This window comes from Rhodohalobacter sp. (assembly GCF_034521535.1).
Taxonomy (GTDB): domain Bacteria; phylum Bacteroidota; class Rhodothermia; order Balneolales; family Balneolaceae; genus Rhodohalobacter.
Map to the genome: position 1 here is coordinate 622,960 of NZ_JAXHMF010000005.1, position 57,671 is coordinate 680,630.

The 57,671-nt window shown below is 42.9% G+C and carries 45 protein-coding genes and 6 tRNA genes (2 of these 51 only partly in view); 23 read left to right on the forward strand and 28 right to left on the reverse strand.

What is annotated here, in order from left to right; genetic code table 11:
* The 3 genes in view from mutY to U5K35_RS09710 are tightly spaced (at most 1 nt apart) and all read right to left on the reverse strand, a layout consistent with a single transcriptional unit that may run on beyond the window.
* Positions 1–488 carry the 5' end (the start) of an A/G-specific adenine glycosylase gene (gene mutY, locus U5K35_RS09700; RefSeq protein WP_322571259.1) on the reverse strand. The gene continues 610 nt to the left of window position 1, outside the view, so the window shows 488 of its 1,098 coding nt (coding positions 1–488); it begins with the start codon at positions 486–488; the stop codon falls past the left edge of the window.
* A gap of 1 nt (position 489) precedes the next feature.
* Positions 490–2,067: an Ig domain-containing protein gene (locus tag U5K35_RS09705; protein ID WP_322571260.1), complete on the reverse strand. Its 1,578-nt coding sequence runs from the start codon at positions 2,065–2,067 to the stop codon at positions 490–492.
* Complete coding sequence (locus tag U5K35_RS09710; protein WP_322571261.1) at positions 2,054–3,028, reverse strand: NAD-dependent epimerase/dehydratase family protein; 975 nt, start codon at positions 3,026–3,028, stop codon at positions 2,054–2,056. The genes U5K35_RS09705 and U5K35_RS09710 overlap by 14 nt, the downstream gene beginning before the upstream one ends.
* 88 nt (positions 3,029–3,116) lie before the next feature.
* On the opposite strand from U5K35_RS09710, the gene U5K35_RS09715 reads away from it, so the two are divergent.
* The 8 genes from U5K35_RS09715 to U5K35_RS09750 all read left to right on the forward strand — a co-directional run bounded on the left by U5K35_RS09715 (position 3,117) and on the right by U5K35_RS09750 (position 13,056).
* Positions 3,117–4,250 carry a glycosyltransferase family 1 protein gene (locus U5K35_RS09715; RefSeq protein ID WP_322571262.1) on the forward strand — a complete coding sequence of 378 codons (1,134 nt, stop codon included), beginning with the start codon at positions 3,117–3,119 and terminating at the stop codon, positions 4,248–4,250.
* A gap of 75 nt (positions 4,251–4,325) precedes the next feature.
* Positions 4,326–5,369, forward strand: coding sequence for a glycosyltransferase family 4 protein (locus U5K35_RS09720; RefSeq protein ID WP_322571263.1), 1,044 nt, complete (start codon positions 4,326–4,328; stop codon positions 5,367–5,369).
* A gap of 85 nt (positions 5,370–5,454) precedes the next feature.
* Positions 5,455–6,702, forward strand: coding sequence for an aminotransferase class I/II-fold pyridoxal phosphate-dependent enzyme (locus U5K35_RS09725; protein WP_322571264.1), 1,248 nt, complete (start codon positions 5,455–5,457; stop codon positions 6,700–6,702).
* A gap of 15 nt (positions 6,703–6,717) precedes the next feature.
* A complete protein-coding gene (locus U5K35_RS09730) occupies positions 6,718–7,851 on the forward strand; it encodes a hypothetical protein (protein ID WP_322571265.1) in 1,134 nt (377 codons plus the stop codon).
* Between the two features lie 323 nt (positions 7,852–8,174).
* Positions 8,175–9,548, forward strand: a complete 1,374-nt coding sequence (locus U5K35_RS09735) for a class II fumarate hydratase (protein WP_322571266.1) — start codon at positions 8,175–8,177, stop codon at positions 9,546–9,548.
* Positions 9,549–9,839: 291 nt separating this feature from the next.
* A complete protein-coding gene (locus U5K35_RS09740) occupies positions 9,840–12,245 on the forward strand; it encodes an alpha-ketoacid dehydrogenase subunit alpha/beta (protein ID WP_322571267.1) in 2,406 nt (801 codons plus the stop codon).
* 282 nt (positions 12,246–12,527) lie between these two features.
* Complete coding sequence (locus U5K35_RS09745) at positions 12,528–12,755, forward strand: hypothetical protein (protein WP_322571268.1); 228 nt, start codon at positions 12,528–12,530, stop codon at positions 12,753–12,755.
* Between the two features lie 7 nt (positions 12,756–12,762).
* The gene (locus U5K35_RS09750; protein WP_322571269.1) at positions 12,763–13,056 is read left to right on the forward strand and encodes a type II toxin-antitoxin system RelE/ParE family toxin; all 294 of its coding nucleotides are present in this window, start codon (positions 12,763–12,765) and stop codon (positions 13,054–13,056) included.
* 10 nt (positions 13,057–13,066) lie between these two features.
* Here the strand turns inward: U5K35_RS09750 and cyoE are convergent, their stop codons facing one another.
* The gene (gene cyoE, locus U5K35_RS09755) at positions 13,067–13,972 is read right to left on the reverse strand and encodes a heme o synthase (protein WP_322571270.1); all 906 of its coding nucleotides are present in this window, start codon (positions 13,970–13,972) and stop codon (positions 13,067–13,069) included.
* A gap of 164 nt (positions 13,973–14,136) precedes the next feature.
* Here cyoE and U5K35_RS09760 point away from each other — a divergent pair, with 164 nt between their 5' ends.
* On the forward strand, positions 14,137–15,069 hold the full coding sequence (locus U5K35_RS09760; RefSeq protein WP_322571271.1) for a COX15/CtaA family protein: 933 nt from the start codon (positions 14,137–14,139) through the stop codon (positions 15,067–15,069).
* Here U5K35_RS09760 and U5K35_RS09765 read toward each other — a convergent pair.
* Positions 15,066–15,398, reverse strand: coding sequence for a MerR family transcriptional regulator (locus U5K35_RS09765; protein WP_322571272.1), 333 nt, complete (start codon positions 15,396–15,398; stop codon positions 15,066–15,068). The two genes, U5K35_RS09760 and U5K35_RS09765, sit on opposite strands and share 4 nt — an antisense overlap.
* An 80-nt stretch (positions 15,399–15,478) precedes the next feature.
* On the opposite strand from U5K35_RS09765, the gene U5K35_RS09770 reads away from it, so the two are divergent.
* From U5K35_RS09770 to U5K35_RS09780, 3 genes are read left to right on the forward strand one after another with little or no spacing between them, the layout of a single operon-like run.
* Positions 15,479–16,459: a glycosyltransferase family 2 protein gene (locus tag U5K35_RS09770; RefSeq protein ID WP_322571273.1), complete on the forward strand. Its 981-nt coding sequence runs from the start codon at positions 15,479–15,481 to the stop codon at positions 16,457–16,459.
* Positions 16,456–17,277, forward strand: a complete 822-nt coding sequence (locus U5K35_RS09775; RefSeq protein WP_322571274.1) for a class I SAM-dependent methyltransferase — start codon at positions 16,456–16,458, stop codon at positions 17,275–17,277. The genes U5K35_RS09770 and U5K35_RS09775 overlap by 4 nt, the downstream gene beginning before the upstream one ends.
* 20 nt (positions 17,278–17,297) lie before the next feature.
* The gene (locus U5K35_RS09780; protein ID WP_322571275.1) at positions 17,298–18,446 is read left to right on the forward strand and encodes a M20 family metallopeptidase; all 1,149 of its coding nucleotides are present in this window, start codon (positions 17,298–17,300) and stop codon (positions 18,444–18,446) included.
* A 533-nt stretch (positions 18,447–18,979) separates the two neighbouring features.
* Here U5K35_RS09780 and U5K35_RS09785 read toward each other — a convergent pair.
* The 7 genes from U5K35_RS09785 to U5K35_RS09815 form a co-directional block, all read right to left on the reverse strand.
* Positions 18,980–19,052, reverse strand: a tRNA-Glu gene (locus U5K35_RS09785).
* Positions 19,053–19,113: 61 nt separating this feature from the next.
* Positions 19,114–19,187: transfer RNA gene (locus tag U5K35_RS09790), tRNA-His, on the reverse strand.
* A gap of 84 nt (positions 19,188–19,271) precedes the next feature.
* Positions 19,272–19,344, reverse strand: a tRNA-Glu gene (locus tag U5K35_RS09795).
* A 24-nt stretch (positions 19,345–19,368) separates the two neighbouring features.
* Positions 19,369–19,439 (reverse strand) — tRNA-Cys (locus U5K35_RS09800).
* Positions 19,440–19,769: 330 nt separating this feature from the next.
* A tRNA-Arg gene (locus U5K35_RS09805) sits at positions 19,770–19,843 on the reverse strand.
* A gap of 344 nt (positions 19,844–20,187) precedes the next feature.
* Positions 20,188–20,261: transfer RNA gene (locus U5K35_RS09810), tRNA-Pro, on the reverse strand.
* A gap of 327 nt (positions 20,262–20,588) precedes the next feature.
* On the reverse strand, positions 20,589–21,554 hold the full coding sequence (locus U5K35_RS09815) for a glycosyltransferase (RefSeq protein ID WP_322571276.1): 966 nt from the start codon (positions 21,552–21,554) through the stop codon (positions 20,589–20,591).
* Between the two features lie 67 nt (positions 21,555–21,621).
* On the opposite strand from U5K35_RS09815, the gene U5K35_RS09820 reads away from it, so the two are divergent.
* The gene (locus U5K35_RS09820; RefSeq protein WP_322571277.1) at positions 21,622–22,737 is read left to right on the forward strand and encodes a hypothetical protein; all 1,116 of its coding nucleotides are present in this window, start codon (positions 21,622–21,624) and stop codon (positions 22,735–22,737) included.
* Between the two features lie 81 nt (positions 22,738–22,818).
* Here the strand turns inward: U5K35_RS09820 and U5K35_RS09825 are convergent, their stop codons facing one another.
* The 3 genes from U5K35_RS09825 to rpsT form a co-directional block, all read right to left on the reverse strand.
* A complete protein-coding gene (locus U5K35_RS09825; protein ID WP_322571278.1) occupies positions 22,819–25,401 on the reverse strand; it encodes an ATP-dependent Clp protease ATP-binding subunit in 2,583 nt (860 codons plus the stop codon).
* Between the two features lie 167 nt (positions 25,402–25,568).
* Entirely contained in the window at positions 25,569–27,092 is a 1,524-nt protein-coding gene (gene gpmI / locus U5K35_RS09830; protein WP_322571279.1) for a 2,3-bisphosphoglycerate-independent phosphoglycerate mutase, read from the reverse strand.
* A 6-nt stretch (positions 27,093–27,098) separates the two neighbouring features.
* Complete coding sequence (gene rpsT, locus U5K35_RS09835) at positions 27,099–27,350, reverse strand: 30S ribosomal protein S20 (protein WP_322571280.1); 252 nt, start codon at positions 27,348–27,350, stop codon at positions 27,099–27,101.
* A gap of 128 nt (positions 27,351–27,478) precedes the next feature.
* Here rpsT and cmk point away from each other — a divergent pair, with 128 nt between their 5' ends.
* Complete coding sequence (gene cmk, locus U5K35_RS09840) at positions 27,479–28,141, forward strand: (d)CMP kinase (RefSeq protein WP_322571281.1); 663 nt, start codon at positions 27,479–27,481, stop codon at positions 28,139–28,141.
* A 61-nt stretch (positions 28,142–28,202) separates the two neighbouring features.
* The gene (gene rpsA / locus U5K35_RS09845) at positions 28,203–30,110 is read left to right on the forward strand and encodes a 30S ribosomal protein S1 (RefSeq protein WP_322571282.1); all 1,908 of its coding nucleotides are present in this window, start codon (positions 28,203–28,205) and stop codon (positions 30,108–30,110) included.
* Positions 30,111–30,236: 126 nt separating this feature from the next.
* Here rpsA and U5K35_RS09850 read toward each other — a convergent pair whose 3' ends face one another.
* The gene (locus tag U5K35_RS09850; RefSeq protein ID WP_322571283.1) at positions 30,237–30,485 is read right to left on the reverse strand and encodes a hypothetical protein; all 249 of its coding nucleotides are present in this window, start codon (positions 30,483–30,485) and stop codon (positions 30,237–30,239) included.
* A gap of 251 nt (positions 30,486–30,736) precedes the next feature.
* Positions 30,737–31,729 carry an AAA family ATPase gene (locus U5K35_RS09855; RefSeq protein WP_416221624.1) on the reverse strand — a complete coding sequence of 331 codons (993 nt, stop codon included), beginning with the start codon at positions 31,727–31,729 and terminating at the stop codon, positions 30,737–30,739.
* Between the two features lie 168 nt (positions 31,730–31,897).
* On the opposite strand from U5K35_RS09855, the gene U5K35_RS09860 reads away from it, so the two are divergent.
* From U5K35_RS09860 to U5K35_RS09875, 4 genes are all read left to right on the forward strand, one after another.
* The gene (locus U5K35_RS09860; protein WP_322571285.1) at positions 31,898–32,713 is read left to right on the forward strand and encodes an undecaprenyl-diphosphate phosphatase; all 816 of its coding nucleotides are present in this window, start codon (positions 31,898–31,900) and stop codon (positions 32,711–32,713) included.
* Positions 32,714–32,790: 77 nt separating this feature from the next.
* A complete protein-coding gene (locus tag U5K35_RS09865; protein WP_322571286.1) occupies positions 32,791–33,315 on the forward strand; it encodes an NADH-quinone oxidoreductase subunit J in 525 nt (174 codons plus the stop codon).
* Positions 33,312–33,614, forward strand: a complete 303-nt coding sequence (gene nuoK, locus U5K35_RS09870; protein WP_322571287.1) for an NADH-quinone oxidoreductase subunit NuoK — start codon at positions 33,312–33,314, stop codon at positions 33,612–33,614. Before U5K35_RS09865 ends, nuoK begins: the two co-directional genes overlap by 4 nt.
* A 753-nt stretch (positions 33,615–34,367) precedes the next feature.
* A complete protein-coding gene (locus U5K35_RS09875) occupies positions 34,368–35,111 on the forward strand; it encodes a hypothetical protein (RefSeq protein ID WP_322571288.1) in 744 nt (247 codons plus the stop codon).
* Positions 35,112–35,662: 551 nt separating this feature from the next.
* On the opposite strand, the gene U5K35_RS09880 is transcribed toward U5K35_RS09875, so the two are convergent.
* From U5K35_RS09880 to U5K35_RS09900, 5 genes are all read right to left on the reverse strand, one after another.
* Entirely contained in the window at positions 35,663–38,107 is a 2,445-nt protein-coding gene (locus tag U5K35_RS09880; protein ID WP_322571289.1) for a TonB-dependent receptor, read from the reverse strand.
* Positions 38,088–38,237 carry a hypothetical protein gene (locus tag U5K35_RS09885; RefSeq protein WP_322571290.1) on the reverse strand — a complete coding sequence of 50 codons (150 nt, stop codon included), beginning with the start codon at positions 38,235–38,237 and terminating at the stop codon, positions 38,088–38,090. Before U5K35_RS09885 ends, U5K35_RS09880 begins: the two co-directional genes overlap by 20 nt.
* An 86-nt stretch (positions 38,238–38,323) precedes the next feature.
* Positions 38,324–39,313 (reverse strand): FecR family protein, encoded by a 990-nt coding sequence (locus U5K35_RS09890; protein WP_322571291.1) that lies wholly within the window; start codon positions 39,311–39,313, stop codon positions 38,324–38,326.
* A gap of 9 nt (positions 39,314–39,322) precedes the next feature.
* Positions 39,323–40,966: a DUF5666 domain-containing protein gene (locus tag U5K35_RS09895; RefSeq protein WP_322571292.1), complete on the reverse strand. Its 1,644-nt coding sequence runs from the start codon at positions 40,964–40,966 to the stop codon at positions 39,323–39,325.
* Between the two features lie 70 nt (positions 40,967–41,036).
* A complete protein-coding gene (locus tag U5K35_RS09900) occupies positions 41,037–41,663 on the reverse strand; it encodes an RNA polymerase sigma-70 factor (RefSeq protein WP_322571293.1) in 627 nt (208 codons plus the stop codon).
* 170 nt (positions 41,664–41,833) lie between these two features.
* Here U5K35_RS09900 and ettA point away from each other — a divergent pair, with 170 nt between their 5' ends.
* Positions 41,834–43,507 carry an energy-dependent translational throttle protein EttA gene (gene ettA / locus U5K35_RS09905; RefSeq protein WP_416221625.1) on the forward strand — a complete coding sequence of 558 codons (1,674 nt, stop codon included), beginning with the start codon at positions 41,834–41,836 and terminating at the stop codon, positions 43,505–43,507.
* A gap of 6 nt (positions 43,508–43,513) precedes the next feature.
* Positions 43,514–44,227: a SprT family zinc-dependent metalloprotease gene (locus tag U5K35_RS09910; RefSeq protein WP_322571295.1), complete on the forward strand. Its 714-nt coding sequence runs from the start codon at positions 43,514–43,516 to the stop codon at positions 44,225–44,227.
* A 470-nt stretch (positions 44,228–44,697) separates the two neighbouring features.
* Here U5K35_RS09910 and U5K35_RS09915 read toward each other — a convergent pair whose 3' ends face one another.
* The 5 genes from U5K35_RS09915 to U5K35_RS09935 all read right to left on the reverse strand — a co-directional run bounded on the left by U5K35_RS09915 (position 44,698) and on the right by U5K35_RS09935 (position 49,649).
* A complete protein-coding gene (locus tag U5K35_RS09915) occupies positions 44,698–45,573 on the reverse strand; it encodes a universal stress protein (RefSeq protein WP_322571296.1) in 876 nt (291 codons plus the stop codon).
* Positions 45,574–46,031: 458 nt separating this feature from the next.
* Entirely contained in the window at positions 46,032–46,802 is a 771-nt protein-coding gene (locus U5K35_RS09920) for a CDP-alcohol phosphatidyltransferase family protein (protein WP_322571297.1), read from the reverse strand.
* Positions 46,803–47,094: 292 nt separating this feature from the next.
* Positions 47,095–47,358: a hypothetical protein gene (locus U5K35_RS09925; RefSeq protein WP_322571298.1), complete on the reverse strand. Its 264-nt coding sequence runs from the start codon at positions 47,356–47,358 to the stop codon at positions 47,095–47,097.
* Between the two features lie 889 nt (positions 47,359–48,247).
* Positions 48,248–49,030, reverse strand: a complete 783-nt coding sequence (locus U5K35_RS09930) for a hypothetical protein (protein ID WP_322571299.1) — start codon at positions 49,028–49,030, stop codon at positions 48,248–48,250.
* Complete coding sequence (locus U5K35_RS09935; protein WP_322571300.1) at positions 49,014–49,649, reverse strand: hypothetical protein; 636 nt, start codon at positions 49,647–49,649, stop codon at positions 49,014–49,016. The genes U5K35_RS09930 and U5K35_RS09935 overlap by 17 nt, the downstream gene beginning before the upstream one ends.
* A gap of 1,377 nt (positions 49,650–51,026) precedes the next feature.
* Between U5K35_RS09935 and U5K35_RS09940 the strand changes: the two genes are divergently transcribed.
* Positions 51,027–53,759, forward strand: a complete 2,733-nt coding sequence (locus U5K35_RS09940) for a DUF5916 domain-containing protein (protein WP_322571301.1) — start codon at positions 51,027–51,029, stop codon at positions 53,757–53,759.
* Positions 53,760–54,863: 1,104 nt separating this feature from the next.
* Here U5K35_RS09940 and U5K35_RS09945 read toward each other — a convergent pair.
* The gene (locus tag U5K35_RS09945) at positions 54,864–55,946 is read right to left on the reverse strand and encodes a ketoacyl-ACP synthase III (protein ID WP_322571302.1); all 1,083 of its coding nucleotides are present in this window, start codon (positions 55,944–55,946) and stop codon (positions 54,864–54,866) included.
* Between the two features lie 889 nt (positions 55,947–56,835).
* Here U5K35_RS09945 and U5K35_RS09950 point away from each other — a divergent pair.
* Positions 56,836–57,671 carry the 5' portion of a hypothetical protein gene (locus tag U5K35_RS09950; RefSeq protein WP_322571303.1) on the forward strand. It continues 85 nt past the right edge of the window, so only the first 836 of its 921 coding nucleotides appear in the window; its start codon is at positions 56,836–56,838; its stop codon lies beyond the right edge, outside the window.

Below are 57,671 nucleotides of genomic sequence, written 5' to 3' on the forward strand. Positions count from 1 at the left end.
TGAACTCTTTTCTTGGTTTTTCCGGATCGAATATCATCTTCAATTCCATAATATCTAGCCAAAACACGTATCACATTTCCATCAACAACAGCGTGCTTTTTTTGAAATGCAATACTTAAAACAGCGGCCGCGGTGTAGGGTCCGATTCCCTTTAATTGGGTAATGGTTTCGTAATCAGAAGGGATGTTTCCCTGAAACTGTTCAACCACCATTTTTGCGGCTTGATGCAAATTCCGTCCGCGGCTGTAATATCCCAAACCTTCCCATTGTTTCAATACCTTCTGCTGATCTGCATCAGCCAAATCATAAACGGTGGGAAAAGCTTCTAAAAAACGACGGTAGTAAGGGATAACCGTATCTACGCGAGTCTGCTGAAGCATGATCTCCGAGACCCATATTTTGTAAGGAGACTCTGTTTTTCTCCAGGGCAGGTCGCGTTTGTTATTGTGGTACCAATCGAGAAGTTTTTTTGAAAAGCTGTGTGACACTCTAAAACTCTTGGTCTGAATTGGACTCTTCAATTTCTACAACCCGGATTTCAAAATCCTGTGACGCAGCGGCTCCAAATTGATCAGTAGCGATAACCTGAAACGTGTGTTCGCCTACTTGCCGGATATTCGGGGTCCAGGTAAATCGCCCGCTTTTTTCATTAATTCTGGCTCCGCTCGGGAGGTCTACGCCCAAATAGCGAATCAGGTCCTGATCCATTCCGTCCGGATCAATAGCGTCTATTTGATACTCAAATTGCTCACCTACGGGAACTGTGATTGGCCGTGCAGACGAAAATCTTGGAGGTGCGTTAAACGGCCTGAGGTCGATCATAAACTCCTGGCTGGCATTCTGACCTGACCTGTTTGTTGCGGTAATTGTTACTCTTTGCCGTCCCGTTTGGGTAGCTGAAGGTTGCCAGTAAAATGTATTACCGCGAATTTTGGCATTGTTAAAAGAGGCACTGTAGCTGAACGTAACCTCTCCCGGATTGTATCCGTTTTCCAATTTAATGGGTAAAATCAATGGCCGGGGAAATGGCAGTGTAATATCCTCGATTGGCTGAAGCGCAAATTCGCCCGTGCCGGATTGATCCGATCTGCCTTCATCGCCGGAAGTCAGTACAACGGGGGAGATTTGGTTGAACTCCGAAACCCAGAGCTTATCTTCGGTAACCGTAAAATAGTTTCCTGCATTGGTATCCGATTTCCACTCTGTCAATGAATTTCCAAACTCACCAATCCAAAGTTTGTTGTCCGAAGTTCTAACGACCAGATGATTATTCCAGATGTCTATTTTGTCGACAGCACTGTTCACCTGGGCTGTTTGCCGCATTCTGCCGTCAGAATTAATTAAGTAGATATTTCCGGAACGATCCGCACCGATCAGCTCTTGATCCGTGATAAATATTTTTTCGATGCTGCGTTCTGTTTCAACACGTTCAATATGTTCAAGCTGACCTTCTCTTTCAGGATCTGAAGAGAGTGAAAAGATATCTATTTGATTGTCATTGCTGAGCGCGTAAAGAGTTCTGTTTCTGTCCGATGCCAGGCTTTGAACTCGGCTATCCCCAAAAATATCTTCAAACGGATACTCAATATTGCCGTCAACGGCCTCAGGTGTTTCCAAATTTATTTTTCCAAAACCATTAGATCCCAAAGCAACGTAAAGATTGTTGGATATCCTTTCTACAGCCAGTGGACGGGCCGGCAAAACGGTTGCGGAGTAGACGCCTAAAACAGAAGTGGGTTCAACGACGGTCAATCTACGGTTATCTCCATAGATGTAGGCAAAGCGGATATCACTGTCCATGATGTGTCCGCGCTGCTGCATTCCGGTAGATGAGTAGAGCCACTGGGGTGAATCGCCATGAGCTCTGAATACGATAAGCCCCTCGCTTTCAGAAAGCACATAAAGATGGGTTTCTGAACTGTGAACATTCAGAATATCCGGTATCTCCATACGATGTCTGAAATCGTGAGCAAATTGGGCAAAAGCTGATGATCCTGCATCAAGAACAAAAAGGAGTATGAGTGTGAGGGGTAGATACTTTTTCATCATCAAATTATAGCCATCCATGTTTTTTGTACCATCTCAAAGTACGGGAAATTCCTTCTTCGAGAGAATATTCCGGTTGATAGTCCAGTTCGCGTTTCGCTTTGTCGTGAGTACATGTCCACTCAAGGATCATTTCATTCGCTTTTTCCCGGTTGATAACGGGATATAAACCAAAAAATGATGCAGTAGTTTCCACAGCACCCGCAATTTTTTTAACCCACGCCGGATTCAACTTAACCGGTACGTTTTTCTTATTGAGTACTGTAGTGACAATGTCGCGAATCATGTTCCAGTTGGCAATTTTTTCACCATCAATAAAATACGTGTGAATACCGGGTTCAGTTTGATCCGCCGATTTTAGAATTGCCTGAACAACATCTTTTACGTAGACAATTGACAGTTGAGGATGGTTGCCATCTCCAACAATTGGCGCAATGCCATATTTCATCATTTTGAAAAGCGTGAAAATCTGATCTTCCCGCGGACCATAAACAGCCGGAGGACGCAAAATGGTAATCGACATGTCGTCCGGGGCTACTTCATGGATCATCTCCTCCATTCTTTTTTTGGACTTACCGTACATACTCACGGGATTCATGGGATCATCCTCGGTAAGCGGAGAGCCGTTACTGGGTCCTGCTGCGGCCAAAGAGGATAAAATGACCATCTTTTTTATGTTGTTCTTCATGGCCAGACGCAAAAGGTTTTCCGTAGCTTGAACGTTGGCATGATTAAACTCAGCCTGAGTGGGAGCCTTAACAATTGCTGCTATGTGAAAAATCACGTCAACACCGTTAAGCGCTTTGTCCATTGACTGGATTGAGCTTAAGTCTCCTTCAACTTTTATAAAATCTTTCCTCTCAAGCCACTTTTCCCGGCTCCGGACCAGACATTTAACATCTTCATAGTCTTGATGCTTGATCAGTGCGTCGGTGAGATGGCTTCCGATAAATCCGGTTCCACCGGTAACAAATGCGTTCATTTAATTTGTATATTCAATACTTTAAAATTCTTTCAATCCAAACGGTGACGTTTCTAAAATACAAAGTTACCCATTGCATAAAAACTACATGAGCAGGTTCAAAGTAGCGCTATTCACGGGAAATTATAATCATATTCGCGACGGAGTTTCATTAACACTTAATCGAATGGTTAAGTTTATGTTGGAGAACGACGTTGAGTTTAAAATTTTCGGCCCTACAGTAGACGAACCTGCACTGGAACATACCGGTGAATTTGTAGCTGTTCCCTCAATTAGTTTACCCGGCAGACCTGAATATAGAGTGTCTACTGATTTATCATCAGAAGCGAGAAGGCACCTGAGAGAATTCAAACCCGATCTGGTGCATATAGCGACTCCTGATGTACTTGGATATAAAGCGCTGCGCTGGGCGATTGATCATGAAAAGCCGGTTGTTTCATCATATCATACCCATTTTACGAGCTATCTGAAGTATTACAAGCTCTCCTTTATTGAACCGCTGCTTTGGAAATATCTTAATTGGTTTTATAGTCACTGCGAACAACTTTATGTACCAACTCCGTCCATGGCTGAATGGCTGAAGGAGATGGGAGTGGTTGCAGATTTGAAAATTTGGGCACGCGGAATCAATACAGACCAATTTACGCCGGAAAACCGGGATGAAGAGTGGAGGCAAAAACTAGGTTTTAAGCCGGATGATGTTGTTGTTACGTTCATCTCCAGATTGGTTTGGGAAAAAAATCTAAAACTGTTTTCCGATGTATTAAATCGATTGATGCAAAAACACAATCACGTTAAAGCGATGGTTGTGGGGGACGGACCGGCAGGAGATGAATTGAAACAAATTTTACCGAATGCAGTTTATACAGGCTTCCTGACCGGAGATGATTTGTCGAAAGCGTATGCCAGCAGTGACGTCTTTTTCTTTCCATCAGACACAGAAACTTTTGGAAATGTTACACTCGAAGCGATGGCAAGTGGGCTGCCTTGTGTAGTGGCTGATGCCGTTGGCAGTAAATCATTGGTGGAACACGAAGAGAATGGATATCTTGCGCCGGTTGAAAAAAGTGACCTATTTTACTCGTATATTGAAGAGTTAGTTCAAAATCCGGGATTGAGAAAAAAGATGGCTGATGCATCAAGGCAGAAAGCCGGAAATTACAGTTGGCAAAATATTAATGGAAAATTGCTCAGCTATTACGAGCAAGTGTTAGATCTATAAGCAGTAAGAGTGCGAATACTTTATATATCACATTTACATCCCCCAAAAGATCAGCCTCTCGAAAATGTGGGAGGAATGCAAAATGTAAGCATCCAAATGGTGAACGCCATGAAGCGTCGCGACGATGTGGAGATGGAAACAATCATATTGAATGCAACCTGGAAGTTTATTGGCATAAAAAGTTTTCTTTTTTTGCTTTCACTTTTATGGAGGATCCCATCCGTTGTTAAAAAGTTCAATCCTGATATTATACTTTTCTCTTCGATGGTAACGGCGGGTGTTTTGCCATTTATGATTCGAAAACCGAAAGTGCCCTGTGTTACAATCAACCACGGGCAGGATGTGACTCTTCCCTTTTTTGCCTATCAGTGGTACATCAAATATGTGTTTCAGAATTTACAGGGAGTCATATCGGTCTCTTCGGCAACCCGGCAAGCCTGCATTGAGCGTGGCATGTCTCCCGAAATTGGAGTTGCCCTTCCCAACGGATTTGATATGAGCGTTTTGAAAAAACTACCTGAAAAGGAGAAAGCTCGAAAGATCCTGGAGGAAGAGTTCGATATTGATTTGTCAGAAAAAAAACTTCTGCTTACTGTTGGCCGGCAGGTGAAACGGAAAGGCCATAAGTGGTTCATTGAAGAAGTATTTGAAAAAGTTGATAAAAATACCATCTACCTGATGATCGGTGATGGCCCTGAAAACCAGAATATCAGAGAAGCAAGAGAAAAGTGTTCCGATAAAGAGCGAATCATCATAGCCGGTAAACAACCGGATAAAGTTCTCAATGCAGCTTATGCCGGTGCAGATTTATTTCTGATGCCTAACATCCCTGTAGAAGGTGATATGGAAGGATTCGGTATTGTACTTTTAGAAGCCAATCGTGCCGGAGTTCCTGCTGTTGCCTCCGACTTAGAAGGTATTAAGGATGTGATTAAACAGGGTGTTAACGGTTACAGAGTTCCTCATGGAGATGCGGAAAAATTCTCGTCTAAAGTGAACGAAGTACTGAAAAATAATCTTTCAGTGCTGTCAGTGTCTTCGGAAAGATATGTAAGAAAGAATTTCAATTGGGACACTGTTGTGGGAAGATATATCGACTTCCTGAAAAGCGTGAATTAAAAAGATAACAGTCACGTTACAATAATTTGATAGAAAAGTAATACTCGGTATATTTACCTGATTAATGAAAATGTAATTTTTTAGCATGGCCGACTCTAAAGCCGATACTTCTTATAAAAATATTTTTAAGAAAGCGTACGATTTTACAAAAGCAGATGAGATCAAGGCGCAGGGACTATATCCTTATTTTAAACCTCTGCAGGCAACAGACGGTACAACTGTTCAGATAGAAGGACGTGAAGTTATAATGGCCGGCTCCAATAATTATCTTGGGTTAACCAATGATCCCCGCGTAATTAAAGCTGCTCAAGATGTTATTGGAAAGTATGGTACAGGGTGTACCGGTTCCAGATATTTAAACGGCACGCTTGATCTTCACCTCGAATTAGAGGATAAACTCGCAAAATTCATGAATAAAGAATCTTGCGTTCTGTTTAGTACAGGTTATCAAACCAACGAAGGTTCTATTCAAACCATTGCGGGAAGAAACGATATTATTTTTTCTGATCGTGATAACCACGCATGTATTGTTGTTGGAACTCAGGTTTCGAATGCAAAGACGGTACGCTACCGGCACAACGATATGGATCATTTGCGAACTATGCTTGAAAAAGCAGATCCAGATGCAGGTAAGATAATTGCTACTGACGGTGTTTTTTCAATGTCAGGAACATTGGCTAAAGTCCCTGAACTTGTGAAACTTGCCAAAGAGTTTGATGCTGCTTTATATCTGGATGATGCACACGCAATCGGGGTTGTCGGTGATGGCGGTCGAGGCTCCGCCTCTGTTTTCGGCCTCACTGACCAGGTGGAATTGATCAGTGGAACATTTTCAAAATCTTTTGCATCGCTTGGTGGATTTATTGTGGGAGACAGACCGGTTATTGAGTTTATCAGGCATAAATCACCTGCACATATATTCAGTGCAAGCATGCCGCCAGCGAACGTAGCAACCGTATTGAAATCACTCGAAATTTTGCAAGAAGAGACCTGGAGACTGGAAAGACTTGAGGAGATTTCGGACTACATGCGCAGAGAGTTGAGAAATTTAGGCTTTAATGTATGGTCCAGTCAGACGCCAATTATCCCGGTTGTGATCGGAGAAATGTACGACTGTTTTAGATTTTGGAAAGATCTTTTTGAAGCCGGTGTTTATGTGAATGCAGTTGTTCCTCCGGCAGTTCCCAGGGGACAGGCACTTGTTCGCACAAGCTATATGGCCACACACACCGATGAACATTTAGATAAAATTCTCAGTGCATTTAAAAAGGTAGGAATTAAGCACGGTATCATTGACAAAAATGGCCGTTCTCTTATTGAGGTAGGGACCTAATAAATCAATCATATAGTGGAAAGTAGTCCAAAAAGCAATTCCGTAACATTTATCACTACTGATTCTGAAAAGAAGGAATTCATCAGCTTTCCCTACTCGCACTATGAAAATGAGCAATATTGGGTGCCGCCACTTTTGATAGAGCAGAAAAAACTGCTCAACACCAAAAAAAATCCCTTCTACAAAAATGCTGAAATTGCTCTTTTTAATGCAGAGCATGAAGGCAAACCGGCCGGACGCTTAGCAGCAATTATTGATCACCGGTACAACGATTTTCACAATGCTAAAACCGGATTCTTCGGGTTTTTTGAGTGTATTGATCGGCAATCCACCACAGATTTACTATTTCGAGTAGCTGAAGACTGGCTTCGAGACAGGGGAATGACTGATGTCTTGGGTCCGGCAAATCCCAGTATGATGGATGAAATCGGAATTTTGGTTGAAGGCTTTGATAAGTATCCCAGCATTTTGATGCCCTATCATAAAACCTATTATGATAAACTTCTGAAAGGTGCGGGTTATGAAAAAGAGATGGATCTGCTAACCTACCTGGTTACGCAAGACAGCGTGGATCGTGAGCGTGCAAACCGTGCAATGGAAATTGTTAAAAAAAGACTTCCGGGTATTTCGATTCGGAAAATCAAGCTGAAAAAGATTAAAGACGAAGTGAAAATTATTCGTGAGCTCTTTAATTCAGCATGGAAAAATAATTGGGGATTTATACCGCTCTCATCTGAAGAATTTGATGCTCTTGCCAAAGATTTAAAAACCATTGTAGATCCGAACTTTGCTCACATCGCTGAGATTGACGGAAAGCCGGTGGCATTCTCTGTTGCACTTCCCGATTACAATCAGATTTTCAGAGACATGAATGGAAAATTACTGCCGTTTGGATGGCTGAAAATCCTGATGAACAAGAATAAAATTGACAAAGTCAGGACCGCTTTGATGGGCGTTATTCCCGAATATCAGGGACGCGGTATTGATGTTTTACTGCATCGCGAAGCGATCGAAAATGGCCTTGTGGAGGGTGTCTATTCATCCGAAGTGGGCTGGATTTTGGAAAATAATGTTCAAATGGTGCGGGTAGCTGAAAAGATTGGCGGTACTCTTGATAAGAGATATCGTATGTATAAAAAAGATCTCTGATTTCACTTCTCTAAATGCTATTGGGTAATAATTAAATACCCACTAAACCTATCCAAATTATCGTCTTGATTTGGAAGCGCTTCCCTTCAAATTTAGAGCAAAAAACCATACATTAATAAGTATGAAATTCTAACTGATATTGGTTCGATTTTGGAAATCACAAATCTCCCTGGCAGGGAGCTCGGCGAAAACCGGAGAGGTTTTATGCTCCAATTTATTTTTGCCGGCAGTGATTTATTAAGCTAACTGAAGAACTGTTATTTAATGAACATCAAAGTTTATTTGATCGAACCACTTCTTAAACAAACTAACGACTAAAAATTATGAGTGAATTCCGCATTGAAAGAGACTCTATGGGCGAGATTAAAGTACCTAAAGACGCATACTACGGGGCTCAAACCCAGCGTGCTTTTGATAACTTCCCGGTAAGTAAAATTCGATTTAACAGAGATTTTATCTCAGCACTCGGACGTGTAAAACATACGGCAGCTAAAGTGAATACAGATCTTGATCTGTTGGATAAAAATGTTTCAAAAGCCATACAGGCTGCGGCCGAAGAGGTGATGAAAGGAAAGTTTGATGAAGACTTTGTTGTCGACATCTTCCAGACCGGATCAGGGACCTCAACGAATATGAACGCGAACGAGATTATCTCTAAGCGCGCAAACGAACTGAAAGAAGGTACAGATGTAACTATCCACCCGAATGATCATGTGAATTACGGGCAGAGCTCAAATGACGTGATTCCCACAACGATTCGTGTGGCAGCAGTACTGTCGGTTCAAAACAACTTGATACCGGCGCTGAAGCATCTTCATAAAACAATTTTAGAGAAAGGTGAAGAGCTGAAAGATGTTGTAAAAACCGGACGAACCCACTTAATGGATGCGATGCCGGTCACTATTCAGCAGGAGTTCAGCGGATATGCCCGCCAGATTGAATTGGGTATCGAACGAATTGAATCGGCATTGGAGAGATTGCTGGAACTTCCACAGGGTGGAACAGCTGTCGGAACAGGAATTAACACGCATAAGGAGTTCGGTGCGAAGTTTGCCGCTGAAGTGGCTAAGGTAACGGGAGAAAAATTCCGTGAAGCCGAAAACCATTTTGAAGCACAGGCTACCGTTGATGCGCCTGTAGAACTTAGTTCACAATTAAAGACTTTGGCAGTCGGGCTGATGAAGATCGGTAACGATTTCCGTTGGATGAACTCAGGACCGAATGGAGGATTGGGAGAAGTTCGGCTGAAAGCACTGCAGCCTGGCTCATCTATCATGCCGGGTAAAGTAAATCCTGTGATTGAAGAGTCGCTTACGATGGTGAGTGCACAGGTTATCGGAAATGACGCGACCATCACAATTGCCGGACAATCCGGTAATTTTGAGTTGAACGTGATGCTGCCGGTGGTTGCACACAACCTGCTTCAGTCGATTGAAATTCTGGCCAATGCCACCCGAAACTTTGCAGACAGATCCGTGAGTGGACTGGAAGCGAGACGAGAAGAGATTAGCCAGATGGTTGGTAAAAATCCGATTTTGGTAACAGCTTTGAATCCGATTATCGGGTATGACAAGGCAGCGAAAATTGCCAAGAAAGCTTTTGCTGAAAACCGATCCGTTATGGATGTTGCAAGGGAAATGACAGACTTATCTGACGATGAGCTGAAAAAAGCGCTCGACCCGATCAACATGACGTAGTAAGCTTTTCGATTTTTGAACTTGGCCGGTGAAATATTTCGCCGGCCAAAATAAAATTGTTATAGATTTCCCCCTTTGAAGGGGGCAGGGGGATGATTGATATTAATCCCTAAATATGGAACAAAAAAACCGGATTGATTTTGATCGATCGCCGGTACGAAAGTGTTCAAAAGTGACTGATTCTGATATGGATAGAATCGCTTTCAATCTTTTTTGAAATTATATCACAGGGTTGTATTATTCCGCCGCCTGAATTTTGCGTAAGAAACGTTAAGTAAATATTTCCAGACTATGAGCAAGCAAGCGACCAAAGAAAAGAAGACAAAAAAGACGGATAATATTCTAAATGACTACAAACTTGTTTGCAAAAGTCGTGAAATGTCACTTCTTGGCCGTAAAGAGGTTTTGACAGGCAAAGCAAAGTTTGGAATATTCGGTGACGGGAAAGAGCTTCCGCAGCTGGCTCTTTCCAAACATTTTAAAGACGGGGATTTTAGGTCCGGTTATTATCGTGATCAAACCATTATGATGGCGATCGGTAAGCTGACCGTTGAACAGTTTTTTGCACAGCTCTATGCAAATCCGGATACGGAGAAAGATCCGAACTCAGGCGGTCGTCAGATGAACGCTCACTTTGCTACGCGGCTAATTGACGAAGAGGGCAATTGGGTGGATCAAACCGCTCAGAAGAATACCTCTGCAGACATGTCGCCAACGGCCGGACAGATGGCGCGCCTGCTTGGACTGGCTCAGGCATCTAAAGTATATCGTGAGAATGATTTATTGAGCGATTGGAAGCAGTTCTCAAAGAATGGAAATGAAGTTGCATGGGGAACCATAGGAGACGCGAGTACATCGGAAGGAATTTTTTGGGAGACAATCAATGCGGCAGGAGTTCTTCAGGTTCCTATGGTAATTTCTGTTTGGGATGACGGCTACGGGATTTCAGTTTCAAAAAAGTATCAGACCACAAAAGAGAGTATTTCTTCGGTACTTAGAGGATTTAAGCGTACGAAAAAGCAGCCCGGCTTTGAGATTATGAACGTAAAAGCGTGGGACTATCAGGCACTTCTGGACGCATATGCTGAAGCATCAAAAATTGCAAGAGAAGAGCATGTTCCCGTATTAGTTCACGTTGAAGAGGTTACACAGCCGCAGGGTCACTCAACATCCGGTTCACATGAGCGATATAAAGATGAAGAGCGACTGAATTGGGAAGAGGAGTACTGCTGCATCAATCAGTTCAGAAAGTGGATTGAGAAGGAGAACCTGTTGAAAGCTGATGAGCTCGATCGTATTGAAGAAGAGGCGAAAAAGGAAGTTCGGGAAGCGCAGAAAAAAGCGTGGCAGGAGTATCAGGACCCAATTAAGCAGCAAAAGGATGAGATGATGGCGCTCATCGATAGTCTGATTTCAAATCACTCCGACGTAGAAAAACTCGAAGAGCTTAAGAAAGGTCTCAAAAGAAAGAATAATGTCATTCGTAAGGATGTCATTTCAGCCGGGCGACAGGCACTGTTTGCCCTGAGAGGAAAAGATTCCGGTTCGAAAAGTGATCTGATTAAATGGCTTGATCATCAGCAGGAAGAGAATCAGCAGCGTTTCAATTCAAACCTGATCAGCGATACTCCAAACTCACCTTTGAATGTAGAGGAGGTGGCGCCTGCCTACCCTGATGAAGCCAAACAGGTGGATGGCCGTGTTGTACTGCGGGATAATTTTGATAAGATTTTTGATAAGTATCCGAATGCGCTCGTCTTTGGCGAGGATGTTGGTCAGCTCGGCGATGTGAATCTCGGACTGGAAGGGATGCAGGAGAAATACGGAGAACTTCGCGTGAGCGACACGGGAATTCGTGAAGCGACCATTCTCGGACAGGGCATTGGTATGTCGTTAAGAGGACTGCGTCCGATTGCGGAGATTCAGTATCTGGATTATCTGCTCTACTGCTTTCAGGGACTGAGCGATGACGTTGCCACGGTTCGATACAGAACCAGCGGTGGCCAGGCTTACCCACTAATTGTTCGAACACGGGGCCATAGACTGGAAGGAATCTGGCACTCCGGTTCGCCGATGGGAATGATCATCAACGGCGTGCGTGGCGTACATGTCTGCGTACCGAGAAATCTGACGCATGCGGCAGGATTTTATAATACCATGTTCCAAGGGGATGATCCCGCGCTCATCGTTGAGCCGCTCAATGCTTACAGGCTGAAAGAGAAATTGCCGGAAAATCTGGGTGAATTTACGCTTCCACTGGGTATTCCTGAAGTTGTTCAGGAAGGTGAAGATATCACTGTTGTTTCTTACGGATCTACTTTTAATCTGGTGCAATCTGTTTTACCACAGTTTGAAGAGGCCGGCATATCTGTGGAATTAATTGATGTTCGAACACTTCTGCCTTTTGACAGAAACGGGATGATTTTAGAATCACTCAAAAAGACCAATCGAATTCTCTTTGTGGATGAAGATGTACCCGGTGGAGCGACCGGTTACATGATGCAGCAGGTTATCGACGAGCAGGGCGGTTACCGCTATCTCGATTCAGAAGCGAAGTGCCTGACATCACAGCCACATCGTCCGGCTTACGCCACCGACGGAGACTACTTCTCCAAGCCCAATGCAGAAGATATCTTTGAAGCGGTTTATGAAATTATGCACGAGGCCAATCCGGGTAACTATCCGGCAATTCGTTGAGGTAAAGAGACTAAGACCTGACGGGATTCAGAAGCTGTCAGGTCTTAGGGATTTTAGAAAGGTCCGCATAATTTAAATGCGACGAGGAAAAGCAGTCAAGCAGCAAGAATCAACGAGAGTAACCATGCTAAATTTGAGTAATCCTTGAGTAAGGATCAGTTTGATTAGATCAAATACTGTAATTTCAATCCAAGGAGAATCTTTTCAAATACATTTGACTTTTTTGTTAAACTTCATAAGATAAATCTTGAGCTTTTTTAAACAAGTTAAGGACAGAAAACCATGGATTTAGATAAACGAAAAATCACCGTTGTTCAAAAATTACTTGCTACGGATCAAGAGAGTATTATTAAAGAGGTTGAACATATATTACTCCGAAACAAACCGGCAAAGCTTTCAAATGAGCAGAAAGAGATGATTGATGAAGCCCTGAACTCTCTGGAAAACGACGGTAAGATACTGCATGATGATGTAGTTCGGGAGACAGACGAGCGTTATAGAAAAAAGTAGTACCAATATGGAGAAGATCTATTGGTCACACAAAGCCAAATCTGATTATTGGTCAAACATCGATTTTATCGTTGAGCATTGGGATGTGAATGTTGCACATAAGTTTATAGAAAAAACGAATCAAACTATAAGCGTAATTCAAAGCAATCCAGATGCGTATCCGCTATCTGATTATAAAAATGTACGCCGGGCTGTTATTATACCTCAAATAGTGCTTTTCTACCAGATAAATAAAGATGTGTCAATCGATCTATTACGGTTTTGGAGTAGTTTTCAAAGTCCGGATAAGATTACCTTTTGAACCGACTCCCTTAAAGAATCATCCAGTCTAAAAAGACGAAAATCCAGACGAGAGGCAGGTAAACGAAGGAAGAGAACATAAGGGACTTTGCGGTGGGGATATCCCGTTTAACGGCAAATTTGATACCATACCATAGGAATGCAACAGTCGTAAGCATGGCTCCGGTTAAAAACAGCCATCCCATCAGCTCCATTACATACAATTTATAAACGGTAGGGATCAAAAGGACCAATGGCACCAATACCCAGAGAGTGGCTTTTAATCCTTTAGGGTCGTTTTTTGGAAGCATTTTAAATCCGGCGTGGTCATAATCTTTTTCACACACCCAAGCAATGGCTATCACATGAGGAATTTGCCAGCAGTAGATGATTCCAAATAGAATCCACATGCCGTGTTCAAAAACTGTTCCTGTGGCAGCCGCCCAACCACCAACTACAGGCAGTGCTCCCGGAACCGCACCGACAAACACATTGAGTGCTGATATCCGTTTCAGCGGGGTATACATGAAAAGATAGATTACCGTTGTTGCAAGCGATACAGCTCCTGCAACGGGATTTACAACAAAGCTCAGATATAAGAGGCCGGCAAAAATAAGTGTTAGGGAAAATATTACACCGTTCTTTGGAGCTATACGGGAATCTGGAAGCGGACGTTTGCTGGTTCGTTTCATCAGCCCGTCATAGCGATGTTCCAGAAACATGTTGTGTGCAGCAGTACCGGCGGCAACGAAATAGGTTCCAATGATAGCGTGGAGCATGAGCATATAATCCATACTTCCGGCCGACCCCATCAGGAATCCGATCAACATACTGGCCAATACGGTAAAGGTAATACCCGGCTTGGTCAGCTCATAATAGTCGCTGATAGTACCTGTAATTAATTGAAGAGTTCCGGCTTGGGTATCTGTGTTTTGCATCACTGTGATTAGGATTATAGCACGCCAAAATTAACGAATTTGAAGATGATATGTTACCTTAATATCATCTTCAAAATAAAGACATACTATAGGAACGATTTTTAACGATAATTGAATTTAGTTGCCGTATCCGTGGCAATTAAACCCATTTTTGTGAATTGAGAATGAAACTAAATCTGTATCAAAAAACGGCTATTACAACGGTTATTGCAACAATCGTACTTATTTTTGTGGGAGGATTGGTTCGTGCATCCGGCGCCGGCTTGGGTTGTCCTGACTGGCCGCAATGCTTTGGAATGTGGATACCGCCTACCAACGTCGCAGACCTTCCTGCTCAGTATGATGCTTCTCTGTTCAACCCGGTTCACACCTGGCTGGAATATGTGAACAGATTGGTTGGAGTTCTGATTGGCCTATTTATCACGGCAACGTTTGTGATCTCTTTCAAATACCGCAAAAAAGATCCGGTTGTGACGATGGCATCCGGTGCCGCCTTTGTGTTGGTTTTGTTTCAGGGCTGGCTTGGCGGACAGGTTGTGCGTTCGGGACTGAGTGCCGGAATGATTACGCTGCACATGATTATAGCGATGATTATTCTTACAACGCTTTTGTATGCATCATTCAGGGCTATGAATTCACGGATCAAGATTCAGTTGTCGGCTAATCAACGAAAAACCTTATTGGGAGTTTCCATTGCTGTTTTGGTTCTCACACTCATTCAGATGGTGATGGGAACACAGGTTCGGGAAGCAGTTGATGTGGCGAAAAACGTGATGGAACTGCCTCGAAGCGAATGGATTGAATCGGTGGGCACCCTTTACCCAATTCACAGGAGCTTCTCATGGCTGGTAGTAGTGCCGGCGGGTTTGATGCTTTTTTATAACAGAAAATTTAAAGTCGGATCTCTGCTGAAACGACTGGGATGGGCTGTAGCTTTTTTGATTCTACTCCAGGTTGCTGCCGGGGTGATGCTTGAGCGCTTCGGAATGCCGGGATTTGCGCAGGTCATTCACCTGACCGGAGTGGCTGTGCTCATCTGTGCCGAAATTTTATACATCCTTGTTGTCCGGTTTTCGAAGAAGGGGAGTGTGGCCTAAAGTTTCTCTTTTAATTTCTCCAGGAACAATTTTACCTCTTTCAAATCTTTCTGAACATCAGCTGATAGAGGTTCGGGAGCTTCAGCATTTGGATCAGGTTCTTCTCCTTCAATAATCTTTTTGGCACCCGCCGTGCTGTATTTTTGCTCCTGGATGAGCTCTTTTAGTTTCAGAACCAGAGTGATGTCATCTTCTTTGTATGTCCGATTCCCGGCCTTGTTTTTTCTGGGAGTTAAATCATCAAAAATGGTCTCCCAGTAACGGAGCACGTGCGGTTCAATTTCTGTTATTTCGCTAACCTCTCCGATTGAGTAATACAATTTCTTCATGGCGTGGAAATCTTTTATTTTCTGCGTAAGATAAATTGACGTTCATAGAGTGTGCGTTAAATTAATGAATTTGTAAAGCATTGCAGGAAAAAAATATAGATTCACCAAAAAAATCCGGAGAAACTCCGCCCGACATCTCCATTGTGGTTCCGCTGTTGAATGAAGAACAGTCATTGGGGGAACTGGCTGATCAAATTAAAAAGGCGCTGGCTAAGGCGAATTATAACTACGAGATTCTTTTCATTGATGATGGATCAACAGATCGATCGTGGGAGATCATAGAACAACTTGCTGAGGATCGTGATGAAATAATAGGGATACGCCTCAGAAGGAATTACGGGAAGAGTGATGCGCTTCAAACCGGATTTGAACGCTCTATCGGACGCTTTGTGGTGACAATGGACGCCGATCTTCAGGATGATCCCAATGAAATTCCCGCAATGATCGAGAAACTTGAAAATGGTGCAGATCTGGTGAGCGGTTGGAAGAAAAAGCGTCATGATCCCATTTCAAAAACGATCCCTTCTCGATTTTTTAATGCGGTCACTCGCTGGGTAACAGGAATCAAACTGCACGATTTTAATTGTGGATTGAAGGCGTATCGTAAAGAAGTTGTGGAGAATATCAGCCTCTACGGAGAAATGCATCGTTATGTGCCGCTGCTGGCAAAGTGGGAAGGATTTGGAAGAATTGAGGAGCAGGTGGTTCAACATCATCCGCGAAAGTATGGTAATACAAAATTTGGCATATCCCGTTTTTTAAACGGTTTTCTGGATCTTGTGACCCTGCTCTTTATCAACCGGTATGTAAACCGGCCGATGCACTTTTTTGGTCTGTTTGGCGTGCTTTTTCTTTTTGTCGGTATCGCAATCAATCTCTATCTGGCCTATATCAAAATCTTTTTAGGTGAACCGCTTGCCAACCGGCCACTGCTGTTCCTGGGACTTTTACTCGTGATGGTTGGAGTGCAGTTCTTCTCCATTGGATTTTTAGGTGAGCTGCTGAATCGCGGTGATGAAAGAAATCAAAAACCGAATGTAGCTGAAATCACAGAATCATGAGCAGAATTGCCTATGATCCCGTTAAAGACCGTTTTGCAAACATTATTCGTAATTCAAGATTCCTGAGACGAATCTTTTACTTTTTGCTCGATCTCTTCTTTTTACGCAGCTGGCACATTCGAAAGATGCTTTGGAATGTTGGTAAGAAAATGGACCGAAAAGGTGAATGGCAGCTTTTGGATGCCGGTTCAGGTTTTGGTCAGTACGATCGTTTTATTTTGAAGGCCTTCAAAAATGTGAATGTAACGGCGGTTGATGTAAAAGATGACTATCTCAGAGATGCCAAGCACTACTTTTCAGAACAGATCCGAGATGGCAGAATTCAAATCAAAAAAGCCGATTTGCTCGCATTTGAATCGGATGAGAAGTACGATATAATTATCTGTATTGATGTTCTGGAGCACATTGAAGAAGATGTGAAGGTTATGAAGAATCTGGCGAATGTATTGAATCCCGGAGGGCATTTTTTGATGCACTCACCATCTCACTATTCTGAAGAGGATGCAGGCGATGACGAGTCTTTTGTGGATGAACATGCAAGAGCGGGATATTCAAAAGAGGAGATTGCTGATAAATTAATTCAGGCCGGATTAACTCCTGAAAAAGTTCACTACACGTATGGTTTCTGGGGACACAAGGCTTGGGTACTTTCTGTAAAGTGGCCGATGTTGTGGTTCAACAAAATCGGAATGATTGCCGCTTTACCACTTCTGATTTACTATCCGCTGGTTTTGCCATTTACTTTACTGATGAATTTGGCGGACTTATATAGTGGAAATCCAAAAGGAAACGGAATTTACGCTTTGGCGAAGAAATAATTATTTAAAGAATTAACAGTATGGATTCGATCGATTACAAAAAGATTCGAGAGACGGTTTCAGAACACAAAGATTGGTTTGTTAACAGATTGAAAAAGTATGTGTTGGCCGAAAGTCCTACCGATGATATCATACAAAACCGAAAATTACTCCACGCTATTGCTGAAGACTTTAAAGAGCTAAACTATCAAGTTGAGTGGAAAGAGTCTGTACAAAGTGCCGGTCAGATTATCTGCAGACCCAAACAATCTGAACTGCAGGAAGATCAGCTATTAATCGGTCATGTTGATACGGTATGGCCGGTTGGGACTCTCGATAAGATGCCTTGGAAAATAGATGATAATGTGATTCGTGGCCCCGGAGTGTATGATATGAAGGCAGGCATTGTGATGATGCAGCTTGGGATCAAGATCATGAAAGAGCTTGGTTTGAAGCCAAAACTTCGACCTGTTGTTATGATCACATCAGACGAAGAGACCGGCAGCAGGGATTCGTGGGATGAAATTGAAAAGATTGCAAGAAGTGTAAATCGTGTCTTTGTTCCTGAACCGTCTATTGGGTTGGAAGGAAAAATAAAAACCGAAAGGAAAGGATCGGGACGATATCAAATTAAGGTAAAAGGGAAAGAGGCTCATTCGGGTGTTGAGCCGGAAAAAGGAGCAAGCGCAATTGTTGAAATGGCGCATATCATTCAAAAAGTGGATGAACTAAATGATTACGAAAAGGGAATTTCACTGAATGTTGGTTTGATTTCCGGTGGGAAGGCGGTGAATATAGTTCCGGGTGACTGCGTAATAGAGGTCGATTTGCGATATATGAAAAAATCTGACGGAGAAGAGATCGATGATAAAATCAAAAAAATAAAACCGGAGCTCAGGGAAACAGAAATTACAGTTGAAGGAGGTTTAAGAAGACCACCTGTGGTTAAAAACGAGAGAAATCAAAAACTATGGGAACTGGCCCAGAATTGTGCTCAAGAGCTTGGTCTGAAGATTGAAGAGGGATTAAGTGGCGGGGGATCGGATGGAAGTATTACAAGTCAGTTTACGGCTACAATAGATGGAATGGGTGCTGTAGGCGAAGGGGCTCACAGTCCATCAGAAAAAATTCTTATTGATGAAACGATGGATCGAGCCGCGCTTCTCACAGCTATGTTGGTGTCAGAATAGAAAGATTCTTTGACGAAAGCACTGCTTTCGCAATATGGATCAAATGGCCCATCCAGAAACAAAACCCCGATCTTTGGAGTCGTGAATAAATGTTGCGGTATGAAGTCAATTTCTGCTTTTGCAACATGGATCAAATGCTTTATCCAAAAACAATAGATCTAAATGTGCGAGATCATATGCTTCGAACATAGAAAATGCTCGCAAATCAATCCGGGTGGAATTTGGGATTAATTGGTGTGTACCGCGTACGGGATTTGAACCGCGAAAGCACTGCTTTCGCAACATGGATCAAATGGCCCATCCAGAAACAAAACCCCGATCTTTGGAGTCGTGAATAAATGTTGCGGTATGAAGTAATTTCTGCTTTCGCAACATGGATCAAATGGCCCATCCAGAAACAAAACCCCGATCTTTGGAGTCGAGAATAAATGTTGCGGTATGAAGTCAATACTGCTTTCGCAACATAGATCAAATGCTTGATCAAAAATAAAAAAATCCCAAACTCCGGGTGGAATTTGGGATTAAATGATGTGTACCGCGTACGGGATTTGAACCCGTGTTACCGCCGTGAAAGGGCGGCGTCCTAAACCCCTAGACGAACGCGGCATAGTAGAAAGAATTGAATAAATCAGTGAATCGTTTGTGGCTATCACTGTTAAAAAAGATGGGAGCCCGATGGGAATTGAACCCACGGCCTCCAGGGCCACAACCTAGCGCTCTAACCGACTGAGCTACGGGCTCCATATTTCAGAAATGAGATATAAGTCTTCAGCTATGAGGTGTATTTTCTCATTTCTCGGATCTAAAATCTCAAATCTAATGAAGTACCGCGTACGGGATTTGAACCCGTGTTACCGCCGTGAAAGGGCGGCGTCCTAAACCCCTAGACGAACGCGGCAGGGTAATAAATTCAATAAAAAAGAGGCGACAGGCGGATTCGAACCGCCGTACGAGGTTTTGCAGACCTCTGCCTAACCACTCGGCCATGTCGCCATAATTGTCGCCTCAAAAAAACGTCAAAACAAAAAATTGTTGTACGCCTGATCCCGAGGAGTCGGGAAACCGCGAAAGCACTGCTTTCGCAATATAGATCAATACTGCTTATCCATAAACAAAACCTCAATCTGTGGAGTCGAGAATACCTATCACCGTATCAAGTCAATTCTGCTTTCTCAACATAGATCAATTGGTTTTTCTAAAAACAAAACTTTGACCTCTGAAGTCGATTATAAAATTGGTTGTAAAACCAATATCGCTCTTTGCAATATAGATCAAATATTTGAGTAGAATGTAAACTCAAATATCACTACGTCAAATTAGTTGTACGCCCGACAGGAATCGAACCTGTAACCTACTGCTTAGAAGGCAGTTGCTCTATCCAGTTGAGCTACGGGCGCCCGAATACCGTTTAAAAAATCAACTGTCGGGTGGTACCTGTTGCAAACTGCAACAACCCATGATTTATTTGAAATCAATACGTCAAAATTAAATAAAAGTCGGTAGATCCCGAGGAATCGGGAAACCCCGAAAGCACTGCTTTCGGAACCTGTAACAACCAAACTTTGTATTTAAAATTCAGATTGTATGTCTGAAGTTAATACGTCAAATAATCTGTCAAAAGTCGGGGAGACAGGATTTGAACCGCGAAAGCACTGCTTTCGCAACATTGAACTGCCTATCTCTCCCAAAACAGAACTTATAATTTTTGTTCTGCTTTAAGTACGTCAAAATTAAATAAAAGTCGGGGAGACAGGATTTGAACCTGCGACCCTTCGCTCCCAAAGCGAATGCGCTACCGGACTGCGCTACTCCCCGTTATGTTACATCAATAAATCAATAGTAGTTTTTTGTTGAGGGAACCCAAAGCGAATGGGCTACTCCCGACGACTCGGGACTACTCCCCGTTATGTTAAATCAGTAAATCAAAAGTAGTTTTATTCAAGAGTTTCCAAAGTGAATGGCTACTCCCGAAGTCTCGGGACTACTCCCCGATACAGTATAGTTTTCAGTACTTCAAAGACTCAATAAACACATAAAATTTTACTGTGAACCGACAGCAAACTGCGTAAGCAGTGATGTGTTTTTCAAAAGAATTCAAAGATAAAAGATTTAAATTCTGAATGCAATTTATATCCTGAATTTCTAGGTACTTTTTTTGTAATCTTCACTCAGCTCTTTTAAAAACCCAATGCCGTATGCGGTTAACTGAATAAAGCCTGCAATCATACCTAAAAGTGAGATTTTTAGATTCTTTTCAGTCTTAAACGCATCTATAAACAAAACAGCAGCGTAGGCAGGATAAAGCAATATAAGCTTCGATAAAAACCCTTCGGTTGCAATCATTAAAAATAGGAAGAATGGCAGTCCAATTACAAAAAAGACCGGTAATAAATGAACAAATTTCAGCTCATCCGGATAGAGCCGTTTAATATTGATTCTGGCACGACCAAAAAAGTGTAATTGACGATAAAACTGCTTAAAATCAGTTCTTCTTTTGTGGTAAACGTAGGCATCTTCAATCAAGCCGGTTTTAAAACCATTTTCAATAATCCTTAATGAGAATTCAATGTCTTCACCCATCCGGGTAATCCTGTAACCGCCCGTTTTCTCATATACTTCCCTTGAGATCCCCATGTTAAAACTTCTAGGATGAAATGTACCGATATGTTTTTTTCGTCCCCTTATTCCTCCGGTTGTAAAAAACGAAGTCATGCTATAGCTAATCGCTTTTTGGATGGGTGTAAAAGAGCTGTGAGCTCGATCCGGCCCGCCCCACGCATCATATCCATGAAATGCCAGTGCCCTGTTTACAGCTTCGAAATAGTGAGGTGGTATCAGACAGTCGGAATCAAAGACTACAAAGTAATCTCCTTTGGCTTTTTCGAAACCAAAATTTCTTGAGAATCCTTGTCCGCTGTTCTGCTTGTAGAAATATTGAATTGCTAACTGATCTAAATAATGCTCAACAATATGATCACACTTAAGGTCTGAGCCATCTTCAATAATAATAACTTCAAAGTTTTTATAGGTCTGTTTTGTCAGACTTTGAAGTAGTTCATCAATCTCTTCGGGTCTATTATAAACAGGAACAATTACTGAATAATCCATGTATGCATTTCATAGAGAAATTTTCGTTCTTTAGAGCCAACAATATAATAACATTACATTCGAATTAATGAAGTACCCCAAAATAGCATTCATCTTTTTATTCTCTTTAATTTTAAGCACATCACTACAAGCAAGGCAGTTAACCATTCAGGCAGTGAGCGAGCACTCCTCAAACTCTCAGAATCAGTATCCGCTTGACGGTGGTGTCCTGGAATCTGACAGAGGATATTACACAATTGGTGAAAGTGGAATATTTAATCCGGAGTCATGGTCTATCTCGCATCAAAATCAAAAAGCGGGATTTCTTGAAACACGTGATCAATCTGTCTACTTAACTATTTTTGAAACATCCGGTAACAAGATCGTTGACCGTCAACTCGATTTTTTTGATGTCAACGACGAAACTTTAAAGCTTTATCTGTTTGATGATGGAAGTTCGGTTACCCGCGATAATGTGGCAAATTTCACATTTTTTGACCCGGACGGTGAATTAATTTACTCTGTCTCAAACGGTTCCCAAAGCAGTGAAGGTGAGAAAGAATCCGAGCTGGCTGCCGATGCATATGGAAAAACCGTAGTGCTCTACAATCCGATTATTAATTATGGAGAGAGTATGGGATCAAGAGCTAAAGTTGTGTATGGAGAAAACGATCAGCATGTTTTTTTCAGGGATGAATCATCACAAATCTTGCAGGTTAAGGTGAGTGAAAGCGGCTCATATATTACACTGCTTACCGGTGATGGGGCGAACTACGGCGTGTATATTTTTGATCGATTTGGCAATGAATTAAATCAATTCAGCTTTGATGATGAACAGAAAGGAGTATCAATAAGTGAAGACGCTCAATTTGTAACCGTCTATTCCGGAGGGCGAACACAGGTGTTGGATGCTTTGAGCGGGCAGAGGGTAGGGAGCACAAGCTCACGGTCTCCTGTAATCTATTCACGCTATTTTGAAGAGGATGATGTGATTTTAGTTTTTGGCGGTGTTCAGGAGGGAAATCGAATCGATCGCCCTGCAATGTCAGCCATTCATATCGGGCAGAGACAAATTTTGAGGGAGGAGATCAATGAATCGCTTTCCATTTACGATTTTGATCGACTTGGTATTACCCGACTGCAAAGTAACAGTTACAGAATTGACGGACTGAATCGATCGTTGAAAGTACAGGCCGATTTCTAAATGTTACTCAACTAATTCTTCTTTGAAAAAGAAAAAGCCCTCATTTTTGGTGAGGGCTTTTTTATGAGATTAAATCTCTGTCTATGCTTTTTGTTCAGACTCCGATTCAGATTTAGTTTCACTGTCCGAATCTGATTTGTCATTTTGATCTTTTTCCGCATCTGTCCAATCAAATTCAAGTCCATCGCGCGACTTATTCATTTTGATCTTAATAACAGATCCTTCAGGGTGTTCACCGGTGAGCAGTTCTTCAGCAAGTGGATCTTCCACATACTTTTGAATGGCTCTTCGAAGTGGACGTGCACCGTATTTCTGATCAAAGCCCTTATCGGAAATAAAATCTTTCGCACCTTTTGTCATCTCGATTTCATAACCGAGATCTTTAATTCTTGCGAAAAGCTCATCACCAATAATGTCGATGATCTTGAAGATATGCTCTTTCTCCAATGGATGGAATGTGAGCACGTCATCAATTCGGTTCAGGAATTCAGGGTTGAACACTTTCTTAAGTGCATCCTGTATGGTTGATTTCATTTGTGCGTAATCGAAGTCACCATCGCCTGATGAGAAACCGATTCCTTTACCCATATTTCGAATATCACGGGCTCCAATATTGGAAGTCATAATGATAATCGTATTTCGGAAATCGACCTTGCGGCCCAGGCTATCAGTAAGAATACCATCATCCAGAACCTGGAGGAGAATATTAAATACATCAGGGTGGGCTTTTTCAATTTCATCCAAAAGAACTACGCTGTACGGCTTTCTTCTTACTTTCTCAGTCAGAATTCCACCCTCTTCGTAGCCCACATATCCTGGAGGAGCTCCAACCAGACGGGATACGCTAAATTTCTCCATGTACTCACTCATATCAATTCGAATGAGTGCCTCTTCTTTATCAAAGAGATATTTGGCCAGTACTTTTGCCATTTCGGTTTTACCCACACCTGTAGGTCCGAGAAAGATAAATGAACCGATCGGTCGTGCTGGATCTTTCAATCCGGCACGGGTACGCTGAATGGCTTTTGTAAGCTTAACGATAGCTTCATCTTGGCCAATGACTTTTTTACCAAGCTCTTCGCGCATCTTGAGGAGTTTTTGCCCCTCTTTTTGGCTGATCTTATTGACCGGAACTCCACTCATCATGGCAACCACTGAAGCTACATCTTCCTCATCTACATCATACACGATATGCTCAGACTCTTTTTCCCACTCTTTTTGAGCCTGCTCAAGATCTTCCATGAGACGTTTTTCAGTATCGCGAAGACGAGCCGCTTCTTCAAAGCGCTGCTTCTTCACCATAGAGTTCTTTTCGTTACTCGTCTTTTCAATCTCCTCTTCCAGCTCTATGATATGATCAGGAACGGTGATGTTCGACAAGTGAACCCGTGCACCTACTTCATCCAGGGCATCAATCGCCTTGTCAGGCAGAAAGTGATCCGTCACGTAGCGGTCAGTCAATTTCACGCATGCATTGATGGCTTCCGGAGTATATTTGACACTGTGATGTTTCTCATATTTCCCTTTAATCTGATTGAGAATTTCCAAAGTCTCTTCCGGAGAGGTTGGCTCAACCATGATTTTTTGGAAGCGGCGTTCAAGTGCGCCGTCTTTTTCAATAAACTGTCGATATTCGTTAAGAGTAGTGGCGCCAATTGCCTGCACTTCGCCGCGAGCGAGAGCGGGCTTTAACATATTAGAAGCGTCCAGTGAACCACTTGCTCCTCCGGCTCCAACAATAGTGTGGAGCTCATCGATGAAGAGAATGACGTTATCCGTCTTTTCAAGTTCACTCATAACGGCTTTCATCCGTTCTTCAAATTGCCCGCGATATTTTGTTCCGGCTACAAGTGCTGCCAGGTCAAGTGCAATAACTCGTTTATCATAAAGCACGCGAGACACTTTCTTCTCGATGATACGGGAAGCAAGTCCTTCAGCGATAGCGGTTTTACCTACTCCAGGTTCTCCAATAAGAACCGGATTGTTTTTCTTGCGACGGCTCAATACCTGTGCCACTCGCTCAATTTCTTTTTCCCGACCAATAATTGGATCGAGCTTTCCATCTTCGGCCAGCTGTGTTAAATCGCGGCCAAAATTATCCAATACAGGTGTTTTCGATTTTTCCATTTTCTTTTCTCTGGAGCTTCCTGATGATTGAGAACCCTTGGGTGATTGAGGAATGTTTGCGCTTGCTGACCGACTGTCTTCACGATCAGTATCGCGAGTATTCCCTGAAATGATCAAATCCAGCTCTTCTCGTACGGCATCGTACGAAACGTTGAATTGTTGCAGTATCTGTGCGGCAATGTTTTCTTCATCCCTCAAAAGTGATAGGAGAAGATGTTCTGTGCCTATCGTGTCGCTTTTGTAAAGCTTCGCTTCCAGATAGGTAATTCTAAGAACTTTTTCGGCTTGCTTTGTCAACGGAATATTTCCAACCGTAACGGTTCCACCGGTTCCTCTGACCGTATCTTCTATCGTTTTTTTGAGTTTGAAGAGGTCGCAGTCGAGATTCTTGAGAATTCGAATTGCAACGCCATCTCCGAGACGAACAATACCTAAAATTAAATGTTCTGTTCCAATGTAATCGTGTCCAAGGCGAAGTGCTTCTTCGCGGCTGAACTGAATTACATCTCTTACTTTACTTGAAAAATTACCCTCCATATCGGGACCTACAAAAAGATTTGGCTTTCATTGATTGCTGAAAATGTAACGAGTGGCATCATCATTTAGTTCATAATCATTGCCTCTAACGACGAAAGTAGCGTGGCGCATTGCGAAATGCAAACACTTTACATTTTTCAATAAAAATAGTGAGAAAAAAGGACTTTTTAGAACAGTGGTTTGCCGGTCATCTCATCCGGTTGATCAAGCCCCATCATTTTGAGAAGAGTAGGGGCCACGTCAGCTAAAATACCACTTTGAAGTTCTCCCTGATAGATATCGCTGACCAGAACTACAGGAACAGGAGCTGTTGTATGAGATGTGTGCGGGCTTCCATCCGGCTGAATCATGCAGTCTGCGTTCCCGTGATCTGCAATAATTAAAACTTCGTAATCGTGCTCACGTGCTGTTTCAACAACCTGTTTCAGTTTGTTGTCGATCATTTCAACGGCTTTGATTGTAGCTGCCATATCGCCGGTATGACCGACCATATCAGGATTAGCGAAGTTCAGAATAGCAAGTTGATACTTTTCACTGCTCAGTTCACTGCAAAGTTTTTCGGTTACAGCCTGTGCGCTCATCTCGGGTTGAAGATCGTATGTAGCCACTTTCGGGCTGGGGATCATAACACGAATTTCACCCTTGTTGGAGGTCTCTTCGCCGCCATTAAAGAAATAGGTAACGTGGGGATACTTCTCTGTTTCGGCAATACGAAGCTGATCCAATCCTTTACTGCTTACGTACTCTCCAAGGGTATTTTTCAACCGTGTGGGAGGAAAAGCTACGTGAACAAAATCATCGAACGTTTCATCGTATGATGTAAACGTCACATAATGAAGATCCAGTTCTTTGGTTTCAAAGGGTAACTCTACTTTTTGAAAGAGAGCCTTAGTAATCTGCCGTGCACGATCTCCGCGAATATTGTAAAAGACAACGACATCACCTTTTTTGATTCGGCTATCGTCTTCAGTCTTTACAATGTGTGGCAGAATAAACTCATCGGTAACATCAGCCTCGTAACTTTCTTTGAATGCTTTGTCGGCGCTGTTTACTTCTACACCTTCTCCGTTAATAAGAAGATCGTAAGCTTTTTGTGTGCGTTCCCAGCGATTATCGCGATCCATAGCGTAATATCGTCCAATAACTGAGGCGATAGAACCTGTGCCAATTTCTTTAGCTTGTTCTTCAAATTCCTTTAGATATTCAGCACCTCCGTGGGGAGATGTGTCACGCCCGTCTGTAAAAGCATGGACATAGGTATTTTGAAGATCATACTGCTTAGCCATTTTAAGAAGTGCAAAGAGATGGTTGTTGTGGCTATGAACACCACCATCGGAAAAAAGACCCATAAAATGTATTCTGCCATTCCCCTTTGCTTTTTCAAAAGCTTCGGTTAAAACAGAATTTTCGAAAAATTCACCCTCTTTAATAGATTTGTTGATCCTTGAGAGTTCCTGCCAGACAATTCGGCCTGCACCGATATTCAGGTGACCAACTTCAGAATTACCAAACTGTCCATCGGGTAAACCTACGTCTTCTCCGCTGGCAGAAAGCCGGGCGTTAGGGTAGTTATCAACTAGTGAATCAAAATAGGGTGTGTCTGCCTTGTCAATTGCACTCACTTCGGGATTAACAGCAATCCCGTAGCCGTCCAGAATAACAAGAAGTGCTTTTCGGGTAGATTGGGTCAAAATATTCTATAAATTATTGACGTGATTCGTCAATTTAGACTTTTTGCGAGCGGCGTTGTTTTGGTGAATGATACCTTTAACAGAAAGTCTGTCGATATAACTAACAGCCTCTTTCAGATACTTTTCTGCAGTCTCCTTGTCAGTCTCATTCAACACTTTCTTGATGTGCGTTCTCATTTTAGAACGCCGGGTGTTGTTGTGTTTCTTTTTCTTTTCGCTTTGGCGAAGTCGCTTAATTGCGGATTTATGCTGTGGCATAACAAATTGGTTATTACGGTTAAATACTCGTTATCTTAAACAGTTCCCAAAATTAAGGGTTATCCATTCAACTTACAAGAATGGATTGATAGTTTGACTTAAAAAATTTATTTTAACCATTCTCTGAAATGATCATAGTCATAGATGGGCCGGCAGGGTCCGGTAAAAGCTCAACAGCCAAAGCGATAGCCAATCGTCTCGGGATCAAATTTTTGGATTCCGGTGCACTTTACAGGGCTATCACGTATTTATGGTTGGAAAGTGACAAGCCGGATAAAGCTGAATTCTTTGAAAATTTGTCGAATATTCAATTAGAAGCTGATTTTAGAGATCAAACTTTTTATGTGCAAGTTGGAGGAAAAAATCTGACAGAGAAAATTCGCACTAAATATGTTGCAGATCGAGTCAGTGAAATTGCTTCTTATAAAACTGCCAGATCCTTCGTAAATGGTTTTATGCGGGATCTTGTAAAAAAAGATACCTACATCGCTGATGGAAGAGATCTTGGAACAGCAGTTTTTCCCGATGCAGATCTGAAGTTTTATATGGATGCATCATTGAAAGAACGTGCGAAACGCCGGTTTCTGGAGATGAAAAATTCAGATTATTCTGTCACTCTTGAAGAGGTGATGGAAAATTTGCGATCACGGGACGAGAAAGATCAAAACCGTGAGAATGATCCTCTGAAAAAAGCTGGTGATGCAATTATAATTGATACGACAGGTAAATCATTTGAAGAACAGGTTCATGAAATGATTTCGATTATTGAAGAGAACTTAAATTTAAATTAAAACATAAACTCTAATCCCATTTCGAAAGCCGAAATGTGGCTGATTTTTAACAGGTAAGTAAATGACTGAAGAAACTAAAAACGAAAACGTAAACGAAGAAGTTGAAACTGTTTCTGAAGAGACAGAACAGGTGGAAACTGCTGAAGAAACAAAAGCAGAAGAGAGTAACGGCGAGGCAGAAGAAAAAGAACTGCCAACTTTTACCGGAGAAGTAGAAGGTAAAACTTATACGCTCGACGAACTTGAAGCCGCATCTGAAGATTATACAGATGAAGAGTTCCATGAGCTTGCTGGGATGTATGAAAATACGCTCAGTGAAATTGAAGAGAAAGAGATTGTTACCGGTATCGTTGTTTCTGTTGACGAGAAATATGTAATTGTTGATATCGGATTTAAATCAGAAGGTATTGTACCTGCCAATGAATTTTCAAACAAAGTTCTTGAAAATCTGCAGCCGGGCGATGAAGTAGAAGTATTTCTGGATAGAGTGGAAGACCGCGAAGGTCAGCTGATTCTCTCCCGTAAGAAAGCAGATATCCTGCAAGCCTGGGAAAACATTGAGAAAGCGCACGAAACCGGAGAAGTTATTGAAGGTTACATTCAGCGCAGAATTAAAGGTGGTATGGTTGTTGATATCTTCGGAATCGACGCATTCTTACCCGGTTCACAAATTGATGTTCGTCCTGTTCGCGACTTTGACGCCTATGTTGGAAAGACCATGGAATTCCAGGTTGTAAAACTCAACATGCAGGCAGAAAACGTTGTTGTATCTCACAGAGCGCTTATTGAAAGCGATCTTGAAGATCAGCGTCAGGAAATTCTTGAAACCATCGAAGCCGGTCAGGTTCTCGAGGGAATTGTTAAAAACATTACTGACTTCGGTGTATTTATTGATCTTGGTGGTGTTGATGGTCTGTTGCACATTACCGACCTATCATGGGGACGTGTTGAGCATCCGGAAGAGATTGTGAAACTCGACCAGCGAATGAACGTTGCGGTTATCGACTTCGACGAAGACTCCAAGCGAGTTTCTCTTGGTCTTAAGCAACTGCAGCCGCATCCGTGGGAAGACATCGATATCAAATATCCTGAGGGTATGAGAATTCAGGGTCGTGTGGTATCTATTGCTGACTACGGTGCATTTATTGAGTTGGAGAAAGGCGTTGAAGGTCTGATCCACATCAGTGAAATGAGCTGGACACAGCATATCAAACATCCATCACAGCTTGTACAGAAAGATGACATTATTGAGTGTGTTGTTCTGAACATCAACGAAGATGAGAAGAAAATTTCACTCGGTGTGAAGCAGCTTGAAAAAGATCCATGGGAAGATCTCGGAGAGAGATACCCAATCGGTTCTACCCACAAAGGTATTGTTCGAAACCTCACCAACTTTGGTGTGTTTATCGAGCTCGAGCCGGGAATTGACGGGTTGGTTCACGTATCTGACTTAAGCTGGACTGAAAATGTTGAGCACCCAAATGAGGTTGTTGACAAAGGAGAGGAGCTGGAAGTTGTTATTCTGGCCATCGACTACGACAACAGAAGGATTACACTGGGTCATAAGCAAGTGAAGGATAATCCTTGGGAGAAATATGCTGAAGAGTATGGTCTTGGCGCCAAAGTTGAAGGCGAAGTATCCAAGATTACCGACAAAGGCATGTTCATCAAACTTCCATTGGGAGTTGATGCATTTCTGCCGGGCGACAAGCTTACAGAGCCTGTTGAAGATTTGAAAGAGTCCTTCAACGAAGGAGATAAAGTAGAGGGTTTTGTTATTGAGTTCGACGAGCCAAGTAAAACCATTGAAATCTCTCAGGTGGAAGAAGAAGTTAAGAAGTCGAAATCTAAAGCTAAGAAGCAGCCTAAGAAGAGCGAAAGTGTTGAAACTGGAACTCCTACACTAGGTGAAGTTTCAGGACTGGCTGATAAGCTGAAAGAGAAAGAAGAGAACGATAAGAAGGAATAATCTTCTCAGACTTCGCAAAAAATAAAAAGGCTTCTGAATTAATTTTCAGAAGCCTTTTTTTATGAGATTTTTAAAAACATACAGTATCAAAACAAGAGAAGATTCCATCCACAAAGTGTAAGTGAATTACTCCATGTAAAAGAAAATAGTGTTCTCATTGGGATTGGAACTGCTGCGGATGCGGGTATCATGTTCTTTATTGTAAGCGTAAGCTATATTTCGGATGGAATTGAGCTCTTTCTTATCTGAAAATTTTACCCTCAGAGCTTCGCCACCGGATTTAAGATGCACCATGGCGTCTTTAACTTTATCATACTTGGATTTACTCTTACGAGAAACACGAACTTTCGAGCGAGGTACTATTCTGACTTTCATAATCTTGATTGTGATTTAAATGAATAAAAAAATGTAGTTAAATGCCCGATAAGTAGTTTAAATCTTAATGATTTTTATACTTACAGCAGTCTACAGTTAAAGTCAGCCGTAATTTTTTTAAAGATCTGATATCAAAATCTCAGAAAAATGTAGGCTAACTCTTTGTACGAACACATTTATTTATAAAAAGAATATATAGAAATTTGATAAATCAAAAATAGAAACCATAAATAATCAATTTGGGCAGTTGATTATGGTACCTGAACAGTCATCAATATTTTTTCAATAATATCTTCAGGGGTAATTTCTTCTGCTTCTGCCTCAAATGTAGGAATGATTCGATGTCGTAGAATATCCATCGCGATAGTGCGAACGTCATCCGGGGTAACGTAGGCCCTGTGCTCCATAAATGCGTGAGCTCTTGAGGCCAGGTTAAGATTGATGGACGCGCGAGGTGATGCGCCAAACTCGATTAGCTCTTTCAGGTCTGGCAGATTGTATTTTTCTGGATAGCGGGTAGCAAAGATCAAGTCTATAATATACTTCTCAACTTTTTCGTCTACATAGATCTCATTGATAACGGATCGTGCTTCGAGAATTTTTTTAGCATTTGTAACCGGTTGCAGCTGAGGTTTGTCTCCGGTTTTCGCCATCCTTCTCATAATCTCAAGCTCTTCAGTTTCTGTAGGGTAACCAATCTTCAGTTTTAACATAAACCGGTCAACCTGAGCTTCGGGAAGAGTGTAGGTTCCTTCTTGTTCAACAGGGTTTTGGGTGGCCAGTACAAGAAATGGCTTGTCGAGAGGAAATGTAGTTTCACTGATGGTAACCTGTTTTTCCTGCATGGCTTCTAAAAGAGCACTCTGAACTTTTGCAGGCGAGCGGTTGATCTCGTCAGCTAATACGATATTTGCAAAAATAGGACCTTTCTTGACATTAAATTCAGACTCCTTCTGATTGTAAATCAAAGTACCGATCAGGTCGGCCGGAAGGAGATCCGGAGTAAATTGAATGCGTTGAAATTTTGTATCGATAACCTTGGCCAGGGAAGATACCGTTAATGTCTTTGCGAGACCCGGAACACCTTCCAGCAGTACATGACCGTCGGCGAGTAATCCAATCAAAAGGCGGTCGATCATATATTTTTGACCCACAATCACCTTCTCAAGTTCTGAGTAGATATCATCAATGAATACGCTGTGCTTCTCAATTTTTTCGCCAAGCGCCTGCATGTCAATTTCCATATTCATTTTATAATCGGATTAAAATATTGATGTTCAAATTGGTATCTTTGATGCTTCCAAACGGCCTGTAAAGAACGAATAAATACATTTAGCTGCAAAATCATTCGCAGCAACCGGGTTGGGCGACACAAAATATCATTTTAAATAAACAGTAAGAACTAATAGGGAATGGATTTATTACAAGCTATTCTGCTAGGACTGCTCCAGGGGATAACGGAATTTCTACCCGTTAGCAGTTCGGGACATCTGGCTCTGGCAAGGGCCTTTTTTGGTAACGACATCATGCCGGGCATTACGTTTGAGATTGTCGTTCATTTTGGATCTTTTTGCAGCATTTCGGTTTACTACCGTAAGAAGCTTATTGCGATCTTTGCAGATATTTTTAAAAGCTTTTCGCCACAGGGAATTCGGGAAAAGCGTTACATTACGGATGAGAATACCCGTTTGTCTTATATCATATTACTTAGCATGATTCCGGCAGTCATTATCGGTTTTACTTTGAAAGATCCTGTTGAGGGACTTTTTCTAAATCCATTTTTTGTATCCATGATGTTGATTGTAACCGGTACACTGCTTTTTTCCACTCGATTTGTGGGGAGGCCTGATAAAGAGGTAACCGCCGGAAGAGGTTTTATTATGGGAATTGCACAGGCGCTCGCAATTTTACCAGGAATCAGCCGCGCAGGTTCAACGATTTCGGTAGGTCTTTTTTCAGGAATAAACCGTGAAAGTGTGGCCAACTTCTCATTTTTAATGGTATTGCCGGTATTGGCCGGAGCTATGCTTCTGGAATTTCTGGAAATTATGGAAAATGGGATTGAAGTAGCTGCAGTAATCTCTTTAGTCGCAGGATTTTTGACTTCTTTCCTATCAGGATATTTCGCACTGAAATACTTAATTATTTTACTTAAAAAGGAAAAATTCCACTATTTTGCGTACTACTGTTGGGGACTGGGAATATTCGGAATTATATTCTTCTTTTAAATCATAAAAGTGACTCATTGCGGTTGATGCCATTTTTAAATTTGGCTACCTTTGAACCGTAAAAAGAAAAGCACAGAATGGAAATATATTTATTTGTACTACTTGCTGTTATAGCTATCGCTTCTGCACTGGGGATGGTTTTAAACAAAAGCACTGTTAACAGTGCTCTCATGCTGGTGATTAACCTGGTAACGCTATCCGGAATTTACTTGCTGCTGAACGCTCAATTCCTGGCACTGATTCAGATTTTGGTCTATGCCGGAGCCATCATGGTGCTCTTTCTCTTTGTAATCATGTTGCTGAATGTAGATGACGAAAAGAGCCTTTTCTCAAAATTCAGGTTAAAATATTTTCTCTCATTTCTTGTTGGGAGTGTAATCTTCGCTCAAATTTTGTATAGCATAGGTGGAGTAACAGATATGCTGCCGGAGATTTCTTCTGAAATGCTGCAAATTGGTACAGTGGAAGCCGTAGGGGATGTCCTTTACACAGACTATCTATTCACATTTGAGATGACAGCAATACTTTTAACAGCCGCTGTTGTTGGTGCACTGATGGTTGCACAATATAAAGTTAAAAAAGATGAGGATTCTGAAGTATGATAGGTATTGACTGGTATCTGGCGCTAAGTGCTATCCTGTTTACTATCGGTGCAATTGGTGTTTTAATTCGGCGAAATGCCATTGTTGTTTTTATGTGCGTTGAGATGATGTTGAATGCCGTAAACCTGACGCTTATTTCGTTCAGTGCTTTTCATGGAGATATTGCAGGGCAGATTCTGGTATTTTTTTCTCTCTCGGTTGCAGCAGCTGAGGCCGTAGTGGGTCTGGCTATTATTATTGCCATTTTTAGAAATAACCTGTCCGTAGATATTACCAAGGTAAATTTACTTCGCTGGTAATATTAAAGACGTTATTTAATGATTTTGAAAGCCTTCCTTAACGGGAAGGCTTTTTTTGTTGCGAGTGGTTACGGCACTTTTATTTAAGCAAAAAACCAAGTGGTGGCCTTTTTCAACCACCCCAGTCTTTCGAATCCCGTCCAGATAGTTTTCGGGATCGGGAGCAGGCAGGCCTAAACCTCTGAAATTACACATGCAATCTTGATATCCTTATTAAAATTACAAAGAATATCGAGATATTAATGTTTTCCGTATTCCTTTTGGGCCGCCAAAAGGAATCATCCCGAGGTGTCGGGACCCGGGCGGTGATTGCTTCCGGGCCTGGTTTGCCCGCGCGGTTACACAACATCGATTGCTCCCAAAAGGGAGCCGATATTGTGATGTCTCCCGCGCTTTGATGCAAACCATGCTATTCCTCCACCAATCAAGGCCGGAGGGGTTTTTGCTTTTTTAAAAAAGGTAGAGTTAAGAGTGAAATCTGATTTTCCTATCACAAAAATAAACGTGTTAATGTATTGTTTTCAATGCATAAACATCATTAAGGATATGCTTGCATGGATAATGTTAGCCCTAAATCCTCCCCTTCGATGGGGGACTTTTTGCTATCAGTTCCATATCACGAATTGACATTAACTACATGTTTTGGGCTTTCGAATTGATTTTTAAAATAAATCTGAATATCGATTAGGGGGACACCCCGCCTTTGTCTGTACTACCAACAGAACAACAACCCCACAATCAAATATTCAAGTCATGAAAAATTCAATATTTAAATTACTCAGTACAATTCTGATCATCGGCGTGGCAGCTATTGGCTGTGATTTAACCGAATCATCTGTCGACGGGCCGTCAGACGTTCAGGTTCAGATGAAAGTTAACACCGTCCCTGCAGCTAAAGCAATGCTGACGAGCAACAACGAACACTCGAATACCCTGGAAATCCAGGAAGTGAAGCTTTTCATTGAAGAGATGGAGCTTGAAAGTGTCAATGATGACTCATCAGATTTTGAAATCGAATACTTTATTGCAGATCTGCCGTTAGACGGTTCACCGTTGGTCATTACCGAGAAACAAATACCTGCAGGGCTCTATGAAGAGTTTGAACTCGAAATTAAAAAGCCTGACGATGATGATGACGACGATGTAGAAGTCAACGATACTGATTTCCGTGATGAGACAGGAAGTTACTCACTCGTTGTAAAAGGCCTCTTTAATGGAGAAGAATTTACATTCAGAAGCAACGAAGATTTTGAAATCGAAATGGATTTGAATCCACCGCTGGAAGTAACAGAAACTGAAGGTTCAAAATTGGTTGTTTCAGTTGATGTAAATTCATGGTTCAAAAACAGTAACGGAGAATATCTTGATCCGAAAGATTTCGCCAATACTGAAACAATCAACGAAACTATTGAAAACTCTTTTGAAGGGTTTGAAGATGACGACGATGATGATGACGACGATGATGATGATGATGACGACAATGAAGACGACGAATAAACTTTCTTAAAAAATCCCTATACCCCATAAGCCCTGTTGCTGACGCACAGGGCTTTTATTTTTTCCATTTTTTCTGTCTGTTTTGCCAAGTCAGGTATATTTAATTGAAGCTCAACCGGTTGTCCAAATAAGTCCCATCTACTCAACATGATGCTTACACCGCGACCAATCTTCTGCATGGTATGCTCGGTGTTATTGGCTTTTCTCGCGGATAAATCCAACGCTTGTTTGTTAAACCCATGAATGGGTTTTTAGTGTAAATAGAATTATGAGGTTTTCTCACCTTGAGCCTTCGGGGCAGATGATTTTGCAGAATATCACGATTTGTAATTTTAACAATCCACTTTGTTTGTTGGGAGATGATAGTCTGTAGATATAATTGCCACGGAAACACGGAAACATGGAAACGTGGGGATAAATCCCGGCTCGCATGTTGAACTATGAATGGCTTTGCGAGTTGCCAACAGATCATCAATCGTTGATTTGCAGTTCCATTACTTTATGATTGACGAGCAACGAACTGCAAACGATCGATTTTTTGATCCACCTTTTTAAAAGGAGTACTTCATTGAAAAAGAAGGATGAATGCCAAGATCTAAAACATCCACCGGTACGGGAGTTAATCTTGGAATGGATCGCGTTTCATCAAACGAAAAAGCGTAGTTCCTGTACCAGACGTTGTCGCGATCAAGCAGATTGAAGATTGACAGGGTGGCTTCAAGACTGTTCCGGTTTTGGAATCGATGAGAAAAACTCAATGTTGCGTCCATTCGTTGGTAGGGATCCAGGCGTTCAACCGGATCGTTCTGAAAAATATTTAGCCTGTTCGGTGCTCCGCTCATCATCAGCCAGGAAAGGTATAGGTCAAATCCGTATACTAGATTGGTTTCCAAAATGGCGTTATAACTGTGTCGCCGATCCCACTCCGCATAAAAATCATCACCGTCCAGTAAAAACGGATTGCTAAAGGTCATCTCGGAGAGGGTGTAGGTTTGAGAAATGACGAAGCGACCAAAGTAGTTGCGCAGCAGAAATTCAACTCCGGAGGCACTCCCGCTGTTTTGATAAAACCAGGGAGTTTGAGAGAATGTGTTGGCCAGAGATTGTGTATTCAGTTCATGACTTCTGAGATTTTTGTACTCTTTTTGGTAGGCTTCAACCTGGAATAGAAATCGGTTTGAAGGTGTGATCTGCAAGCCGATGGTAAACTGTTCAGCTTCAGCGGGTTTTTGATTTTCCGAAGTCAGAATCCAAACGTCTGAGGTGGCACTGTTTTCGATCGTGATTCGGTGCAGAAACTGCTGATTCACAGAATATCCGCCTTTAATACGCAGACCGTCCACAGGTTTTAGGACAACTTCTCCGCGAGGGGAGAAGTAGAATTCGCTGTTCAAGGTATAATAAGTTGCGCGAAGTCCGCCATGTAGTTCCAGAAAGCTGAGGGGCTCCCATCTGTTTTGCAGGAAAGCCTGAGCCATGTGGGATCCTACATTCTGAAAATAGGAGGGCCGGTCAAATGAAAACTCACTGTATTCTCCAAGGTAATATTTCCAGCCTGCACCACCGATTGCCGTGAAGTTTGTAGTATTGAACTCCAGCTCCTGGTTGAATTTGAATTCATTCATGGAACTTCTGTTTCGAAACGGATATGTAAACACCGATATGTTTTCGGACTCATCCGCTGTGTTCAAACGTGCATAAACAAAATCCTCTTTTTCAAAATCTGTACGGTAAAAGCTTACGCCGGCCTGTGTTGAGCTGAAGACCCGATTACTTAGTTTATTTTCATATTGAACTGAGAAGGACAGATTTCCCCACTCGTTTGTGGTTTCAACCGGTTGAAAGGTAAATCCGCTGCCGGATTCGACCGTACGTGTTCGCCGCTCCGCCTGCTGATTTGTATAGTCACCGCCAAAATAACCGCTGAAAATCCATCGGGAAGCCTCTCTGGTTTCGACGTAAACCTTGGCGTGCAGATCGGCAAAGAGTGCGTCTGCTTCACCCGGATTCAACACCAGATCGGTGAAGTCCTGGAAATCACCGGCAACCCGTCGGGGGCGATCAATATCGAGTCCCCACTGGATCATTTTTGAATTGTTGAACCAGTCAAGCTGATTCATCAGAGAGACACGCCCGGATAGGAGCCAGCTGCTTCGATTGCCTAAAGGTCCTTCAAATGTTCCATTCAGGCTTGTGTTGCTCAATCCAGCGTTTCCTCTGAATTCATTAATTGAGCCGGTTCGAGTAATGAGCTGAAGTGCTCCACCGGTTGGGGTATCCATCTGAGCGGGTGAAACGCCGTAGTAGTATCCGGCACTCTGAATAGCATCCGGATTAAAACTGTCCAGGAGGCCAAAGAGATGGCTTTGATTAAAAATGCTGAGTCCATCAAGCTGAACCATAAAACCGTCGGGTGTGCTTCCGCGAACATTGATACCGTTGTTGATGGCTGTTCCCGCTGTTACAGATGGGTGTGATTGCAGCGCACGAATAGAGTTTGATTCTCCCATTGGACTGAAACGGGAGGCGTCCATCAAACGGTTAGCTAGCGTATCGTTGGGATTATAGCTCATCGATCCCGAAATGATAATCTCGTTCCCCTTCAAAGGTTCAGGCTCCAGACGAACCGTTATGTCTTCAATTACATTGGACTCAGGTATGGAAAGTTCAACTTCCTGTCGATGATATCCGATGTAGGAGAAGTTTAATTGAATCTCCTCCGCAGAAAGCTGTCGATTTATAGAAAATCGACCTGAGGCGTTTGTGGCGGCTCCTTTTTGATCTCCCGATTCATTCCAGGTGACCGTGGCAAAAGGCAGTCGTTCACCCGTACGATGATCCACAACTTGTCCTGTAATCTGAACATTTGTAATGCGATTTCTTCTGTTGATTTCATTGCGGGATATTAAAACCTGCTTTCTCTCGTGATCGGTCAGCATGGAGATTTCTTGCTGATTCAGAAAATTGCTCAGATCTTCAAATATTGACTCCTTCATCCGACTCAAGAGTTACAGTAACATCACTAATGAGAGATTCCCGATAGAGAAAAAAGTACCCGGTCTCTTCCTCCAGGGTTTGTATGACCTCTTTTAAAGGCGTCTCTGAAAAAGAAAAATCGGAAGCCAAGGCGGATTCCGATTGAATCACACACAATAGTCCAGTTAGAAAGAAGCACTTCCCAATTGAGATCATATTCCCTAAACCCTTAATGTTTATTGCTGTTGTTGAAACCGATACCGATTCTCATCAATCTGGACAAATGTGCCGCCCAGAACGACTTCAAGATCGTTCAGGCTCTGCTCACGATCTTCGAGCGTGATGGAACCACCCAAAATTTCTGATCGCATGCTTTCGCCCATCTCAATTTCAATTCCGAAGTGAAACTCAAGTTCATCCGCAATTGAGCCTGCAGGTCGTTCGCTAAAAGTTAACCGGTTCTGAGTCCATGAAGTTACGTTGGTTTCCTCAAACCGGAATGATTCAGAAAGTTTCATATCCTGAATGGTCGCTCCCTCACCGGGTGATAGCGTTACAGATTGATTAAGGTCCAAGGTTTCAAAAGCGACACGGCCTTCGATGAGGTAAACACTCGTTTCACTGTTTCGTTCGCTAAGGTTGAATGTGGTGCCTAAAACACGAACGCGTCCTTCAGCTGTCTCAACCTGAAACTCACGATTTGGATTATGACTCACTTCAAACAGTGCTTCGCCGGAAAGCGAGTAGCTTATCTGCTGATCAGAAATTTCATTTTGATAAAGTTGAGAATTTGGTCGCAGTGTCACATTGGAGCCATCCTGTAATTCAACAGTGGTGATGCTTTCACCGGCATCGGCGATTAATGTGGGCTCAATCTGTGTGGTTTGTCGCAGTAAAAAGATAGACGTAAAGAGAATTAAAGCTACGGCAGCGGCAGCCCAGATCCATTTTCTTCTGGAAAGCGAATAAATAGTTGCACTGCCCGGGTTGGCATCATTTTGTTCTGTTGAATTGATCTGATCAAAGATGGATTTTCTTGCCTCGTCTTTATCTCTTACGGCAATGCTGCGATTACTTTCTTGCTGATAGGCCTTCGCATCCTGCAACAGCTTAAAGAGCGGATCGTCAATCTGAGTGGGCTCAATCCGACCGGACACAATTTGATCATAAGCCTTACTTAGCCGCAGGTCTCGATCATTTTCCGGTATGTTGTTATTTGATGTCATTTTTGTTCTTTAATCAGAATCATCATCCGGGTCGGTGTCAGAATCGGATTCGCTTTCAAATTCTATGTTGATGGCTACCCAAATAGCATCGGCAGAATTATAGTAGTAATCACCGTTTGCTTCCACTTCAGCTCCATCTTCCAGAGCTTGGTTCACGTCTTCGAGAGATGTTAAACTACCCTCATCGCCGAAAACTGTCTGTTCCGTAATGAGTATCTGCCGGCCGTTGACCAATGTGACGAATCGATTGTCCAGATCAACGGACTGTACAATCTCTTCAAACTCATCCAATTCAAGCTCGAAATCTACTTCCGTTAAAATAGTTCGTTCGGTTTCAGGGTCGATGTAGAAATCACCATCTGCAAAAACCGGCAGATTTTGCCCGAGAGCATCTGCTATATCCTGGAGTGACGTGAAATCATCATCAAATTCAATTTCAGTTTCCGGTGTGATATAAAACATCTCATTGGTAACCAGGGTTATGGTGTTTTCAGAAAGGTTAATATCGAGCATAAACTCCTCAAACTCATTCTCTTCCAATTCGAACTCAACCTCGGTTGCAATCCAAAGGTTTACATTTTCTTCAGGCCTGTAGTAGTCGCCTTCAGCTACAATTCTACGTCCATTAACGACGGCAGTGGCAATTTCCTGCAGAGAAAAATAATCTGAATCGTCACCGATCTCAGTTTCGTCTGTTATTTGAATGATCTGCCCGTTCGAAATGGTGAAGGTTTGATTTTCCGGGTTGGTTTCCATTACGAGGCCTTCGAACTCATCATCATCATCAAATACATCACCGTTCTCAAGGCGAATCCGAAAGGTGTTGAACGTTTGCTGAAATCTGAGCAGGGCAGTTCCGTCTCCGTTAAAATTGACGGTACCGTTTACAATTTTTGAATCGGCAGCTTGGCCATTTTGATTGGATCGTATGGTAGTTTCGTAACTCACAGCTCCATTCACACCTTTTCGAAAGCTGCGGTTACTTTCAACGATCTCCTTTTCTATGCGAACGTCCAGGAAATTAATTTCAAGAATATAATCCCGCTCAACGCGATTGTTTACTTCGTTTCTAATAAACTGACCTTCACCTGAGTGTGATCCGTCCAATGTTATTGTAGAGGATTGATCCGACAATCCATCCATGATAAAACGATCGGTTCGGTTGTAGATGGAAGACTTTGAGGCTGTTTCAATCTGACCGGTTCGTTCTCCTGTAAATTCAAGGGATTCAATCAAATGACTGTTTTGATTTGGGGACTCAATAAAATTTCCCTGGCTGTCCCGGAAAATATACTTCAGGTCATATTCAGTCGGAATACCGGTAGCTGCATCTGTTCGGCTGAACTGAGCCCGGTGGACTCCATCTATTGAATTGTACTGATAGGAGTAGTTCTGAAGATTTCGAAAACTGCCGGTAGAGAGTACTGAATTACCGGTGGCCAGACCGTTGCTTGTGGGAATGGCAAACGCCTCCGAAAAACTGGAAAGTAGTCCGCTTTCATTTTCAGAAATGGATTCTCCAATAATTTGGCCGGTGATTCTGAGTTCCTCTTCATTCAGCAGGGTTTGGTTATTTTCAAAGCTGTCGATCGTGCATCCTTGCAGGAAAACAATCAAACCGGTCCACAATATGAGTTGATAATGTCGTTTCATTGGGCTTATTGAGTCATTTCATTCTTCTGTTCATACATGGTACAGTTCAGAGCGGGGTGTACCCCTAATCCTATTTCAATTTTTGAATACTTTCCGGCAGATCTTCTCCATAAATTTGAGTCAGCCGGGCACGAAGGTCTTTAAAAGCCAGAGTCATGTGATTTTCAATTGTTTTAGGGCTCACGTCCAGTGCATCTGCGGTCTCTTTGTAGGTAAACTCCTGCATAAAACAGAGATCAAAAACCATTCCGCGTTTTTCTGGCATCTCCGATATGATTTTTTGGATGATGCGAATCAGCTCTTTGTAGTCGAGTGTGTTATCCGTGTTTTTGACTGATGTTTCATCGTCGGGCAGTTCAGTATCCTTAAACTTCGACTGATATTCAACATGATTGAGCATCCGCGTGTACGCTATGGTAAAAAGGTAAGATCGCAGAGACTTGGTTTCATCGATCCCGTCCCGTTTTTCCCATATCATCACAAAGGCTTTCTGGGCAAGATCGCGTGCCTCTTCATGACTCATATTGCGACTGACCAAAAACCGGTAGAGATGATCGTAATGCCGGTTAAAGAACTGCTCAAAAGCTTTTTTGTCACCATTCTTGATAGCAAGCGACAGAGCTTGATCGTCCAGATCACTCTCTTTTGAAAGTGCCAGCAGGAGTAGTAAGATTTCCGGTGAAAATGGCAATATCATACGAATTCAGTTAGATGTTGTTTAACCTACGTTAAACAGTAATCATTCTTTGGAAGAGATTTAAATCTGATTGATAAACAGGCTCAATTTAAACTTAATTTTTCGTTTTTGACGCAACAGAACTGTATTTTCACATTCTACATTTTAGCTTGAATTTAACAATTAGTGCATTGAGCGATAAGAAAATTATTTTTTCGATGGTTGGGGTCAGTAAAGTATACAAACCCAACAAAACAGTATTAAAAGATATCTACCTATCTTTTTTCTATGGCGCCAAAATTGGTGTTTTGGGATTAAACGGAGCCGGAAAGAGTACTCTGCTCCGAATTATTGCCGGAGAAGATGAAAACTACATGGGTGATATTTCACGCCAGAAGGGGATCACTTTTGGATATCTGCCCCAGGAGCCTAAACTTGATCCGGACAAAACAGTAAAGGATATCGTACAGGAAGGAGTTCAGGAGACGATGGACCTGGTTAAGGAGTATGAAGCTGTAAACGAAGGGTTCAGCGATCCGGACGCAGATTTTGAAGCTTTGATTGAGAAGCAGACGAAGCTTCAGGAGAAGATCGATCAGATTGGAGCTTGGGATATCGACTCCAAGCTGGAGCAGGCGATGGACGCCCTGAGAACTCCTCCGGGTGATGCAAAAATTGGAGTGCTGTCTGGTGGTGAAAAACGTCGTGTAGCACTCTGCAGGCTTCTGCTTAAGAAACCGGATGTTTTATTGCTTGATGAGCCGACAAACCACCTGGATGCCGAATCTGTGGGCTGGCTGGAGCAGCACCTCGCGCGGTATGAAGGAACAGTTATTGCCGTTACGCACGATCGTTATTTTCTTGATAATGTAGCCGGATGGATTCTGGAGCTGGATCGAGGTGAAGGCATTCCGTTTGAAGGGAACTACTCATCCTGGCTGGAGCAGAAAAAGAAACGCCTGGAGCAGGAAGAAAAGGAAGAGTCCAAAAGACAGAAGACACTTCAGCAAGAGCTCGATTGGATTCGTGAAAATCCAAAAGGCCGGCGCAAGAAGAGCAAAGCACGGATTAACTCTTACGAAAAACTGCTCTCTGAAGAGCATCAGAAACGACGGGAAGATATGGAGATCTATATTCCGGCCGGACCTCGTTTGGGTGACAAAGTCATTGTTGCTGATCATGTATCGAAAGGATTTGATGATCGGCTGTTGATGGAGGATATGAATTTTGATCTTCCGCCGGGTGGAATTGTAGGTGTGATTGGTCCGAACGGAGCCGGTAAAACCACGCTTTTTAAAATGATCACCGGAGAGGAAAGACCGGACAGCGGTAACTTCGAAACCGGAGAAACAGTAAAACTGGGATATGTAGATCAGAAACGTCCGCTTGATCCGAAAAAGTCGATCTGGGAAGAGATTTCCGGAGGACAGGATTTGATCAAGCTGGGTAACCGTGAGATGAATTCCCGGGCGTATGTGGCGCGGTTCAATTTCAGCGGCAGCGATCAGCAGAAGAAGGTGAGTGAGATTTCAGGCGGTGAACGCAACCGGGTTCACCTTGCCAAAATGTTGAAGGAGGGAGCCAACGTGCTTCTTCTGGATGAGCCGACCAACGATCTGGATGTGAACACGCTAAGGGCACTTGAAGAGGCTCTACTGGAGTTTGCGGGCTGTGTTGTAGTGATTTCGCACGACCGCTGGTTCCTCGATCGTGTAGCGACTCACATTCTGGCGTTTGAAGGAAATAGCCAGGTGTATTGGTTTGAAGGAAACTATGAAGAGTATGAAGAAAATCGACGCCAGCGGCTTGGGATATCAGAAGACCAGCCACATAGAATTCAATATAAGAAACTGATGCGCGATTGATCTGATATGCCACCCAAACACATCATTCAACTTGACGATATTGAGATTGAAATCACACGAAAAAGTGTGAAGAATCTCAATATCAGGATTTACCCGTCTTCCGGAAGGGTGGCCATGTCGATACCTAAACGGACAGATCTTTCGGTTGCAGAAGATTTTGCCAGGAAAAAGTATTCGTGGATCAAAAAGCATCTGAATAAAGGTGCAGTTCAAAAGGCGAGAAAAACACGAAGATTGTCTTACCAGGACGGAGAAATTCATCCGGTGTGGGGACGGGAAATGGTTCTTTCCGTGAACGAAGTAAATCGTCCGCCTAGAGTGCAACGAAGCGAGGAGAAGCTGAGCCTTATGGTGCGCCCGGAGAGTTCCACAGAAAAGAGAGAGTCTGTGTTGATTGAGTGGTATCGAACTGAACTGAAGCGCGAGATTCCAAAACTGATTGAGAATTGGGAAAGACTTATAGGAGTGAATGTGAGGGAGTTTGGGGTGAAGCGGATGAAAACCCGTTGGGGAACCTGTAACATTCGGGCGAAGAGAATCTGGCTCAGCCTGGAGCTGGCAAAAAAAGATCCGAAATGTTTGGAGTACGTTGTGGTTCACGAAATGGTGCACCTGCACGAACGCCTGCATAACAAACGATTTTACAGACTGATGGATCAGTTTCTGCCTGACTGGCGGGAGCGGGATAAACTTTTGAAGGGTGAGACACGTATTTGCTAAAGGTCAAAAAAAAAGAGGATTTTGGGTATCAGCCAAAATCCTCTGTTGGTGTGTGTTGAAAAACGCTGCTCACACGTTTCTCAAATGCTCTCTAATTTATCTCTGATTAGTCACTCTTAGAATATGTTAGATTGCTCTGTGTATATGGAACGAAAAACCCGATTCCCTTACACTGTTTTTTGAATTTATTTGATTGAATGCGATTTACACAATAGAGTTCTCTAATTACAGTTAAATTAATGGGATAAGGACTTTAAAAAAAACTAATTTTTTCACTTAAGGTGAGAAAAGTGTTATAAAAGTGTCGAAATCTGCTGTTTTGACGAAACGTTTGTTCGAGGAAAAAATCGAGAGTGCAGTAAAATGGTTGGATGTGAAAGTTTTACATAGCGTAAACACACCTCTTCCATGAAAGTTTTAGAGGCTGTATTCTTTACCTGTAATTTATCGTGTCAGTGATCGGGACCAGACTAATTCTTATCGCGCTTTGGATTTACGCTTAGCACTGCGGTATTCACGTGGCGGACCAGATTGGCAGTGGTACTTCCCATCATCAGGTAGTTGATACCTGTTCGGCCTACTGTTGCCATTACGATCAGATTATAATCATTGTCTTTTACGTGATTAAAAATGGCCTCATGAGGGGAGTCCTGTGAGACAATAACCGTAGAGTTGACTTCTCCTTTCAGAGAATGGAAATACTCTTTTTCCAATAGTTTGATCCGCTTTTCACGAATAGAGGAGATTGATATGGATCCTTCTTCATCCTCATCAAACTGATCAAAACTGATTACGTGAATAAGGTCCAGATCGGCACCGGACTTCTCAGCAATCATTTTGGCGTATGGATAGGCACTGGCTGCGTTGTCGGAAAAATCAGTGGTGACCAGAATCTTCTTGAAGTCGTCCACATCAGACTCATCCTCCACAATCAATACGGGAGTATGAGCGAGGCGGAGCACTTTTTCTACAACGGATCCCAATAAAAACCGGCTGAATCCCGTACGGCCGTGTGTGCTCATTACGATATAGTCATACTCTTCGGAAGCTTCAACGATACTCTGAGCCGGATTTCCCATCATGACGACCGGCTTTTCCAAACGCTTTTTGTCTATTTTTTCCTCAGCAAGTTGACTCAGGCGATCAGAAAGTGCTTCTTCAATTTCGTCAAAGTCCTGATACATTTGAGAGCTCATCCCCAACGCGTAGGGTTCATCCATTTCGGATATTGGGATGTGTGAATGGAATGGAGTGACGGTTCCATTCATCAATTTTGCAAATTTATCGGCTACTTCAAGGGCCTTCTCACTTAATTCAGAAAAATCGGTAGGGACAAGTATTTTCATGACTCTGATGGATTTAGTTGCTTTACTATTAAGTTCAATAAAAAAGAGGAAATAACAAAGGGAAGTAATCGGCGAGAGGAAAGAAGCGGGGTGTTTGTTGTTGGAAGCACGAATCGAAAGCTTAATCAAAACTTGAAGGTGAACGCTTTGTTTATTGTGAACACACCTCTGAAGCTATCTTCCGACGGCGGTCGGGATCAATCTTCTGTCTTCTATAAAAAGGAGACATTTCTTCCGAGGCTGTCCAAAAAGGTAGCGTACTTCAATAGTCGCTTAAATAATTTAGGTTTTCTTTTCAGACTCACCCTATTTCCCTCTCTAACTAATAGAGAGGGATTTATCGTCTAAATTATTTAAGCTCGATTACTTCTGATTTTATTTTTTGGACAACCTCAAAGCGTTAATAAAAGGGCGAAGACTGTTTTATTTAACTAGGGGTGTGTTGGTGAGTGCCAAGCTCACTTCAAAAACAGCTTCCTTATACCAATAAAGATCACTATACCCACTGAGTACCAGATGAAAAATGGAAGGATCCAGTGGATAAATCCAAGTGAAAGGAGTACGGCCATGATTAAAAGCTGAAAGCCTAATCCGTAAAGAGAGAGCAGGCTCATAAACCATTTTGGAAAATAGTGGCTTTCCGAAGCTTGACGGTCGAGGCGATAAATAATGCGATCAAAAAGCGTGTAGAAGAAGAGATAGGTTTTGAATAGCAGGGTTACCGACCACTGCTTCTCGCCGGGGAGGGCAGTGGGTGTTTCCGTCTCAAATATGCGACTTGTTTTATCTCCGCCTGATGATTTCTGTCTTAGAATTACGTAGTAGTAGTTGTAGAGTGTTCCCTGAAGCTGAATGGCCGCAAATGCCAAAAGCATCATCCATATCGGTTGGCCCGTCACCCGCTGAATGGTAAACAGAATGATGAAATTGAGGATAATATCAAACACCGAATCAAGGTAACGGCCGGTGTAGGACGGGGTGTTTTTTACTCTTGCCAACTCCCCGTCTGCAGCGTCAAGGATTGATTTTAAAATCAGGAATAAACCTGCAGTTGCATAGTATCCCTGGAAGATCAGCCATGAAGCAAAAAGCCCGCAGACACCAAACATCAATGTGACGTGAACGGGTGTGACGGAAGTTTTGGAGAACCCACCGGCAATAGCGGATGCGGCAGGTCGTCCATAATCTGAAAGATCAATAAATTTCTCCTCGGCAGAGAGTTTCGACATAGCGGCAATTTTTTAATCTTCTATTTAGTACGGTAAAATAAGTACTCTGCAAAGATAATTGCACGCAGTAACGTTCGATTGTTTATTAATGATAAAATTTTATAAAAGTGAATTTTACGCAGCGTCCTTTTATGAGCAAGATCAAGTGATGAAAGATATCTTTTTGGGCATAACAACTTGACTTAACAATGTTTTAATCCGAATCGGACATAAAAAAACCCTTATCCGATCCGTCTGAAATGATTAAAAATCAGACCGCACGGATAAGGGCATTCGTCATGTAAGTGCCGAATCAGCCTTCAGTTTCTTTAACTTTTTTATCAAGTTTACTGAGCAGTCGTTTCACATCTTTGTCGTGACCGAGCTCTTTTAATTTGAAAAGTACAATAGCCAGCGCGAAAAATGTTTGTGGCCACAAACCGATAAAAATTCCGCTTCGCTCAGCGTGTGCGTTCTCTTCAGCGTCTTCTCCCTTTTCTGTATACCACGTTGCGATGCTTGCTGCAATTGATGTAATTCCAAGTCCTGTAGATATATAAGCTAATTTGTCTAACATGGTCTGCCCTAATTTTTAATGTTTGTTGTTTATGATGTACGTTTAAATAACCAAGCATGGATTATGAACGTTCATTTTTGGCGGTCCGCATGTTGTTTTTTTCTGATGATTTATGGCTAATTTTCGAGCGTTGATCCGTTGAGAAAACTGCGCAGCTTTGTTGCTTCAAATTTTAATTCTTGTGTTGAGCAGAGGGATTGGTTGGGAGTATATAATTGAATTGAGGCCGATTTGTGAGGATCTAATTTTAAACGGTTTCCAGCGAACTTTTTGTCTTAACACAAAAAGTGCTAAAAAGGTCAAGCCTGCCTGCGCTGATTTTGAACTCACCCCCGGCCCCTCTCTACTCTCTCCGTTCATAAAGAGGGGGGTGTTTTAAATTACTTTTGCTCTTTGTATTTCGTAGACCGTACTTCGTATCTCGACCGATCTGCGATCGACGATTTGAATTTTGAATGATGAGTATGAGGTAGCTGGGATCCGCATCCTGAAGGGATGCAATATGATTAGCCTCAGGTGTAGTGAAACGAAACCTGGGGTTCGGATGACGCATCTTTTTCCCCACCGAACAGAGAGATTGGTTTGGGTTGCTTAATAGAGTTGAGGCGGTAGTGCAGGAATCCATTTTCAAACAATGTTCTTTGTCTCTTTTGTCTTGATACAAAAGAGACGTAAAAAACAAGTCTGTTTTCCGAAGCTTCAGCGCAGGCAAGGCTGAGAAAAAATGGAGCGTGTTGTTCCTACTCAAGCCATGAATCAAAGGCCCACCTGCTCCCAAAAGTATTTGGGATTCGCAAAGAGGGGAGACTTATTAAAGAAAAATTTGCTCTGTGTATTTCGTAAAGAGTAGGTGGTATTTAGATTCGGGTCAGAGAAAGATATATACGGTCTACAAAAATTTAAAAAGTGAATCGTTTGTAGGTGTTATTTCCAGCGTAATATTTTGTTCTGATTCAGTTTCAGTATCTTTTTTAACTGTGCTTCCTTTTATAATCATGGTTGAGTCGGAGGGGATCTCTTCAACAGTCAGTTCAAATTTTGGATGTTCAGGATCATATGAACTCAGATCAGCCAGTGACAGTGACGAGGTTTCATCTTCATTGATGAAAAACGAACCACTTCCGCCTCCGGCCTTTTCGGGCAAAATCCACCACTCAGAAGCGTCAAAAGCGACGCTTATCATGTAGTTTTGGAGTTCATCAGCAGTTCGATTTGATTGTATAGTTTTCTGATTGGCAGAGTAAATTGTGTTTAGCTGTACCTGTACTACATGGATTGTAGAAACTATAATTCCAAGAATTAATACAGGGGCAGCAAGATGCCACATCAAACCGGAGGGATGCTGCTCTGAAGATTTGTGGAAGAATCCTCTGATAAAAAACCATGGTGCCAGTATAAAAAGAACGATGAATCCGGCAGCAGTAACAGCAATTGACTTCACAAATTCTGAAAATGGATACTCTGAACCGCCAAACCAGTTGATGGTTTCAATGGTCGTATAGCGTAGTATTTCCAGTCCCGGTATAATGGTTAAATTATAAAAGGTGGAAATCCATCGATTTAAGGAATTGAGGTGAAAGACATCCGAAGAAAGATATTGTAACGATATAATTATGATGATGATCAGGCTGACGTTGATCCAGGGGAGAGCCGGTTTAATTTTCTCGTTCATATCGCACCCCGTTTTTAGTTAAGATTGTGTGTGCCTGATACATTCCTCTCTTGCCGGTATTGTTCTCGAAATTCGGATCGATGCCGGGAGTGTATGTTGCCGTTACCGCCAGAACAATTGAGTCGGGGGTGGCAATTTTATAGGTGAAGTTCATATCCTCATCGGGGGAATCGTGCTCGTGTAGAAAACGGCCGCCTTCTTCCATACGATCTCCAAAAAGTTCACGAAATGAGTTTTCGAGTGTTGTCTCAGACGGGTCCGAATCCATATAGTAGTGCCGCAGAGTGTGCTGAAGTGCTTTCTCCATCTCAGTTTGGGAGATGTTACTCACAATAGTAGTGCGTATGGTGCGAAGGATTTCTACCTGTCGGACTGACTGATTATAGAACTGAATGGCAGCAAGTAGCTGCGTGATGAGAAAGAGTACAATGAACGTGCGAATCAGAACCCTGCTGGAAGATTTTGAGATGATAGATCTGTCTAAAATAAATAGCCAGACTGTAGCTACTGCAAATGCAGTCCAATAGCCTATCCACAAATTTTCGAATATAAAAGAGAGGGAAAATGCGATCAGAACCGCTACAATTCCCCCAATTAAGAGTTTACCTTGATTGTTCATTATCCCGAATTAGTTAATTTTACAGTATTTACTGAAAATATTTAAAAAGGCAAAATGGTGAAGCAGGGAATGTTGGGTTTATTTACAGGCTACAGGTGAACTACCAAATTTTACCCAAAGAGGCACTTGACCCGTTGAGCGATAAATGAAAAGCGAATTGGGAATAACCGCCTCTACTTAGCTGGTCACTCCAAACCAATCACTCTGTTCGGCGGATTGATAGCATTGTTATCGACTTTACTAACCCCTGGGTTTCACGCTTGGTCGCTATCACCTGACCTACGTTTAACGCTCTTTCAGAGTGTCGAATTGTTCATCAACTTGCAAATTGGTGCAATCTAGTCTGTAAGTCAAGGCTACGTCAAACTTTCTGACCAGAGTTGATTGGCTTAATCATGGTATGTCATTTTTCCAGTTATCCAATAATGTTCAGACAAATCAGCTAACTGTACGTCCTGATGAGTAAACGCTCTGATAACTCCAATGCCGAGAATAGATTATCTCTTCTATTTTCGTGTCCCGTTAGGGACACAATATGGGTAGAAAGATAGACATCAATAAAACAATAAAAGTCCCGTTAGGGACGACAGTAGCTCCTGAATGGAATGTGAAAATCATGTTTAGATCCGCACCGCCTCAACACAGCTCTACGCTTTAAACCGGTCTCTCTGTTCGGCGGATGGATGGAGACGACTTTATAACCCCGGGTTCCGTTTCACTCCACCCGAGGCTACGTTCTTATGCTCTTTCAGAGCTGTGGATCTCACCATTGTATTCATGGACTTTCTTGTAGGGCATGGCTACGGCATAGATTTGGACTCACCCCTCAATCCCCTCTCTCCTCTCTGCGTTCGCAAAGAGGGGAGGTGATTAAATCGTGTATCGCACTTTTTAATCCATATACCGTACGCCGTACACCGTATAACGATTGACGAATCACCGGCGGACTGAACTGCGATTTGTGAATTGAATCTTGAATTACAAACTGTGCAGATGACCAAAGTCCGGAGGTATGAATGGCAGGGCATTGTATTCGCCAAACACAAGGATTGGTTTGGAGTGCAAAATTAAGTTGAGGCAGATGTGAGGCGATCTTATTTCAAACTATGATCAATCTTTGTTTTGACTCGGTACGTCCGTGGATTTACATGCTCCAGCTATAACCAAACCAAACGGAAAACGAGGGGCAAACCATAAGAAAAACCTATAAACTCATGGGAGAGAATGACTTTTTTAATAATCCATAAATATAAAATTTTCATAAAGATGACATATAAATGTCTTGTCTGGATTTGTTGGATTATCCACAAAATGAAACCGGAGCGATTTTGAATCGTAGTGAGATGTGAACAAAGACCTACAACCAGACATGATAAAATGGAGATTTTTACTACAAGAAAAATTACAATTCTATTAAGCCTTTTAGGCATCTTGATCGGTGCAGAGGCAGGGTTCAGCTTTGAGAATGACAAGGCTTTGAAAATTGCTCAGGGAAATGAAGAACTTTCAGACAGCATTAAAATTGACAAAACTGCTGATTTCCAATTGAAGGCACATCGCGTAGAACAAGGAACCGTTATAATCGACGGTACTATGACCGAAACTGGATGGGGAAAGGCCAACATGGCTACAGGATTTACTCAGCATACACCTAATACCGGTGAACCTGCAAGTCAAAAAACCGAAGTATGTTTTCTGTACGATGATGACTATCTCTACATAGGAGCCCGGATGTATGACGACAATCCAGATCAAATTGCGGCAACACTGTTTCGTCGTGACGGAAATGAGTACAGCGACTGGCTTTTTGTAGGAATTGACAGCTATAATGATAACCGAACGGCTTTTGTGTTCGGTGTGAATCCGCGAGGAGTTCGCAAGGATTTTCTGATATATAATGACGACCGGGAGGATACGAGCTGGGATGCCGTATGGGAAGCCTCCGCTTCGGTTGATGACGAGGGGTGGACTGCAGAGCTCAGAATTCCGCTTTCCCAGATTCGCTATAACGGTGAGGTTGGAGAGATAAAAAGCTGGGGAATCAACTTCTCACGTGAGATTGCACGAAATGGAGAAACCTCTTTCTGGGCCCCGACACTACCGGATGACTCCGGTCTTGTTTCACACTTTGGAAGGGTTAACAGTCTGCGTGAACTGCCTGAAAAAAACCGGCTGGAGGTTCTGCCATATCTATCCGGACAGCTCGACCGTTCGCCGGGAGATAGCCATAATCCATTTTATCAGCAGAATGATCTTTCTTTTAATCTGGGAGGAGATATCAAATACGGCCTTAGCTCAAATATGACCCTCACAGCTACCATTAACCCCGATTTTGCCCAGGTAGAAGTTGACCCTGCTGATGTGAACCTTACCGCATTTGAAACATTCTTCCCCGAACGCAGACCGTTTTTCCTTGAGGGTTCGGAAATCTTTAGCTTTGGTTTTAACAGCAACATCAATATTGGACATACTCCACAGCTTTTCTACTCAAGAAGAATTGGGCGTGCTCCGCAGGGGTCTGTTCCAGGCAATCCTGAATTTGAGAATCGGCCCTCTCATACACCGATTGCCGGGGCTGTTAAATTCAGCGGGAAAACGTCAGACGGATGGTCCTTCGGCCTCATGAATGCACTTACCCTCGAACAGAATGCACACTTCAGTGAAAATGGCAGCGATATTTCATCGGTTGCCGTTGAGCCATTCAGTAACTACATGGTAGGTCGGGTTAAGCGCGACTTCCGAGAAGGAAATACTGTTGTGGGAATGATGGCCAACAGCCTCTATCGTGATTTGTCGGCACCCACACTTGAATCGCGTTTGACCGATCGGGCGTTCAGCAGCGGTATCGATTTCGAGCACTCATGGAGGGATCGTCAATACCGGTTGAATGGCCGGTTTGCAGGCAGCCATGTAAGTGGTGAGCCGGAAGTCATTGAGCGACTTCAGCAGTCGAGTGCACGCTATTTTCAGCGCCCGGATGCCGACCATCTGGATATGGATGCAAGTCTGCAAAGTCTTCAGGGAGTTTACGTAGACGTGATGTTTACCTCCCAGACCCGCCATTGGATGAGTCAGTTTCGGGCGTATCAAATCAGCCCCGGCTTTGAGGTGAATGATATGGGATTTCAGTCCGATGCCGATCGACGTGCGGTAACTGGAATGCTTATCCACATGCAGCCCAGTCCGGTAGGAATACTTGAAAACTTTAATGTGTGGGCAGCCACAGCCAATTCTTGGAATACAGACGGAGATTATATAAGAAATATACACGGCACCGGTGGTTATTTCCGCTTTCAGAATTTCTGGAGCGTCAATTACCAGGTTCTCGGTGACTTTCGCTCACTTGATGACCGTCTTACCCGCGGGGGACCGATTGCTCAAAGTCCTGCGTCAATTAAGTACAGTCTGAATGTGAATACTGATTCCAGAAAGGACTTCAGGGTTTCGGTCAGATCGAATCAGTCCCGCACCGAAATGGGTGAGTGGTCTCATTATTATGGAATTTCACTGAGATACCGTCCGCATCCGGCTGCCAGTATTTCCCTTGAACCTTCTTTATCCAAAAATTTCAATAAAACACAGTATATAACGGCGATTTCAGATCCAAATGCCACAACTACCTATGGAAGTCGGTATGTGTTTTCAGAGCTGGAACAAACTACACTGGCAACAGCCATTCGCCTTGATTGGACGTTTACGCCGGATATCAGCCTTCAGATGTTTGCACAGCCATTTGTGTCGGTCGGATCATTTGACCGGTTTAAGGAGCTCCGCAGACCCGAAAGCATGGACTATGCAGTCTACGGTGATGATACCGGATCGGTCAGCTATGACGAAGCTACACGGCGATATGAGATCGATCCCGATGGAAGCGGCGACGCAACGTTTGATTTTGGGAATCCGGATTTCAATTTCCGGTCCCTGCGCGGAAATGCCGTAATTCGATGGGAATTTCGTCCCGGATCCACACTCTTTTTTGTGTGGCAGCAAAATCGAACCAGTCGTGAATCGATCGGAAGCCTGAATATGGGGCATGACTACGGGGAGTTACTCCGTACCCCCGCAGATCACACCCTTTTAGTGAAGTTTTCGTATTGGCTGGGGTATTAAATAATCCCCTCTTGAGAGGGGAAATGCTCAAGACAAGAGCGTAGCTCGTTGGATTGAGCGAGGGGTGTGTTCGTGGCTGTAATTGGGATGATAGAAAAAAAATCATGCACTTAGCCATTCACCGGTTCAGGAACACACCTCTGAATACTACTCTCAAGAGGAGAGGTTCTATCCATTTCTCGTCCCGGAGCTCTGCTCCGGCGGCGATAAGCATGTAGCTCAGCTACAGTGCATATGTTGACTAATATGTGGTAATTACATTCGAATTGTCACCGCCTCAACACAGCTCTACGCTCCAAACCAATCTCTCTGTTCGGCGGATGGATGGAGATGACTTTATAGCCCCGAGTTTCGCTATGCTACACCCGGGGCTACGTTCTTGCGCTCTTTCAGAGCTGTGGATCCCACCAATGAATTGATGGGTTATAACATATATAATGCAGGACATGGCTACGTCATAGGTTTGGACTCACCCCCGGCCCCTCTCTCCTCACTGCGTTCGCAAAGAGGGGAGGCAAGAATCAATAGCTCTGACGTGTAAAATTCTCAGGTTAGCCACCAAATACGCCCAATGTTTAAACGCTCCGTTATCTCAAACATCGAAACAGAATATCTCTTTAATTTTCGTGTCCCGTTAGGGACGCAATATGGGTAGAAAGTTAGATGTCAAAAGAACCTTAGTCCCGTCAGGGACGACAGGAGTTTTAGAAAGGAATGTGAAAATCATGTTTAGATTCGTGCAACCTCAACACAGCTCTACGCTCCAAACCAATCTCTCTGTTCGGCGGATGGATGGAGATGACTTTATAGCCCCGGGTTTCGCTATGCTACACCCGAGGCTACGTTCTTGCGCTCTTTCACAGCTGTGGATCCCACCAATTTATTGATGGGTTATAACATATATAATGCAGGACATGGCTACGTCATAGGTTTGGACTCACCCCCGGCCCCTCTCTCTCCCGATCCCGAAACTTCGGGACGGGATTCGCAAAGAGGGAAGACGTTCTAAACTAGATTTGTTCTGTGCATTTTGTTCGCCGTACTCTGCACCTCGTAAACCGTACACCGCAAAAAATCCGACGCTATCAGGTCTGTTTTTGCAGCTTACTCCGGAACCCGGTAAACCACTGAATTGATATTCATTCCGGCGCCGACGGAGGCGAATACAATCGTATCTCCGGGATTTATGGTGTGACCATTCATCTGGTTGCGGAGAATCAGATCGAGCAGGGTGGGGACGGTGGCCACGCTGGTATTGCCGAGTTTGCTGATGGTCATCGGCATAATACCGTCCGGTATTTCACTCTCATCATAGAGGTTAAAAAGACGATCTAAAATGGCTTTATCCATCTTCTCATTGGCCTGATGGATCAGTACTTTATTGACTTGATTCAGTTCTATATCTGCTTTTTCAAGACTCTGCTTTACCAGACCGGGTACATTGGAGAGTGCGTACTGATAGAGTTTTCGTCCGTCCATTTTCAGGTAGAGTGTATCGTCACTGTCGGGTTTGAATGACTTTTCCATTTCCAGGTAAAACGCCTGAGTTTCTGTATCGGTGCGGGCAGCGTGTGAGAGAATTCCCTCGTGTTTGTCACTCTTTTTTGCTTCCAGGACTGTAGCTCCGGCACCATCGGCGTAGATCATGCTGTCGCGGTCGTGCGGATCACAAATACGAGAAAGTGTTTCCGTTCCAATCACCAGGGCTGATTTAGCATCCCCGCTGCGAATATAGTAATTAGCTTGAATCACACCCTGAAGCCAACCGGGACAGCCGAACGGGAGATCGTAGGCCACGCAGTATGGATTTTTGATTCCAAGGTGATATTTGACCTTTGAGGCCAAGCTGGGAACCATATCCACTCTTCGGTTTTCGGCGCGAACGTCCCCGAAATTATGAGCCACAATGATGTAGTCGAGTTCTTCGCGATCCAGTCCGGACATCTTCAGGGCTTGCTCAGAAGCTTTTGCTCCCATATCGGATGCCAGTATATTATCGTCGGCAAAGCGACGTTCCTCAATTCCGGTAATTTCACGGAATTTATCAATTGTCTCCTCATTACTTTTATCGAAAGGAGTTCCGTTTTTTTCTAAAAACGTATTGTTTAAAAATTCACTGTTGGGAACAACTCTGTCCGGGATGTAAGAACCGGATCCGGTAATTACTGTTCTGATTTGCTGAGCCATAGAGAGATGACGTTTTGAGCTTTATTTAAACGTAATTGGAGATATACAAAAAAAGTTACTGAATATCGAGTTTCTTATAGGTTGAAAGTTTAGGACTCACCATCCGTCGCCAAGGCTATGGATGGCAGGCCGTCCCGTCGCCAAGGCTATGGATGGCAAGCCTTCCCGATCAAAGGCATGCCCCGGCCCCTCTCTCCACTCCGCCAGCCGGCGGATCGCAAAGAGGGGAGGAGTTTTAAATTTAATTTTGTACTGCGTGGATCGTATACCGCACTTTGTATCTTGATTGACGAATCACGAATTTACCGAACTGCGATGGACGATTTGTTTTTGAATTTCGACCTGTTTGAATGGCCGCACCCTGAAGGGGTGCAATATGATTAGCCCCGTACGAAGTGCGGGGTAAAAAAGCATTTAATAATTTGTCCGCTGAATAGAGGGATTGGTTTGGGGTATAAAATCGAGTTGAGGCGGTGTTGCGGGGATCTTATTTCAAATGATGTTCTTTGTTCATTTTGTCTTGACCTGTCAAGGGCAGTGTGAAGAACACACCTCTGAATGCTTCGTTGAACACTCCGCATTCTGTCTCCTCTCAAGAGGAGAAACATAGCAATCCCTTTTTTAATTTATGCCTGCTCTATTATTCCGTTGATTTCTCTAGGCCGAATTTGAACTCACCTTCCTAAGCCAAGGCTTCGAAAGGCAGGCCCTCTCGATAAAAAACATAGGAATGTCTAACTCACCCCCGGCCCCTCTCTCCTTCCCGAAAGCATTCGGGATTCGCAAAGAGGGGGGGCGTTTTAAATCAAATTTAGCTCTTTGTATTTAGTATAACGTTTTGGGAATCCCATCCCTTCAGGTAAAAAAACAACCATTCAAAAGGCAAGGAATGAACAGGGAGTTGATTCAGTTGAGCTTACTTGTGGCTACACAGACATCGATATATCGTACCCTGAGTGATGAAACAGTGAAGAAGAAAGCTGAGGAGTGGACGGTATATCTTTCGTTCACGCTTTTTTTGGGACATCTGTTGCTAATTTTTCTTCGCAATACATTTCCGGACATCAGTTTTCTACAGCCGCTGAACAGTAACTATCTCTCTGCGCTCTACACGCCGTTCAGCATTATTCTTGTCTATGAAGTATATCTGCTGATTCTCGCGCTGCCGCTTTCCTTTACCAATTCCATACAGAAGCAGTACGAAATTATCTCCCTCATCATCATTCGCCGGGTGTTTAAGGATATCTCCATGTTTGATGATTTTGATCAGATTGCTGAACAAACAGAAGTGATTTTACAACTTGCCACTGATCTGGGAAGTGGTCTGCTTCTGTTTCTGATGGTCGGAATTTATCATCACGTCAGTCTGCAACGTAAATCGATTCAGCGGTTGAGTGATGACGAAATACGCCGCTTTGTCTACATCAAGGAACTTGTGGCACTGACGCTTCTTTTCATCTTCAGTGTTCTGACACTTTTTTCTATTTACCAATTTGGTACCGAGGTGTATCGCCTTCTCTTCTTTGGTGAGTCCTTTGAGCTGGACCTTAACGTCATTTTCTTTGTCGAGTTTTATACAGTGATGATTTTTTCTGATGTATTTATATTCATCACGTCCTTCATGTTCAGTCAAACCTATGCGCGATTGTTACGGAATGCAGGATTTGTCTCCTCCACAGTTATTTTGCGCATCTCCCTTTCGGCTGAACCGGAATTGAGCGGATG

What these genes read in the sequence shown, in the direction of transcription:
- U5K35_RS09705 (WP_322571260.1), bottom strand. Translation starts at nt 2,067, where the DNA reads ATGGATGGCTATAATTTGATGATGAAAAAGTATCTACCCCTCACACTC.
- U5K35_RS09710 (WP_322571261.1), bottom strand. Translation starts at nt 3,028, where the DNA reads ATGAACGCATTTGTTACCGGTGGAACCGGATTTATCGGAAGCCATCTC.
- U5K35_RS09715 (WP_322571262.1), top strand. Translation starts at nt 3,117, where the DNA reads ATGAGCAGGTTCAAAGTAGCGCTATTCACGGGAAATTATAATCATATT.
- U5K35_RS09720 (WP_322571263.1), top strand. Translation starts at nt 4,326, where the DNA reads ATGCAAAATGTAAGCATCCAAATGGTGAACGCCATGAAGCGTCGCGAC.
- U5K35_RS09725 (WP_322571264.1), top strand. Translation starts at nt 5,455, where the DNA reads ATGGCCGACTCTAAAGCCGATACTTCTTATAAAAATATTTTTAAGAAA.
- U5K35_RS09735 (WP_322571266.1), top strand. Translation starts at nt 8,175, where the DNA reads ATGAGTGAATTCCGCATTGAAAGAGACTCTATGGGCGAGATTAAAGTA.
- U5K35_RS09740 (WP_322571267.1), top strand. Translation starts at nt 9,840, where the DNA reads ATGAGCAAGCAAGCGACCAAAGAAAAGAAGACAAAAAAGACGGATAAT.
- U5K35_RS09745 (WP_322571268.1), top strand. Translation starts at nt 12,528, where the DNA reads ATGGATTTAGATAAACGAAAAATCACCGTTGTTCAAAAATTACTTGCT.
- U5K35_RS09750 (WP_322571269.1), top strand. Translation starts at nt 12,763, where the DNA reads ATGGAGAAGATCTATTGGTCACACAAAGCCAAATCTGATTATTGGTCA.
- cyoE (WP_322571270.1), bottom strand. Translation starts at nt 13,972, where the DNA reads ATGCAAAACACAGATACCCAAGCCGGAACTCTTCAATTAATTACAGGT.
- U5K35_RS09760 (WP_322571271.1), top strand. Translation starts at nt 14,137, where the DNA reads ATGAAACTAAATCTGTATCAAAAAACGGCTATTACAACGGTTATTGCA.
- U5K35_RS09765 (WP_322571272.1), bottom strand. Translation starts at nt 15,398, where the DNA reads ATGAAGAAATTGTATTACTCAATCGGAGAGGTTAGCGAAATAACAGAA.
- U5K35_RS09775 (WP_322571274.1), top strand. Translation starts at nt 16,456, where the DNA reads ATGAGCAGAATTGCCTATGATCCCGTTAAAGACCGTTTTGCAAACATT.
- U5K35_RS09780 (WP_322571275.1), top strand. Translation starts at nt 17,298, where the DNA reads ATGGATTCGATCGATTACAAAAAGATTCGAGAGACGGTTTCAGAACAC.
- U5K35_RS09815 (WP_322571276.1), bottom strand. Translation starts at nt 21,554, where the DNA reads ATGGATTATTCAGTAATTGTTCCTGTTTATAATAGACCCGAAGAGATT.
- U5K35_RS09820 (WP_322571277.1), top strand. Translation starts at nt 21,622, where the DNA reads ATGAAGTACCCCAAAATAGCATTCATCTTTTTATTCTCTTTAATTTTA.
- U5K35_RS09825 (WP_322571278.1), bottom strand. Translation starts at nt 25,401, where the DNA reads ATGGAGGGTAATTTTTCAAGTAAAGTAAGAGATGTAATTCAGTTCAGC.
- rpsT (WP_322571280.1), bottom strand. Translation starts at nt 27,350, where the DNA reads ATGCCACAGCATAAATCCGCAATTAAGCGACTTCGCCAAAGCGAAAAG.
- cmk (WP_322571281.1), top strand. Translation starts at nt 27,479, where the DNA reads ATGATCATAGTCATAGATGGGCCGGCAGGGTCCGGTAAAAGCTCAACA.
- rpsA (WP_322571282.1), top strand. Translation starts at nt 28,203, where the DNA reads ATGACTGAAGAAACTAAAAACGAAAACGTAAACGAAGAAGTTGAAACT.
- U5K35_RS09850 (WP_322571283.1), bottom strand. Translation starts at nt 30,485, where the DNA reads ATGAAAGTCAGAATAGTACCTCGCTCGAAAGTTCGTGTTTCTCGTAAG.
- U5K35_RS09855 (WP_416221624.1), bottom strand. Translation starts at nt 31,729, where the DNA reads ATGGAAATTGACATGCAGGCGCTTGGCGAAAAAATTGAGAAGCACAGC.
- U5K35_RS09860 (WP_322571285.1), top strand. Translation starts at nt 31,898, where the DNA reads ATGGATTTATTACAAGCTATTCTGCTAGGACTGCTCCAGGGGATAACG.
- U5K35_RS09865 (WP_322571286.1), top strand. Translation starts at nt 32,791, where the DNA reads ATGGAAATATATTTATTTGTACTACTTGCTGTTATAGCTATCGCTTCT.
- nuoK (WP_322571287.1), top strand. Translation starts at nt 33,312, where the DNA reads ATGATAGGTATTGACTGGTATCTGGCGCTAAGTGCTATCCTGTTTACT.
- U5K35_RS09875 (WP_322571288.1), top strand. Translation starts at nt 34,368, where the DNA reads ATGAAAAATTCAATATTTAAATTACTCAGTACAATTCTGATCATCGGC.
- U5K35_RS09880 (WP_322571289.1), bottom strand. Translation starts at nt 38,107, where the DNA reads ATGAAGGAGTCAATATTTGAAGATCTGAGCAATTTTCTGAATCAGCAA.
- U5K35_RS09890 (WP_322571291.1), bottom strand. Translation starts at nt 39,313, where the DNA reads ATGACATCAAATAACAACATACCGGAAAATGATCGAGACCTGCGGCTA.
- U5K35_RS09895 (WP_322571292.1), bottom strand. Translation starts at nt 40,966, where the DNA reads ATGAAACGACATTATCAACTCATATTGTGGACCGGTTTGATTGTTTTC.
- U5K35_RS09900 (WP_322571293.1), bottom strand. Translation starts at nt 41,663, where the DNA reads ATGATATTGCCATTTTCACCGGAAATCTTACTACTCCTGCTGGCACTT.
- U5K35_RS09910 (WP_322571295.1), top strand. Translation starts at nt 43,514, where the DNA reads ATGCCACCCAAACACATCATTCAACTTGACGATATTGAGATTGAAATC.
- U5K35_RS09915 (WP_322571296.1), bottom strand. Translation starts at nt 45,573, where the DNA reads ATGAAAATACTTGTCCCTACCGATTTTTCTGAATTAAGTGAGAAGGCC.
- U5K35_RS09920 (WP_322571297.1), bottom strand. Translation starts at nt 46,802, where the DNA reads ATGTCGAAACTCTCTGCCGAGGAGAAATTTATTGATCTTTCAGATTAT.
- U5K35_RS09925 (WP_322571298.1), bottom strand. Translation starts at nt 47,358, where the DNA reads ATGTTAGACAAATTAGCTTATATATCTACAGGACTTGGAATTACATCA.
- U5K35_RS09930 (WP_322571299.1), bottom strand. Translation starts at nt 49,030, where the DNA reads ATGAACGAGAAAATTAAACCGGCTCTCCCCTGGATCAACGTCAGCCTG.
- U5K35_RS09935 (WP_322571300.1), bottom strand. Translation starts at nt 49,649, where the DNA reads ATGAACAATCAAGGTAAACTCTTAATTGGGGGAATTGTAGCGGTTCTG.
- U5K35_RS09940 (WP_322571301.1), top strand. Translation starts at nt 51,027, where the DNA reads ATGGAGATTTTTACTACAAGAAAAATTACAATTCTATTAAGCCTTTTA.
- U5K35_RS09945 (WP_322571302.1), bottom strand. Translation starts at nt 55,946, where the DNA reads ATGGCTCAGCAAATCAGAACAGTAATTACCGGATCCGGTTCTTACATC.